Genomic DNA, 55301 nt, shown 5'->3' on the forward strand with positions numbered 1-55301 from the left:
CGGTGATCGAATCTGATCGGGCTCGACACCGTGCGCCACCGCGTCACGGCAGACACAGACGACCGAGGGAAATCATGAAGAAATGTGCAACGGCGGCTTTCGCCACCGTGACCTTGGCGGCCGCCATGGCCGTGGGGGCAATCGCCCCGGCCACGGCGGCAGTCGACGAAACGACATCCATCGAGACGATCCAGGGCACGGGTGCCGCGAGCGGGATGGTCGGGGAGCAGGTCACCGTCCGCGCGGTGGTCACCGGCGCCTACGCCGAGGGCGGCATCCGCGGCTTCTACGTCCAGAGCGCAGGCAGCGGCAGCGAGGTTTCCGCCGAGGGCAGCTCGGGCATCTTCGTCTACTCGCCCGGCGGGGTGGCCGAGGTGGCCGTGGGCGACCACGTCGAGGTTTCCGGGACGGTCGGCGAATACTTCGGGCTGACCCAGATCAGTGCCTCGGCTTCCGGCGTCACGGTGCTCACCGAGCCGGCCGATGCCGTCAAGCCGCTGGCCATCGACATTCCCTCCGCGGACAGCGAGCGCGAACGCTTCGAATCGATGTTGATCGATCCGCAGGGGGAGTGGACGGTCGCCGACAACTATTCGCTGAACCAGTTCGGTGAAATGACCCTCGCCGAGGGCACCAGCGAGATCCTGCCCGGCGAGCGCACCCTGCGCCAGGCCACCGATGCCTTTGCCCCGGGCAGCGCCCAGGCCCTGGCCCTGGAAGCCGAGAATAAACGCCGCGCCCTGGTGCTGGATGACGGCGCCACCCTGAACTTCCTGGGCTCGAGCTCCAACAAGTCCGTCCCGCTTCCGTATCTCTCGGCGGGCCACCATGTCAGCGTCGGTGCTCAGGCCACCTTCACCGGGCCGGTCATCATGGACTACCGCTACGACCTGTGGCGGATGCAGCCACAGGGGCAGGTCACCGGGGCAGAGGATGTCGACATCCCGGCATCCTTCGCCCAGACCACGGCCGAAGGGCCGGCAGAGGTCGGCGGTAACGTCAGCGTCGGCAGCTTCAACGTGCTGAACTACTTCACCACCACCGGAACCCAGCTGACCGGCTGCACCTACTACACCGACCGCGCGGGCCAGCCGGTCACCGTGCGCGGCGGCTGCGACGCACGCGGTGCCGCGAACGAGGAAAACCTGCAGCGCCAGCAGGCCAAGATCGTCTCGGCGCTGAACAAGTTCGACGCCGACGTGGTGGTGTTGGAGGAGATCGAAAACTCCGCCCACTTCGGGCTGGACCGCGACCACGCGCTCGGAACCCTGGTGGATGCGCTGAACCAGGCCGCAGGTGCGCCGCAGTGGAAGTACGTGCCAAGCCCCGTGGCGGTTCCGGCCGACGAGGACGTCATCCGCACCGCGATGATCTACAAGAACGACGCGGTCAAGCCCATCGACGAGTCGGTGATCCTGGACGACGCGGCATTCGACAACGCCCGCGAACCCCTGGCTCAGGCCTTCCAGCGTGTCGGCGGGAATGCCGAGACCCGCTTCCTGGTCGTGGCGAACCACTTCAAGTCCAAGGGGTCGGATCCGAAGGACGGCTCCGCGAACGCCGACAAGGGCGACGGCGCGGGGGCCTGGAACGCCGCGCGCGTTGAGCAGGCGAACGCGTTGGTGGAATTCGCGGAAGGACTGAAGAAGGCGCGCAACACCGACAAGGTGCTGTTGGCCGGGGACTTCAACGCCTACTCCGCCGAGGAACCGATCCAGGTTCTGGCCCAGGCCGGATACGTGGACCTCGGGGCGGCCGCGGATACCCGCAGCTACCTCTTTGGCGGCCGCACCGGCTCCCTGGACCACATCCTTGGTTCAAGCGAGGTGGCGCAGCAGGCCACCGGGCAAACCATATGGAACATCAACGCCACCGAGTCCGTGGCCTACGAGTACAGCCGCTACAACTACAACGTGGCGCAACTGTTCTCCCCGGACCAGTTCCGCTCGTCTGACCATGATCCGGTGCTCGTGGGGTTGCAGCTGGACAAGTAGCAGGAACCTGGAAGGAATCCGGTGGATCGAAATGATCCACCGGATTCCCTGCGCCCATGGTCCTTGACGTGCGGACCAGGGTGCGCTGATGGATATCCGTTGGCGGATATTCTCAACTCGCAGTAGTCAACGCCACCAGATAGGCACGCCCCTGGACGGGTCCTTGCAACGGATGGGGAGGGCTCGCCTGAACGCGGTACCTCCGGCGATACTGCCGTTGTCCATAGGGCTTTCTACCGCCGGAGCAGGCCCTTTACCTGTTCGCCGATGTACACACCCTCGCGATCCATCCAGTATCGGCGCAACACGCTGCCGCCCACGCAGGTGTCCATAGCTTGGATGCCTGGAAGCGCCCCTATGTCCCGGGTGATGAATTCTGCCAGTTCAGCAGGCCCCTTGAAGGCTCCGGCGAACACCACCGGCGCTTTACCTGTGACCATCGAGATCATTCGCGCGGAGTCGTGCGTGGCGAGCCGGTCCAGCACGGCCCCGATCGACTTGGGCTTGACCTGGAGCGAGATTACCGCAGTGACAGGAAAACCCACGGCGCTGGGTTCGACTTCGACGCGCGGTGATATAGCCCCCGTAGCCAGGAGCATCTGGATGGCGCGGTAGGTCGAGGAACTGCTGACGTCAAGAGTCCGGGACACTTCGGCCGCTGAAGCTCGGGCGTTGCGCCCGAGCTCGGACAATGTCCCGAATTCGACGTCCGTCAGCTCGTCCATGGAGCGTAGGGCCGGTTGGTTCACGGGAACGATGTGCGCAGCCAACGCTTCGGTCTGGGCCCCTGACAGTCGTCCCGTGCGCCAAGACTGGCCTACGCGGCGCGAGTCGAGAACCAGACGGGCCTCTACCGATTTGATACCGGGAAGTGACGGAATGCGGTTACTGAGCAAATCATTGATATCGGAACCATGCAACGGGAACAAGTCCGCATAGATGTCGCAGGATCCTGACGTGGTCATGACGAACTGGATCTCAGAGAAAGCCCTTAGCTGTTCAGCCACACGCGTTACCTGCCCTGGTAGGCAGCGCACCCAGAGCTGCTGTGGATTTCCGGACAGGATAAGGGGCCATGCGAACCGGCCGACCACCTTCACCAAGCGCTCATTTTGGAGCCGGTTGAGCCGGCGGGTAATGGTGCTGGTAGGGGTCCCCAGGATCTCACCAAGGATATTTGCAGGGACCCGTGGGGCGATTTGTAGGGCGGCGACAACGTCTAGGTCTGTTTGGTCCATTAGCGGGGTGTCTGCCTGCATCATCTTTACCTCACTTCGCAGTGCTTCGAGAGCAAACTTCCCACACACGTTGCGAAGGAAGAAAAAATCATCGACGGGTCTCAATTTGAATGATTTTCTCACGAGCCGTTGCTTATGTGCAAGATGTGACCTAAGTTTGGGGCGTGAGAGATGCATCACTTGAATGGAAGTTGTGTCCTGGGCACGAATGGACCACGTCCCCACCGCACCGGATGCATCGCGTGAATGATGAGGAGTGAAGATGAACGACGCCCCGTCCTGGCAATGGCCGGAGTCCCAATGGCGCGGAGAAGTGAATAGGGTTCGGGCTGGGGAGCCACTGGCCCACCCCGATCCTGCCCGGCGTTGGCAAGGCGGCGCGAAGGCAGCCGTTCTGCTGTCCTTCGACTCCGACCACGAGACCCCATACCTGCGCGACAGTGAGACGTCACCGGGGAGAATGGCACAGGGGGAGTACGGCGCCCGGGTCGGCGTGCCTCGAATCCTCGAGCTACTCCGCCGTTACGAGGCACCGGCTTCCTTTTTCATTCCCGCGGTTTGCGCCCTACTCCGCCCCGACGAGGTTCCCACATACGTGGAACAGGGCCACGAAGTGGCGGTGCACGGCTGGATCCACGAGCGCAACACCTTGCTCAACTACGAACAGGAGCTGGACCTGCTGGGTCGCGCCACAGACGTGTTGCACGGCCAGTCAGGAGCCCGCCCGGTTGGAATCCGGACGCCTTCCTGGGATTTCTCAGACTCCACCCTCGAGGTAATCCGTGATCTCGGATTCATTTACGACTCGTCGCTCATGGCTGACGACGAGCCGTACGAATTGTTGGCCGACGGCTCGCCGACGGGAATCGTTGAGATCCCTGTGGAATGGATCCGTGACGACGCCCCGTACCTCGTCATGGACCGATTCTCCGGGCTCCGTCCCTATATGCCGCCCCGCCAGCTTGTCCAGATCTGGAAAGACGAATTCGACGCAGCCTACGCGCAGGGCGGAGTTTTCCAGCTCACCATGCATCCCAGCATCATCGGGCACCGTTCCCGGATCCTCGTTCTCGCGGAACTCATGGAACACATTCGTACCTTCGATGACGTCTGGTTTACCACGCATGCGGACCTGGCAAGCCATGTCGTATCCCAACACACCAACAGGATGACCAACTCATGAGCGAACCAACGACTCAGAACCCAGGCCACGGCTCCAAGGTCTCCGGCCGGAGACACGCGGTAATCACGGGAGCAGGTAGTGGGATCGGCCTGCAGGTTGCACGGCGTTTCGCAGGGCTCGGGTTCCGGCTCACACTCGTGGACATCAACGCGGGGCCGCTTGCGGACGCCGCCGCGGCGTGCCGCAAGGCCGGCTCGGAGGAAGTCGGAACACTGATCGTGGACCTTGGCTCGGCACATGGGCCCGAGACAATGATCGCCGACTCATGGGCCATGGTGCCGATAGATGTCTTGGTCAACTCCGCCGGCATATATCCTGCAACACCGTTCCTCTCCTTGGACGCAACGACATGGGACAAGGTTCTCAACCTCAACACCAGGGCGCCGCTGTTGGCCACCGTGGCGCTGGCCCAGCGAGCGATCGCGGCCGCTAGGCCGGCCAGCATCGTGAACATATCATCCGGCGCTTCGCTGCGCGCCCGTCCGGGGGCAGCACCCTATTCCACCTCCAAGGCAGCATTGGAGATGGCCACCAAGGCCTCCGCACTTGAGCTCGGACAGTACGGAATTCGCGTCAACGCTGTGGCGCCGGGCTTTGTCACCGTCAACAGCAGCGTGAATCCGATCACCGAGGAATACGCCGCAGCAGTTTCGGGAAATCCACTAGGCCGCCACGGCGAACCCGACGATATTGCCCGCGCCGTCGTATGGCTGGCGGGAGAAGACGCCGCCTGGGTCACCGGTGAGACCTTGCGGGTGGATGGAGGTTCTTCCACCGGAGCCACACACCTGCCGTTGCACTGGACCGGCGAAAGCGGCGCCAACGCAAGCAACAACAAATTGGAAGGAAATCATGCAGGATAGCCCGTATACAGTAGTTGGCGCCGGGGCCATCGGGGGAACTCTGGCCGCTCACCTCGATGCACAGGGTGTCGCGGTTCAACTTGTCGACTCCGACGCCGCACATATTGCGGCGATACGTGAGTCCGGGCTTCAAATCCAGACACCGTCGGGCGTGATGGTTTCCAGGATCCCGGTTTTTGGGCTGGATGATGCCCCGGCCGAACTCGGCCGCGTACTGTTGGCAGTCAAATCCCAGGCAACCGAAAGCGCCAGCGCCTGGATTGCCGACCGGCTGCGCGAGGACGGCTATGTGGCCTCCATGCAGAATGGTCTGAATGAGGCGATAATCGCCGCGCACGTTGGAGCCGCGCGTACGGTGAGTGCCTTCGTAGACCTGTTTGCAGACGTACTGGAGCCGGGCGTCATCCAGGACGGCGGTAGCGGAGCGATGGCTCTGGGCGAATATTCCGGCGGCACCAGCGAACGGATTCGACAGCTGGCCCAGGACCTCCGGCATTGGGGCACTCCGACGATCACTGACAACGTCGACGGATTCCTTTGGTCGAAACTTGGATTTGGGGCAATGCTCACCGCGACCTCCCTCGCCGACGCCGACATGAGTGATCTCATTGACCGGCACCGACCGGCCATGAACGCTCTGGCTGCCGAAATCTTTGACGTGGCTGAAGCGGAAGGCATCAGGCTTGAAGGTTTCGATGCCTTCGACCCACAGAGTTACCTACGTGGCGCCAACCCCCAGCGTAATGAAGAGGCCACGGACAATCTCGTCAAATGGCTCTCCACGCAGAGTAAGACGCGCTCCGGAATCTGGCGCGACATCGTCGTCAGGAAGCGCCCCACGGAAGTACGTACCCAGTACGAACCGGTCATTGAAATCGGTGCCAGACACGGTCTGAGGTTACCCCTCGTGGAGGGACTCGTGGCGTTGATCCGACAAATCGAAACCGGTTCAACAGCCATGGATGAAGAACATCTCACCGCCCTGGACAGGAAGGCCAAGCTCTGATGAACACCCTCATGCGCCTGCCTGACTGGGTTCGCCGAAACAAGACCGACATGATCGACGACTTGACTGCCTACATTTCCAGGGAGACACCTTCGGATGACAAGGCTCTACTTGTCTCTGGCCTTGCCTGGGTGGAGGAATGGCTGCAACACCGGATCGGGGAACCGGTCTCCCGCCGGTTCGTCGATGGGGGACAGTGGGCCGATACCCTCGTCTTGGACTATCCGTCCGACCACGGGGCGCAAGCCTGGATCACCGCCCTCTGTCATTACGACACGGTATGGCCCGCGGGAACTCTCCGCGAATGGCCGGTCGTCGTCGACGGGGACCGGTTGACAGGTCCCGGAGCCTTCGACATGAAGGGCGGGCTGGTGCAGCTGGTGTGGGCGCTAAAGGCATCGAAGGAACTTGGCCTCCCGCGCCCGAATCTGCGGCTTGTCCTCAACGGCGACGAGGAAGTGGGTAGCCCTTCGTCGAGACAGGTCATCGAAGCCGAGGTAGTCCGGGGAAACGTGGTCTTGGCGTTCGAAGCCAGCGCCGAAGGAGCCCTGAAAACAGCCCGAAAAGGTGCGGGCATTTTCCGGGTCGAAGTCACGGGTATGGAGGCGCATTCCGGACTTGACCCGGAAGCCGGCGCCAGCGCTATTGATGAAATAGCACGGGTGATCATACAGCTCCACGATGAAACTGACCTCGAGAAGGGGACCATCGTCAACGTCGGGATCGTGCAGGGTGGAACCCGGCCCAATGTAAAGGCTGGATCCGCGATAGCAGAGGTCGACATCCGGGTGACCTCTGAGTCGGAAATGCATCGAATGAAAGGAGTATTGGACAGGCTCACCGTGCGGAGCCCCAACGCCTCCCTAGTCGTCAGCGGCGACTGGACCTGGCCTGTCATGGCTCGTTCCATGCAGACTGCACGGCTGTTTGCCCAAGCCCAAGACGTGGCCGATCAGCTCGGCTTCCCGCTGGCCGAGACATCGGTGGGCGGCGCGGGCGACGCCAACTATGTTGCTGCTCTTGGTCTGCCTGTCCTCGACGGACTCGGCGCTGTCGGCGCCGGTGCCCACGCCCGGAACGAATGGATCAGCATCGATGGCATGCTCGAGCGCACGTGCCTCGCAGCAGGGCTACTGGCCGCTTTGGCCGAAGTTCCGGTGCAAGACGCCGGCCCTGCGGTGGGGGCATCCGTCAGCTGAGCCGTCCAAAGGCAGGCTGTGGGCGAACCGTTCCTGATTTCCCCATTGCGTCACCGGTGAAGCTTTGCCGTTTCCCAAAACGAGCCCTCCGGGCTCGACAGCCAACTTAAGTAATTGTCCGTGCCGATATGGGCCCGGCCTGCCGAGTGCGCCGCACTTCCGGTACTCAACCCAGAGCAATACATATCTTTAGGAGCCACGATGAATTTTCTAAAGTTTCCAGGTTCTGACCCAGCATCTGACAATGCACGTGAAGTCCAGACCAAGCCAGGGAGGTTTCTCCGTATCCGTTCGCTGACTCTTGCCATAGCTGTACTAGCCTCGATTTCAGGGCTGGCCGCTTGCACTACTGCGTCGAGCACCGGTACGGCAGCCGAATCCTCGCCGTCCGAGCAAATCGCTGGCGACTCGAACGCACTTTCGATGGACCCTGCCATCAATGCCCAGTTACCGGAATCCATCAGAAGCGCGGGTGTACTGAAAGTGGGGATCGACCCTACCTATGCACCCATGGAATTCACAGACGAGGCAAACAACATCATCGGCTCCGATCCGGAGCTCATTGAAGCCATGGGTGTTGTTCTTGGGGTCAAGGTGGAGTACCTTCCGACCAAGTTCGCCTCTCTCATACCCACCCTGAAATCGGGTAGGTTCGACGTTGGCATGAATGTGGGAGATTACTTCCATCGGGAAAAGAATGCTGATTTCATCGATTTCTTCGTCAGCAAGCGCGCGTTTCTCATCGATTCCTCGCGACCCCAGTTCGAGTCCATCACTGACGTGTGTGGACTCACCGTAGGCATGCTTCAAGGCACCGACAGCCAAGACAAGATCGACGAAGCGAATCCAAAGTGCACTGCTGCCGGCAAACCGAGCATTACCGCCAACGCCTACCAGACCAACAACGACGCAGTTCTTGCGATGAGTACAGGTCGAATCGATGCGATTTTCGCGGATACGCCAACCACAGGTTGGACCGCCAAGCAGTCCAACGGAAAGTACGTCACGAGCGGGACCAGCCTGTGGGCGACCTCGCCGTACTACGGGATGATCGTGGCAAAAGGATCGCCACTGTCCCAGCCGCTTGAAGCCGCTTTGAATAAGGTAATCGACTCCGGCCGATATGAAGAGATCTTCACCAAGTGGGGCCTTGAGGACGGTCTGATCGAGAAGGCCGTTATCAACGGAGCCAAGGAATAGGCCATTGCAGCAGTCCATGACGGAAACGTCAACGCCCGCGAAACCTTTGCCCAGGCCCTCCAGTTCGGCCACCGAGTCCGTGGCCTACGAGTACAGCCGCCACAACTGCAACGTGGCACAGCTGTTCTCGCCGGACCGGTTCCGCTCCTCGGACCATGATCCGGTACTCGTGGGGTTGCAGCTGGACAAGTAACAGGAGCCTGGAGGAATCCGGTGGATCGAAATGATCCACCGGATTCCTCCCGTCAATAACGAGTTCATGCACCAGGAAGGTCGCCGTGACACTCGTGCGAACCGCCATCGAACATTCCGGAATGACCTGAGCGGAAGCTGCTCGAAGGAATGGAGCCGGGACCTGTACGAGGCGTGTCCTCCGGGCCGGGCCCCGCGTGCGGGCCGCGGAAAATCGAACGACATTGACGCTCTGGCGGCAGCACGCACCGTGCTCGGCGAACAGGTCGGAGGTTTGCGAGGCCTATCAGAGCAAAGCTGTCGCGTTTGCGGGAGAGCCGGTGCCCCCGAGAACATTCAAGGGCTTGACGACGAGCATGGCGTGCCAGCGTTGCAGTTGGCGCATTCGACGGGCCAGAGGTCCCAGGCGCCATAGTTCGCCAAGGGGGAGGCCGAGTTTGGCCAAGAGCTCCTGGTGCATCATTCCGCGGTCGTTCGGGGCCGATGTGGTGAAGGGTGATTCGGGTGCGGGTGGCAGGCATTCGACGGCGAAGTTGTCGGCGGCAACCATGGCTAGTCCGTTGTCCCATGCCCAGTCGACGAATTCCTCGCTTTGGGCCATGCCCGTCGCCCGTCCACTGTCACGCTGCCCATGTTTCTGTGCCTCTTCTAGGTCCAGGAACCATTCGCCCCAGCCGGTGTGGAGCATGGCGATGTCACCGGTGCGCAGTTCAACGCCTTGCGCAACGAGGGACTGTTGCACCAGTTCGAAGGTCAGTGGTTGGCCCCCGGCATGGTCGATCGCTTGTCCTTGGGATTCGACGTAGCCGGCGATATCCACCAGAACGCCCCGGGTGACGATCGGTGAGTCCGCCCAGACCTGGATTCCGAGGTCCGCGGTGCCCTCGCTGATTTTGTCGTCGGGGACCCCGCCGTAGAAACCGGCGTCGTCCGCACGCCGGTGCCTCAATCCGTCGATTTGGGTGGATCCTTGGAGGTAAAAACCGTCAAGGTAGTCATCCCGGTGAGCGGGGTGGCCGGAATAAATGGTGTGCGTGGGGCCCTTGCGTGCTTTGGACATGCCCGGGTCGAACGCATCCAGTGCATAGTCGAGTCCGAAGACTTCCCCGGTCTGGATTGACGCGGCGGCGGCCAGGGTTGCAGATTCGTCGGCAAAGGACGGTGCGCCCCTCCAAGGGTCCGTGAACAGATCCCATGATGTACCGCGCAGTGGCCCGGGCCGTTGCTGAAGTTCCCGGCGGGACGGAAGCCCGTGGCGATGGTTCATCGGACGCCTTCCGGGGCCGGGCGGGCGCTTTTTGCATGGACCAAGACGTAGGCGGCCACGGAGGCGATTGAAGCCGCGATGCACAGCACGGTCTTGAACACGCCGTTGGGTGAGGTCAGCAGGTATGCGTTGCCGAACGCCAGTCCGAGGGCCTGCCAGGCGACAAACAGCACGCCGCCCAGGAGAGCGGTTGCCAGGGAAGCGACAAAGGTCGCGTAGGTGATGCGGTGGATCATGGTTTCTTCCTGTTCATACCGGTAGGAGTCCAACGGCGACGAGGACGCCGATGCCAATCAGCGGCAATGCGTAGAAGAGCAGCATCCGCCGGAAAGTGTGGAGAGGATCCACGCCTGCGATGCCGCATGCGACATATAGCGGGGCGCCCCCTGGTGGTACGGCGGCTTCGCAGGAGGAGAAGATCAGGACCGCGACCGCCGCGGTGGTCGCCGGGACACCGGCCGCGATCAGGGCCGCGACGCCGATCGTTCCAACAGCCGCCATGGTGGCCGTGGAGGACAACGGGGCAGCCACGGCGACGACGATGAGCCCGACGACCAGCGCCAGCGCCCAAACGGGCAGGTCAAGCCCGTCGAGGAGTCCCGAAAGCTGTTCCGGCAAGCCGGTGGTCGCCAGCGCGTTTGCTCCGGCGAAGGCAAACAGGACGGTGATCCCCACGACCCCGAAGCGCGGGGCCGAACTGCCAACAAGCCCGGACCAAGCCCGTGCGGAGCGCGGCAGTTTGTCGCGACCCAGGACGACGCCGATGACGATGAGCACGACGGGGATCCAGAAGATCGGGCTGACGGCCTTTGAGATCTTGGTTCCGGTCCACGTTCCGAGGACCTCGGCGATGGCTCCGGTGGTCAGGACCATGGGTAGGGCGACACCGACAAAGAGCAACAGCGTCATCCATCCCTGCCGGAAGGCCGTGGCGAGCAGCGGCCGGTTTTCCTTGTCCGTCGCACGCGCGCCGCTGGCACGCACGAGCAGGGCGGTGACGACCAGGCGGTGCAGCACGCACCACAGCCCGCCGGCCAACAGGGGCATGATGAGCGAATTGATGTCCAGGAGCGGACCGACCGTGGCCGATCCGACCAGGACGAACATGGACGCGCTGAAGGGGAACGTGATGCCCATGCCGGCGTTTCCGGCCACGATGGTCGCGGCGGTGGTGCGGTCAATCTTGGACCGTTCCATCCAGGGGATGGTGACCGATCCGACGGTCGCTGCGATCGCGGCCTGGTTGTGGACGATGGATCCCAGGCCCGCGGACGCGACGGTGGACACGTAGGCCGATCCTCCGCGTCGCCCGCCGATCAAGGCATCGAGGAGGTTGATCATCCGTTCCATCACCCCGGCCTTTTCCAGCAGGTAGCCCATGAACACGAAGATGACCGTGGCATAGACGATTTCGTCGGTGAGCGCGTCGTACAGTGCGCCCCAGCCGGCGCCCATCGCGTTCATGCCGTTGAACGCGGCGGCCACCAGGAAGCCGAGCATCATGGCCTCGCCGACGTTGCGCTTGAGCAGCGTCGTCCAGAGGATGATCACCACGAGGTACACGCCCAGGGCCAACACGCCGATCATGAGGGGACCTTTCGAGAGGTGATGCGCACACCCATCAGGATGCCACGGTTTCGATTTTGGAGGCCGCGGCCATGCGGCCCATGGCCGCCGCCGAGGCGTCCGTCATCTCGGAGGGGACTCCGAGCTCGGCGAGGTACCCGCTGGTGGAGATCATCTCTCCGGACCGGCGCATGGCGTGCTTCCGTGTTCCGGTCAGGAAACGGTCGATGACGGCCTGGCCGTCCCCGGCGAGTTGTCCGGCGATCTGGGCGCGGATCCAGTCCTCCATGCCTGCGGCACGTCCGGCCTCGACGGCTTCGACCACGACGGATGCGATTCCCTTCATGAAGACGCTGCGCAGCAATTTGTGCGCCATCGCCGCGCCGGGGGGACCGGCGACGACCTCGACCGGTGCCCCGGCACCGCGCAGCACGCCGGCGAACAATTCGGCTCCGGGTCCGCTGGCCATCAGTGGTGTTTTCACTCCTTGCGTGATGACCGGGCCCAGGATGGCGATGTCCGCGAACCGGACCTCCCCGGCGTCGCGGCCCAGTTCCTCCATGGTGCCGGGGGAGGAGGAAGTGAGGTCGGCGTAGCAGGAGCCCGGCGCCATGACGGGAAGGCACTCGCGGGCCACGGGGCGGGCGGCACCGGCCCCGGTGAGCACGAGCACGAGGTCCGCTCCGGTGGCGGCCTCGGCTGCGGATCCGGCCAGGTTCACCCCGGTGGGGGCCGTGGTGACCATGGGGTCGAATCCGCTGACCTCGTGTCCGGCGCCCAGAAGCGATGCGGCGTAGATGCCGCCGGCCTCTCCCAGGCCGATGATGGTGCATTTCATGCTGTGTCCTCTAAAGATGGTGCTGGTCTATGTAGTGCTGGCCCGGCTGGTGCCGGCCTAGGCGTTGAGGGGCCGTCGGGTCTCGATGATGCGGGCGCGGCGCTGCGCTTCGTCGGCGAAGACCGCCTCGGCTGCCTCGGCAATGGCCTCGGCCTGTTCGCGGGGAACGACGACCAGGCCGTCGGAGTCCCCGACGAGGATGTCGCCGGGCATCACCGGCACCCCGCCGAAGGCGATGGGCACGGCGATGCGCGAGGGGCCGTTCTTGTAGGGGCCGGCCGGGGTGGTGGCCCGGGCGAAGACGGGCAACCCGATCTCGGCGAGGACCTCGGCATCGCGGGCCGCACCGTCGAGGGCGAATCCGGCGATGCCTGCGGAGATGGCCCGTTCGCCGATCAGTTCGCCCAGCAGCGCGCGGGAGGTGTCCCCGCCGCCGCTGACGACGATCACGTCGCCGGGTTCGGCCGCCTCCAGGCTTTCGTGGATGCCGCGGTTGTCACCCGGGGCCACCCACACGGTGAATGCAGGTCCGGCGAGCTTCGCCCCGGGCCAGATGGCCTGGATTGCGGAGTCGGCAACGCCGAGGCGTTCCATGGCGTCGCCGATGTTCGCGGCGGGCAGCGCCCCGAGGCGGGCAATGAGGTCCCGGGCGGGACGTTCGAAGACGGCGGCGGGGGAGGTGCTGGTGGATGTCGACATGATGGTGTCTTTCTGGTGGAGGTTACTTGGCTTGGACAAGGGAAAGGACGGCCTTGTAGTCCGCTTCCTGGCCTGCCCAGAACTCTTCGTATTCGGAAGCGCTCTGGTAACTGGTGGTCAGGCCGAGGTTTTCCATCTTGGCGACGACTTCGGGGTCGTTGATGGCGGTTTCCAGGGCTGCTTCGAGCTTGGTGGCGACGGCTTCGGGCAGGCCGGCAGGGGCGGAGTAGCCGCGCGCGGTGGCCGAGACGATGTCGTAGCCGGATTCGGTGAAGGTGGGCACCTCAGGCAGGGCCGCCGAGCGTTCGGTGTCCATGACCCCGAGCACCTTGGCCTTGCCCTGCTTCACCAGGTCGGTGACGTCGCTGACGTTGGCCGCAAGGACTTCCACGTGGCGGCCCAGGAACGCGGTGGTGGCCTGGGATGCGCCCTCGGAGAAGTGCACGGGGCTGAAGGATGCCCCGGCGGTTTCCTTGATCTGTGCCACGGCGAAGTGCTCGCCGCCCTGCTGGCCGGTGGTGGTTGCTGTGATGGTGTCGGGCTTTTCCTTGGCCGCGTTCAGCAGCTCCTCGAGCGTGTTGTAGGGGCTGTCGGGCTGCACGGCCACGACGGCGGGGTCGATGACGTGTCGGCCCAGGGGCTGGAAGTCGGTTCGCGTGTAGCTGGCGCCGCGGGAAGGATCCAGGGGGGAGACGACCACGGACGGGGAACCGGTGGCACCGATGGTGTAGCCGTCGGGCGTGGCGTTGGTGATGGCCGTGTAGCCGATCTGGCCGCCGGCGCCGGGCTTGTTGACGACCTCGACGTTGGTGCCCAGTTCGCGTTCCAGGACGGGCTGGATGAGGCGGGCTGCGGTGTCCACCGCTCCGCCGGAGGCGAAGGCGACGATGAGTTCGACGGACTTGCCCTTGCGGGGGAAGTCCTCGCCGCTGGAGGTCGTGCCGGCGGCGCCGGTGCCGCAGCCGGTGACGGCGGCCAGCAGGAGTGCGGCCAGTGAGGTGGTGGCAAGGATGCGCTTCATTGGGTTTCCTTTGGTGGGTGATGGGTACATCGGGGAGAAGGTTTAGAGTTCGGAGTCGGCCGTGGCGAGCGCAGCGGGCTTGCGCAGCTTCAGCAGCGGGCTGCAGACGATCACCGTGGCGAGGATGAGCAGGACGAGGGTCACGGGGCGTTCCAGGAAGATCGTCAGGTCTCCGCGGGAGATGTCCAGCGATTCGCGCAGGGAGCGTTCCATGAGCGGTCCCAGGACGAGGGTCAGGACCATGGGTGCCAGGGGGATGTCCAGGTGGCGCAGGGCGAGCCCGATGACGCCGAACAGGATCATGACGAAGACGTCGAAAACGGAGAAGTTGATCGTGTAGGCGCCTACCACCATGAACATGAGTATCAGGCCGGTGAGGATCGGGTACGGGATGCGCAGGATCGAGGTCCACAGGCCCACAAGCGGGACATTGAGGATCAGGAGCAGGATGTTTCCGATGAAGAGGCTGGCGATGATGGTCCAGGCGATATCGGCGTGTTCGACGAAGAGCGTGGGTCCGGGGGTCAGGCCCTGTTGCAGGAAGGCGCCCATGAGCACGGCGATGGTCGGGGAGGCCGGGATGCCGAGGGTGAAGAGCGGGATCAGTGCGCCGTTGGCATGGGCGTTGTTGGCCGTTTCCGGTCCTGCGACGCCCTCGACGGCACCTTGTCCGAGCTGGTGGCGGTATTTGGAGAATTTCTTTTCCGCCCCGTAGGACAACAGGGACGACACGGAGCCGGTCATGCCGGGAATCAGGCCCAGGCCGAAACCGATACCGGTGCCGCGGGCGAACGCCGGCGCGCTCCGACGCCAGTCGTTGCGCGTGGGCAGCAGGGCGCGCATTCCCGGTGCCTGGACGGCGACCTTGTCCTTGCCCGCCCGGTGCGAGAGGATCTCCGAAAGGCCGAACACGCCGACGATCACCGCGACGAAGCTGACGCCGTCGAGCAGCCGTTCCATGCCGAAGACGAATCGGGGGGCGCCGGCGACAGGATCGATGCCGACCATGGAGATCAGCAAGCCGATTGCGCCGGAGATCAGGGCCCGGACCATGGAACGGCCCGCGAGTGCGACAAGCAGGGAAATGCCCACCACGACCAGGGCAAAGAACTCCGGTGGACCGATCAACAGGCCGAGGTTGCCCAGGGGCTTGGCGGCCATCACCAGGCCGACGGTGGCGATGGATCCGCCGATGAAGGAGCCTGCGGCCGCAATGGTCAAGGCGACCCCCGCGCGGCCGAGTTTCGTCATGGCGTAGCCGTCCAGCGCGGTGATCGCGGACGCTGCCTCACCCGGCGTGTTCAGAAGGACGCTGGTGATGGTCCCCCCGTACGTCGTGCCATAGAAAATCGCGCACAGCATGATGATCGACCCGGCGGGGTCGAGGTTCAGCGTCAAGGGGATCAGCAGGGCGACGCCGGCGACGGGTCCGATGCCGGGAAGGACGCCGATCACCGTCCCCAGCAGGCACCCGACGAAGGCAAAGAGCAGGTTCTGCCAAGTCATGGCAGCGGCGAACCCGTTCATTAGTTCGTTGAAAACATCCATGGCTAGAGTCCGATCAGGCTAAGAGGAGGGACCGTCGCCGACGGCAGGCCGACATTCAGGCCAAGCGTGAAGAGGTAGTAGACACCGACGCTCCCGCAGAGAGCGATGACCAGCGACTTCAACCAGGAAATGCGGGCGCGGCGCTTGAGGTGGTACATCAGGAAGAGGAACACGCCCACCTGGAATCCGATGAACGGTATTGCCGCGGCGAGCACGAGAAGGCTCAGGACCACCGCGCGGACGTGCGACGGGTCGGTCGGTTCCGCCACTTCCGAACTCTGCGCGCCGACCCTCCGTTCCTGAAGGTGCCAGGCCAAGGACAGGAGTACCAATGCGGCCCCGAGGACGCAGGGGAAGAAGCCGGGTCCCGGCCCGAGTTCGGTCCATAGGCCAAGGCCCACCGACTCGGCGAAGACGTAGGCGCCGATGCCCGCGATCACGAACTGGCCCGCCACGAGTGAACGCCGCACCCGAGGACCCGAACGGTCTTCGGTGATTGGGGTCATGAGATTCCTCCGAAAATTATTTCGCGCAGTGACGCAAAGTTTCATACAATAAAATCTTGTAACGTGTGTTGAAATGATGACATGGATCACAAGGGCGGGTCAAGTAGCGTGTGTCACGTAAAAAATTGCGTAGGATGAAAGAATGACGGAGACAGCCAAAGGCCCCGAGCCGCGTTCGACCAGCACCATGCGCTCGCTCTCGCGGGCCATCGAGGTTTTCGAGCAGCTGCAGCGCTACGAGCACCCCCAGCGGTTGAACCAAATCGCCAAGGACTGCGGCATGAGCTCACCCACGACTTTGCGGATCCTCAGGGTCCTGCAGGAGTACGGCCTTGTTAGCCAGACGGATAAGAACTACCGGATCGGCCCGGCAGTGCTCCCCGCCGCGAGGGTCTTCCTCGAATCGGACCCCCTTGCCAGGGCCGCCCGGCCGATACTTCAACACCTTGCCGAACAGACCGGCTTGACGGCTTCGCTCTACTCCAGGCTGGGGTTCGAAAGGGTCCTGATCGAACGCGTCGTCGGGGCAGCATCGCTTGGCTACAACCTGCCACAGGGGCGGCGCCTGCCACTGACGGTCGGCGCCGCGGGAAAGATCCTGGTCGCCGCCCTGGACGCCGACCACCTCGAAGAGGTCGTTTCCGCCGCCATCGAGCGCAAGTACGAATCCGCCGGCTTCACGGTTGCCGACCTGCGGCGACGCCTACCGGACCCGGACCAAGACTTCTCCTACTCGGAGGACGAACGCGCGACCGGCGTCGTCTCGGTGGCCGTCGCAGTTCCCTCACGTAACGGAAGCGCCACCGAGTCGATCTCGCTGACTTCGCCCGTGGAATCGTTTTCGCGCGAGAAGATGGAGTCCCAAGTGCCCGAACTGCGCCATTCGGCACGGCGCCTAGCTGATCTCCTGGCCAGCACGATGTACTAGCCATAGTCGGTTGGGCGTTCCCGCGGCCCGTCGCATTGGATCGCCAAGACAGGATTTTTTCCACGTCGCTTCGTCGAAATTAATCGCAGGTTTGGAGCCACCGCCGGACCATCTGCCTATGCTGGGAGCATGGCGACGATCCTTCACCTGGCCGAACTAGAGTTCTGGGACCAAGCCCAAGCCACCGGCGTCTACCGGCGGTCGACACGAGGGGCAACCCTTGAGCAGGTCGGCTTCATCCACTGCTCGTCCCCGGGACAGTTGCCGGCGGTTGCTGGCTACATCTATGCCGATTATCCGGGCGAGCTGGTGGTGCTGGAGTTGGACGGCTCCGCAATTGCCGCCGCGGGAATCGAGATCCGCTTCGAGGACGGCGGCGACGGGCAAATGTTTCCCCACCTTTACGGGCAGCTGAGAACCGAGTGGGTGCGGGGCGTTCACCGGGCCTCCATGGTCGCCGGGGTGCTGTCCTCGCCCGGGCTCGAAAGCGCGACAGGGGGCACTTCGTGACCGCGTCCTCGCCGCAGGAAAACGGTGTTCCGCCCCGCGGCAGAAAGCCGGTCGTCACTTGGACCCTGATGCTTCTTGCCGTGGCCATCACGCTGCTGCTGCCTGACTGGAGCGGAACCGGGGCGCTGTTGCCGGCGTGGTTCATGGCCGCGCCCATGATTCTGGGACTGGTTGGTGCGTGGCTTGCCTGGCGCGCCGGGTCGATGGGCTGGGCGATTGCCTCGGGTCTTCTGGGGCTGGTGCTGGTTCCCGGCTTGCTGCAGACCGTCACCCTCGTCTCGGGTCCCTAGACCGGTGGGCGACCTGGCAGAGCATGGATGCGGCAGTGCCTAATCGGTAGGGTTACAGACATGACGATGAACGTGGGGGAAACGTCCATGGTCCGTGCTTTGCGGATCGATGAACAGGATTTGCTGGCGCGGGCCACCTTGGGAAACGCGAATTGGCCTGGTCCACGGTTCACCCTCGACCAGGTCCTGCAGATGCCCGTCTTCGCCCGCTATTTCGCGTCGTGGCCCGGGCCAGGCGACTTCGGCCTCGTTGCCGAGGACTCGGCAGGGGTTCCCGTCGGTGTCGTGTGGCTGCGCTACTTCGCGGCCGCCAGCCCGGGATACGGTTTTGTCGCCGAGTCGATCCCCGAACTGTGTGTCTGGGTCGCCGAGGGGCAGCGCGGACACGGACTGGGTACCCGTATGATCACCGGAATCCTCGAGCAGGCACGATTCAGGGCCTTGCCAGCGATCAGCCTCAGCGTCGAAACGGGAAACCCCGCACGTGTGCTCTATGAGCGATTCGGGTTCGCTCCGGCCGGACCCTATTTCGATGCGGGAACCCTCGTCATTTACCTCTAACGCGGTTCCCGGGCGGTCGTCCCCTGGTCAGCGAAGGTCCAGGCGCATCAGCACGCGCGGGAACCCGGCCAAGACCGAGCCGGTGTCCGCTGCCTTCGTGAATCCGGCACGCTCGAAGAGGGCACGGGTTCCGACGTATGCCGCGGTGCGATCGGTAGTCCTGCCCCGGTTGTCCAGCGGGTACCCCTCGATGGCCGGCGCCCCGTACTCCTGGGCAAATTCCACCGCCCCGGCGAGCAGCGCGTGGGAAATGCCCTTTCCGCGGAATCCCGCCCGCACCCGGATGCACCACACCGACCACACCGCAAGATCGTCCACGTGCGGGATGGTGCGGCTGCGTGCAAGTGCCGTGTCCGCCCTCGGGTGCACGCCGGCCCAGCCAACCACCTCGTCTCCCTCGTAGGCAAGAACCCCGGGAGGCGGGTCCTGGGCGCACAGCCCCCGCACGATCTCCGCGCCGTTGGCCGAACGACCCGGTCCCGCCGCACCGCCCAGCCGGTGGCCCAGGCACCAGCAGGCCTTCGCCTCGGGATCCCTTTTCGGACCCAGCATCGTTCTGACGTCATTGAAATCGGTTGCGGCACGCACCTCTGTCACCATGCCCCCACGGTGCCACTGCGGCACCGGCCCGGGCAAGGCCCGCGGCGCCCGGCTACTTGCTGCGGCCCAGGGTGGTAGACACGGAGTGCACCAGCGCCTCGAGCGGGCCGCGCCGCCCCAGGAACTTGAAGAGAAGCCCGGCCAGCAGGCAGCCCACCGCGTAGATGATGAACAGCCCGGTGCGCGGCAGCGGGGCCGAGACATCGCTGAAAAGATCCAGGGCCACCAGATGCGTCGCATACAGCGTGAGTGTTGCGGCACCGGCACCCGTCAACGGCCAGAGCAGCATTTCGCCCACCTGGCCGAGCAGCGCCGCCAGGGCCAGGCACACCAATTGCGCCGCGCCCAGCACCGCCAGCGCGCAGCCGACGACGTGCAGCAGATCCAGCGGGGCGCCCGAGTGCGGGGCGGAGATCGCCAGGAACCAGCCGCTGTCCGCGGCATTTCCCAGCCGCTGGCCGGTCACCAGCGACACCGCCAGTTCCTCCGCGCCCAGGTTCGCGGCGCGGGCCAGGGAGGCGAATGCGCCGGGCTGCTCGAGCAGCCATGCCGACAGGGCCTTGGAACCGACCGCGAGCGCGGTGCCGGCCGCGCCGATGGCCAGGGCCACCGGCGGGCGGGACAGGCCCAGGCGCCCCACGCACAGCCCGGCCAGGATGAACCCGAACCAGGCCAGCAGCGGGTAGTAGCCGGTGAGCAGCAGGTCTGCCAGGAACACCGCGGGGGTGAACAGGTCCTCCGGCAGCGGGGAGGCGCCCAGGCGGTGCGGATCGAGCAGCTCCATGGCCCAGGGGGCCGCCAGGTACAGGGCAAAGGGGGAGAGGGCCAGCCAGCCGGCGGCCCAGATGCCGAGCGTGCGGGCGCGCATCCCCAGGAACGGGATCGCGCACAGGAACAGCACCGCGTAGTGCACCAGGATGACGGCGACATTGGTGTCCAGCATGCCCAGGCCCAGGCCCAGCACGAAGACCAGCAGCGCCCGCACCGCCACCGAGCGGCGCACCCCGGCAAGCTTGGGCGCACCGATGCTCCCGGACCCGCCGGAGAGCAGGGCCAGCCCCACGCCGGCCAGCACCACGAAGAGCGCCGAGGCCCTCCCGGAGAAGATGGCCGCCGCCCAGGTGGCGGCGGGCGAGCCGTCGGCATCGAGCATCCGCAGCGGCATGATGTGCACGGCAACCATCCCCAGCAGCGCCAGCCCGCGGGCCGCATCGACGCCCGCGATGCGCGTGCGGGGCCCGGAGCCACCGGTGCCCGGAGCGCGGTGGCGGGTGCCGCGGGAGGAGAATTGCGTCATGATTACAGCCTAAACGCATGCGCCGAATCAAACCTTGGCGCGTGCAAAGGGTAACCTTGGAGTCATGGCTGAAACTGCATTGCATACCCCGGGCAAGAACCACACCTTCGGAACGGTGCTCACCGCGATGGTGACCCCTTTCAAGGACAACGGGGAGGTCGACTACGAAGCAGCGGCCAAGTTGGCCGTCAAGCTTGTCGACGACGGCTGCGACGGCCTGGTCGTCACCGGCACCACCGGGGAAACCTCGACGCTTGCCGACACGGAAAACATTGCAATGTTCGCCACGGTCGTCAAGGCCGTGGGGCACCGTGCCAAGGTCCTGGCCGGCTCCACCACCAATGACACCGCACACTCGATCAAGCTTTCGCTGGCGGCGAAGGAAGCCGGGGTCCACGGCATCCTGGTGACCGCCCCGTACTACAACAAGCCTTCCCAGGCCGGCGTCATCGCCCACGTCGAGGCCATCGTCGCTGCGACGCAGCTGCCGGTGATGCTTTACGACATCCCGGGACGCGCCGGCATTGCCATGGCCCCGGAGACCATCATCGCGTTGGCGAAGAACCCGCTGGTCGTGGCCCTGAAGGACGCGAAGGCCGACTACCAGTCCACCACCACGGTGCTGGCGAACACGGACCTCGACGTCTACTCGGGCGACGACGGACTGACCCTGCCGCTCATGGCGGCCGGCGCCGTCGGCGTCGTCTCGGTCACCGCCCACGTTGCCGCGGCCAAGTACCGCATCCTGGTCGACGCGATGCTCGCCGGGGACCTGGCGACCGCCCGCAAGGCCCACTTCGAGCTGGACCCGATCCAGCGCGCGGTGATGAGCCACGTCCAGGGCGCCGTCGCGGCGAAACACATTCTTAACTGGCAGGGAGTCCTGCCGAACACCGTGGTCCGGCTGCCGCTTGTGGCACCGTCGGAAACGGAACTCGAAACCATCCGCACCGATTTGCGCGAGGGCGGATGGGAGCTCTAGAAAGGTAAGCAATTCATGACCGATTCCTCCGTTGGGACCATCGATACGGTTCACAACCTTCCGTCCAAGCTCAAGCCGGGCACCCTGCGCATCGTGCCGCTTGGTGGCCTGGGCGAGATCGGGCGGAACATGGCCGTCTTCGAAATCGACGGCAAGCTGCTGATCGTCGACTGCGGCCTGCTCTTCCCCGAGGAGCACCAGCCGGGCGTGGACGTCATCCTGCCCGATTTCAGCTACATCAAGGACCGCCTCGATGACGTCGTCGGCGTCGTGCTCACGCACGGCCACGAGGACCACATCGGTGCCGTCCCGTACCTGTTGCGCCTGCGCGCCGACATCCCGCTGATCGGCTCGCGGCTGACCCTCGCGCTGATCGCCGCCAAGCTGGAGGAGCACCGCATCAAGCCGGTGCTGCGCCAGGTCGCCGAGGGCGACGTGGAGACCTTCGGCCCGTTCGAGACCGAGTTCGTTGCCGTCAACCACTCGATCCCCGACGCGCTTGCCGTGTTCATCCGCACCGATGCCGGCAACGTGCTGCACACCGGCGACTTCAAGATGGACCAGCTGCCGCTGGATGGCCGCATCACCGACCTGCGCCACTTCGCCCGCCTGGCCGACGAGGGCGTGGACCTGTTCATGACCGACTCCACCAACGCGGACGTCCCCGGCTTCACCACCGCGGAAAAGGAAATCGGCCCGGTGCTCGAGTCCCTCTTCGGCCGTGCCCGCAAGCGCATCATCGTCGCCTCCTTCTCCTCGCACATGCACCGCGTGCAGCAGGTCATCGACGCCGCCCAGGTCCACGGGCGCAAGGTCGCCTTCATCGGCCGCTCCATGGTGCGGAACATGACCATCGCCGAGAAGCTCGGCTACCTTCACATCCCCGCCGGCATCCTGGTGGACATGAAGAACGTGGACAAGCTTCCCGACAACAAGGTCGTGCTGATGTCCACCGGTTCGCAGGGCGAGCCGATGGCCGCGCTCTCGCGCATGGCCACCGGCGACCACCGCATCCAGGTCGGCCCGGGCGACACCGTCATCCTGGCCTCCTCGCTGATCCCGGGCAACGAGAACTCGGTGTTCCGCGTGATCAACGGGCTGATGCGCCTGGGCGCCGACGTCATCCACAAGGGCATGGCCAAGATCCACGTCTCGGGCCACGCCTCGGCCGGCGAGCTGTTGTACTGCTACAACATCATCCAGCCGCTGAACGTGATGCCGGTGCACGGCGAGACCCGCCACCTGATCGCCAACGCCCGCCTGGCCGCCCAGTCCGGCGTGCCGGCGGAAAACGTGCTGCTCACCGAGGACGGCTCGGTCGTGGACCTCAAGGACGGCGTGGCCAAGCTCGTCGGCCAGGTCGACTGCGGCTACGTCTACGTGGACGGCTCCAAGGTCGGCACCATCACCGACGAGGACCTCAAGGACCGCGTCACGCTGGCCGAGGAGGGCTTCATCTCGATCATCTCGGTGATCAACCGCCAGTCCGGCAAGCTGATCTCGGGACCCGAGATCCACGCCCGCGGCGTGGCCGAGGACGACAAGGTGTTCGACGAGATCAAGCCGAAGATCGCCGAGGCCCTCGAGGATGCGGTGCGCAACAACCCGACGCACACCACGGCCCAGCTGCAGCAGATCGTCCGCCGGGTCATCGGCTCGTGGGTCTCGCGCAAGCTGCGCCGCAAGCCCATGATCGTCCCGGTGGTCCTGGAAGCGTAAGTTCAAACGACGAGTACCCCGCATCGGCTTTTGCCGGCGCGGGGTACTCGTCTCTTAACGGGATTTCCGTTGGCCGCAGATGCCTGGGATGTTTCAGTGTTCCATTGTGGAGACGCCGGCCTCGTGACTGGCAACGGGAGCATCCTGGCGCGCGCGGGGGATCAGCAGGACCGCAACCAGTCCCAGTGCCGCTGCCAGCAGGAATGAATAGAAGTTCCATGCAAAGCCCAGATCCGATTCCAGAATGAGCCCCACCATGAGTGGTGCCACCACGGCGCCGAGTCGTCCCACCCCGAGCGTGATCCCCACGGCGGTCCCTCGGGCCCAGTCCGGGAAATATGCCGCGGCGTAACCGTTGACCAGGATCTGGGTGCCGATCGATCCCAGCCCGGCCAAGGCGACGAACGCGTATAGCAGCACCGCGTTCGGCTGCAGGCTGAGGCCCACCAAGGTGATGACCGCGGCGGTGAACGCCATGGTCACCGCGAACCGCGAGCCCAGCTTGTCGGCCAGGGACGCCGTGGCCAGGCTGCCGGCAACGGCTCCGAGATTGAGCACGAGCAGGAAACTTATCGAGGACCCCAGCGGGTAGCCGGCAGAGCGCATGATCTGCGGCAGCCAGGTGTTAAGTCCATAGACGAGCAGCAGCCCGGCGGACGAGGCGATCGAGAAAAGCGCCAGCGGACGAAGGCGGCCCGGACCCACCAGGTAACGCAGCACCGCTCCCCGGCCCGAGCCTGCCAACGGCGCGATGGCAACAGGCGCAAGTCCGTAGGCTCGGGACAGTTGCTCCGCGCGCCCGGTTTCCCCGCGCCTGAGCAGGTAGGTCATGGATTCGGGCAGGTGCCTGGCGATCAACGGCACCAGGACGAGGGCGGGCGCGGCTCCCATCGCGATCAGCCACCTGAAGCCCAAGGGTTCGATGAGCACGAGGGCCAGCAGCGCTGCCAGCACCCCGCCGACCGAGTAGCCGACGAACATCATGGCGTTGAAGAACTGTTTCCGTCCTGCCGGGGCGTATTCGACGGTCAGTGCAATGGCGGTCGGCATGACACCGCCCAGGCCGATTCCGGCCAGCAGCCGGGACAGCCCGAATATTTCCGGACTCGGGGCGAGGGCGCTCACCAGGGTCAACACACTGAACCAGATGGTGCTGGCCAGCATGACGCGGCGCCGTCCAAAGGAGTCCGAGAGCGTGCCGACCAGCAAGGCTCCCAGGAGCATGCCGAGGGTGGTGAGGCTGCCGATGATGCCGAGCTCGCTGGCCTCGAGCCCCCACTGCGGATACTCGAGAAGCACGGGGACGATGGCTCCGAAGACCATCAAGTCGTAGCCGTCCAGGACGATGACTGCGAAGCAGAGGGCGACGACCAGCAGCGGTGAGCGCGAGCGCAGGTCGGGGGACATTGGATTCATGGGGTTTCTTTCCAAGGGTGGAACCGGTGCGTGAACCGGTTAGGCCGAGACGGGCTGTAGGGAACGTGCTGCCTGGTACTCATGGATCCAGGCCAGGTGGCGTTCCCACGCATCCGGCGCCGCAAGCCGGGCGTTCCGGGCATCGGCGCGTGCGCCGTCGGGCAGGTGCAGGACGTCGCCGGTCGTCGCCGAGGCGAGCTGGACCTTGCGGGTGCGGTCGATCCGCACATCCTGGTAGCGCTGGCGTGCGGCGTCCCAGCCGGAGCCGTCTTCGAGCCCCTGGATGAGGCAATCGGCCAAGACAATGGCGTCTTCGATGGACTGGTTCGCTCCCTGCCCGTGATGCGGAACCAGCGCGTGGGCGGCATCTCCCATGAGGGTGACGCGCCCGCGGCTCCACTGGTGCAGCGGCGGACGCTGGAACAGGGCCCAGCGGTCCCCGGTGGGCGCGGCTCCGATCATCTGCTGCACCGCAGGATGCCAGCCTTCGAAGGCCGCAAGGTGGGCTCCTTCCTCGTCGGGCGCGGCCCAGGCCGGACCCTCCCACGGTCCGCCGTGCCGGCGCACCAGAAGGTAGTTCTGCTCGCCGCTGCCGATCGGGTAGTGCAGCAGGTGGCCGCCGGGCCCCATCCAGAACTGGATGGCCTCCGGATCCGGCAGGTCCGCCAGGGCCTCGGGGGAGACTATCCCGCGCCATCCGGAACAGCCGGAGAACTGGGCGTCGTCGTATCCAACGACGTGGCGGCGCAGCGTCGACCGTGCGCCGTCGGCGCCGATGACCAGATCGGCCTCGACGACGTCCCCGTCGCTGAAGTGGAGGCGCACGGCATCGGCGGCCTCCTCAATGCGTGCGCATTCCTTGGAGAGGTGCAGGCCCTCGCCGCCGAGGCGATCCACGAGCAGCTTCTGCAGGTCCGCGCGGTGGATGCCGTAGTACGGCGCACCGCAGGCAGCCTGGTACTCATCGCGCGAGGATATCCGCCCGATGACCCGCCCGTCGCGGCCATCGCGGAAAACCAGCCCGTCCACGCTGGCAGATGCCGCTGCCAGCCCGGCCCCGATGCCGGTGCGCTCCTCGAGGTAGCGGGTCGCGTTGGCCGACAATGCCACGGCCGCACCCACCTCCCGAAGTTCCGCGACCCGGTCGAACACCAGCGGCTCGAGGCCGCGGCGTCGTAGTTCGATGGCAAGCGTCAGCCCGCTGATGCCAGCGCCGATGATGGCAATGCGGCGGCCACGCGGCTGGTTGATGGTGGTCTGCATGAAAAACCCTCCTGAAGGAAATGGCGCTTGTGCGTCCCTCAACCCTAGATATTCGTGATGCGGAGCACGTCGGCATGCGGTAGCACTTCCCGCGCATCATTTCCGACACGGTGTCGCAAAAGATGCATCCCGGACTTCGGAATCGACCTAGAATGAGCGGATGAACCGCATCCCCGAACTCCACGACGCCATCCAGGACCTGTCCGAAGCCCTGGACCGGCGACTGGTGGTGCTGGACCGCACCATGCGGGTGGTCGCCTATTCAATCCACGAGTCCCCGGAGGACCGGCTGCGGCTCTCCCGCATCCTGGCCCACAGCGACTCGTGGGACACCCCCGCCACCGCGCACCAGGACAGTGCCATCCAGGTGGTGGACGGCGTCGGGTCCGTCGTGATGTACCGGCTGCTGGGTGCCGACCGGCACATCGTCGGTCACCTGATGCTGAGCATGGCGGAGGGCCCCGACGCCGCACCCGAGGTGGACCTCGTCACCGGGAACCGGCTCGGTCGCATCAGCCGGCTCATGGAGGTACGCGACTCGAACGCCCGGTCCCTGCTGGACCGCTCGAGTTCGCTTGCCGTGGACCTCGTCGCGCTCGAGGACGAACGGCGCCAGGGAGCGGCGGCAACCCTGCTCGGCGAGGAAATCTTCGGGGCCTCCGAGCACTACTGCGCGGTCGCGATCGGGCCCGGTGTATTGGATGCCACGCCAACGGACCTCGGGCGAGTGGAGCAGGCGGTCGCGCAGACGATCCGATTCGTCAACGACACGTCGACGGCCAGCGTGATCGGCGGCGTGACCATCGAAGGCACCGGCGTGCTCATTTTTCCCCGGCCGGTGGTTGCCCCGCGTCTGGCACGCATTCTCTCCCGTCCCCAGCTTGCCCCGGCACGGGCCGGCATCGGCCCGCTGGCGCCCCTGGATGCGCTGCACGATTCCTACCGGCGGGCTGGCTGGGCCCTTCGCGCCACCAGCCTGGCACCCGCCGACCACCCGGTGGCGGTCCACTTCTCCGACACGGGATCCGATGGCGTCCTGGCCACCTTCCCGTTGGACGGACTCGGGGTGGCGGACCTGCCCACCCCGGTGCGGAACATCCTTCTCCAGAAGAAGACCCGCCCCTGGGCGGCGACGCTGGAGGCCTTCCTGGAGAACGCCGGAGACATCCAGCGCACCGCGCAGGTGCTCAAGGTGCACCGCTCCACCATCTACTACCGGCTGGACCGACTCACCGAAGTGGCCGGCGTTGACCTGCGGCTGGGCAGGGTCCAGCGCGACCTGCACCTGGGCCTCAGGCTTGCCCGGCTGGCCGGGTTCCTCGAACAACCCGTAGTTTCGGGGCGGTGACGGTTCGCCAAATCCACCCCTGCGAACCGTGGTTCCGGCATGGCTTCGCGAGATGCAGCCAACGACCCGGCGGTCGGATCGTTGTTGAAAACGGTGCCAAGCCGGGGCGGGCCAATGCCATCCGGTTCCCCATGGCCTGGCATGCCCGGCGTCTCGTCGACTTCCGGCCGTGGGTCATCCTGCGGTGGGAGCCGGCGCCCCGAACGCGAACGCACGCCCCTGCTGTGACGCTTCTCCAAGGACCCCAAGCCCCGGCGAACCGTGTAAATTCAGGGATCGGGCGCCCTTGGGCGATACCCTAGAGCCATGGCCCCACGTACATCCTCGCAAGGCGAGGGGAAAACGACCACGCGCAAACCGCGTGCGTCGAGTTCCTCGTCCAAGACGACCCGAAACTCCAAGAGCGCACCGGCACCGGTCGAACACGACTTCCCGCTGCCGGTGCGCATGGTGCGCTCCTTCTGGATGGGCATCGCGCGGGTCACCGGCGGGGCCTTCCGCAAGGTCGGCCGCGACGTGCACCCGCCCTACGAGGTGCGCCGCGACGGGACCGGGCTCTTCCTGGTCATCCTCGCCATCGTCATTGCCTCGGTGGAGTGGTGGGGGCTGCGCGGGGTCGGCAGCTACGGCGGGTTCGTGCATGCGGTGGCCGGCGGGACCTTCGGGTTCATGGCCGCGCTCATGCCCCCGATCCTGCTCATCGGCGCCATCCGGCTCTTCCGCTGGCCGGAGGAGCACCGCGCCAACAACCGCGTGGGCATCGGCCTGGCCCTGCTCTCGCTGGCCGGATCCGGGATCTCCCACGTCGTCGGGGGACTGCCCCCGGTCTCCGCGCCCTTCGAGGACCTCTGGGGAGCCGGCGGGATGCTCGGCGCCCTGGTCTCCGTCCCGCTGGCAGGTCTGGTCTCCGGCCCCGGCGCCATGGCCGTGATGATCGCGCTCGCGCTGCTGAGCCTGATGATCCTCACCGCCACCCCGTTCAGGCACATCCCCGCACGCTTCCGCGAGGGCTACGAAAAGCTCATGGGCCAGCACCCGGAAGGGCCGCGCCGCAACGGCACCGAGCTCACCGGGGACGAGCACGACCAGTCCTACCTCTACGACGAGCAGCCGGAGAAGAAGCCGCGCAAGAAGATGCGGCTCTTCGGCAAGGACAAGGACGCCGAGGCCGTTGCCGCCGAGGACCTGCTGGGCAACACTGGCGAGGGCGCCTACGACACGGCCGTCATCACCGACGCCTACGACCACACCATTGCCCCCGGAAGCCACCCGGTGGACCTCTACGACGAGGCCGTCGAGGACGCGCACGAGGAACCGGCGATCCGCCCGGGCGTGCGCCGCCCCACCAAGGACGAGCGCGAACGCGCCGCGATCATGGACGCGGTGGGACTGGGCCGCGAGCCCGAGGCCGACACCCAGGCCATGAGCGCCATCGACCTGGCCAGCTACGACGACGACGCCACCGGCGCGATCCCGCAGGTGCCCTCGCGCCCCGCCGCGGCCCCGCTGCCGCCGATCCCGGCGCGCACCGAACAGCTCCAGCTCTCCGGGGACGTCGCCTACACCCTTCCGGCCTCCGACTTCCTGCCGGCCGGCCCGCCGTCCAAGGAACGCTCCGAGGCCAACGACGCCGTGGTCGCCGCGCTGACCAACACGTTGCAGCAGTTCAAGGTCGACGCGCAGGTCACCGGGTTCTCCCGCGGGCCCACGGTCACCCGCTACGAGATCGAGCTGGCCCCGGGCACCAAGGTGGAGAAGGTCACCGCCCTGTCCAAGAACATCTCCTACGCCGTGGCCTCCTCGGACGTGCGCATCCTCTCGCCGATCCCGGGCAAGTCCGCGATCGGCATCGAGATCCCCAACGCCGACAAGGAAATCGTCGTGCTCGGGGACGTGCTGCGCAGCCACAACGCCCGCAAGACCGACCACCCCATGGTCATGGGCGTGGGCAAGGACGTCGAGGGCGGCTTCGTGGTGGCGAACCTCGCCAAGATGCCGCACCTCTTGGTGGCGGGCGCCACCGGCGCGGGCAAGTCCTCCTTCGTGAACTCGATGATCACCTCGATCCTGATGCGTGCCACCCCCGACGAGGTCCGCATGGTCATGGTCGACCCCAAGCGCGTGGAACTCACCGCCTACGAGGGCGTCCCGCACCTGATCACCCCGATCATCACCAACCCGAAGAAGGCCGCCGAGGCGCTGCAGTGGGTGGTCAAGGAGATGGACACCCGCTACGACGACCTCGCGAACTTCGGCTTCAAGCACGTGGACGACTTCAACAAGGCGGTGCGCAACGGCAAGGTCGTGGTTCCGGAGGGCTCCAAGCGCATCCTGAAGCCCTACCCGTACCTGCTGGTCATCGTCGATGAGCTCGCGGACCTGATGATGGTCGCCCCGCGCGACGTCGAGGACTCCATCGTGCGCATCACCCAGCTGGCGCGTGCCGCCGGCATCCACCTGGTGCTGGCCACCCAGCGCCCCTCCGTGGACGTCGTCACCGGATTGATCAAGGCCAACGTGCCCTCGCGCATGGCGTTTGCCACCTCCTCGGTCACCGACTCCCGCGTGGTGCTCGACCAGCCGGGCGCGGAGAAGCTGCTGGGCCAGGGCGACGCGCTCTTCCTGCCCATGGGCACCTCCAAGCCCATGCGCGTGCAGGGGGCCTGGGTCACCGAGTCCGAGATCCACTCGGTCGTCGAACACGTCAAGGGCCAGCTGAAGGCCGAGTACCGCAACGACGTGGCCCCCGAGGCCCCCAAGAAGCAGATCGACGACGACATCGGGGACGACCTCGAGCTGTTGCTGCAGGCCACCGAACTGGTGGTCACCACGCAGTTCGGCTCCACTTCGATGCTCCAGCGCAAGCTGCGCGTGGGCTTCGCCAAGGCCGGGCGGCTCATGGACCTGCTCGAGTCCCGCGGCGTGGTCGGGCCCTCCGAGGGCTCGAAGGCCCGCGACGTGCTGGTCAAGCCCGACGACCTGCCCGAGGTGCTCGCGGCGATGCGCGGGGACGAAACCGGTGCCGGGGACATCGTTCCCAGCGCCCAGGAGGCCGCGCTGGCGGAGAATGCCAACGCCAACCACTACGGCACCGACCTGGTCGCCGAGGACCTCGACGGCTTCGAACAGGCGGTTGACTACCACGACGGCGACGACGAGCCGGGGTCGGAAGACGCCTGGAACCTTACCGGCAGGTAGCCTTGTTCCGTGACTGAAACCCCAGCGAACCCGACTCCGGCCCACGTGCCGACCCTGAACATCGCCAACGTGCTCACCGTCCTGCGCATCCTCATGGTGCCGTTCTTCATCTGGGCCCTGGTGGCCGACGAGAAGGACTACGGCCTGATGCGCTGGGTGGCCGTGGCGATCTTCGCGGCCGCCATGTACACCGACAAGCTCGACGGCGACCTGGCCCGCAGCCGCGGGCTGATCACCAACTTCGGCAAGATCGCCGACCCGATCGCCGACAAGCTGCTCACCGGCTCCGCCCTGGTGATGTTCTCGATCCTGGGGGAGTTGGCCTGGTGGATCACCGTGGTGATCCTGGTGCGCGAATGGGGCATCACACTCGTGCGCTTCGTGGTCATCCGCTACGGCGTGATGGCCGCCTCGCGCGGCGGCAAGCTCAAGACCGTGATGCAGACCGCCGCGATCCTGCTCTACCTACTGCCCTGGGCGCACACCCTTGACTGGCTGGGCGTCGTCGCGTTCATCGTGATGTTGCTGGCCCTGGCCGTCACCGTCGTGACGGGCCTGGACTACCTCATCAAGGCCTGGCAATTGCGCGCCGGGTCCGCCTCGCGCCGCTAGAAGGCACCGCCCGCCAAGACCACCCAGGACCGAAGGAGATGACACAGCCCATGGACGCAAACCCCTGCATCGAGCTCGCCGGCCGGGTCATCGCCGCCGCCAAGGCGGCCGGGACCAGTCTGGCCACCGCCGAATCCCTGACCGCCGGGATGATCGCGGCCACGCTCGCCGAGGTGCCCGGCGCCTCCGCCGTGCTGCAGGGCGGGGTGGTGAGCTACTCGAGTTCCGTCAAGGCCAACGTTCTGGGCGTGGATCCGGCGCTGCTGGCCGAGCGCGGATCCGTCGACGGGGAGGTTGCACGGCAGATGGCCGAGGGTGCCCGGCGCGCCTGCGGCGCCGACCTGGCCGTATCGGCCACGGGCGTCGCGGGTCCCGACGCCCACGACGGCAAGGATGTGGGCACCGTCTTCCTGGGCTACGCGTCGGGATCCGGCAGCGGCTTCACCGAACACCGCTTCACCGGCGACCGGGCACGGATCCGCATCTCGAGCACCGTGGCCGCACTGGAACTCCTTGCTTCCCACCTTGCGCCCAGCAAGCACACAGCTTGATGGGGCAAGGTGGCTATGAATCGTTTTGTGACACCAATGCGGATCGAATTGCGATTGGTGTGGCAAATCACCCAAGGGAATGGCTAAGGTGGGGGCGTGGGAACAAAAAACGACTCCCGGCAGTTATTACCCATGACGGGCACAAAACAGTGACCCGCACCGATCGCCCCACAAGGCATCTAGGACCGGAGAACAAAAGGCAATGCACATGGTCAAGCAACCAGTATCGGTAAACGGTGTGGTCCGTTGGCGTGATGTGGGCCTACAGAGCGAGGTCCGCCGCGATAAAGAGGAGCGCAAGATGGTAGTCCTTCGACATGAAATCGGTGACGTCCTGCGCGACGTTCGTCAACGCCAGGGACGCACCCTGCGCGAAGTCTCCCACAGCGCCCGCGTCTCCCTGGGATACCTTTCCGAGGTAGAGCGCGGCCAGAAGGAAGCCTCATCCGAGCTTCTCTCCTCGATCTGTGGCGCCCTCGAGGTGCCGCTGTCCCTCATGCTCCGCGAGGTCAGCGACCGCGTTGCCATTGCGGAAGGCATCACCATTCCGGATACGGTCCCCGTGGACCTGACCAGCGAGTTCGCTGGCGAATATCCGGTTGAACTCGGCAAGCGCCTGGCCCCGAGCCACTAGTCAACCCCACACGGACCCGGTGGTGTACCCGGGCTCCGTGGTATCGGCCCCCGTGCCGGTGTCCGTTCCTTTGCGAACAGGACTCCGGTGCGGGGGTCGTTTTGCTTAAGGCGCCCGGGAACCCGTGGCAGAATTGCGAAGGTGCGATTGAGTGATTTCTGGCGTCTGATGGACGACGAGTTCGGTGCGGGCTATTCCCGCACGTTGGCTTCCACCCTGGTGCTCTCCGCCGTCGGCGGGGTGAGCGCGCAGGACGCGCTGGCCAAGGGGGTCCCTCCGCGGGATGTGTGGCTGGCCATGTGCGAGATGCAGGATGTGCCGCCCGAGCGCCGGCTGGGCAGGGACCAGCCGATCCGGGAGCGGTAGAATATTCGAGGAACACGCCCACCGCTTTCGAATATCTGTTCGGAAGAGTGTAGAGTTCTCAGTGAGAGTTCGTCAGGGGGCGCGGCCGGGTTTTCCACAGCCGCGACGCCCTGAAACCAAAGTGTCGGCCACCCGTCGTACGCTCGTGGATAGACAAAGAGTACCGGCCAAACCCCTCATCGGGTGGCCCTAACAACCGAGGTGAACAATGGCCGTTGGTAAAGATCGCGAGAAGGCCCTCGAAGCTGCACTTGCACAGATCGACAAGCAATACGGCAAGGGCTCGGTCATGCGACTGGGCGACAAGACCGTTGCACCCATTGCCGCCATCCCCACCGGATCGGTGGCACTCGACATCGCCCTGGGCATTGGCGGCCTGCCGCGTGGCCGCGTGGTGGAGATCTACGGTCCGGAATCCTCCGGTAAGACCACGGTTGCCCTGCACGCCGTCGCCAGCGCCCAGCGCATGGGCGGCATCGCCGCCTTCATCGACGCCGAGCACGCTCTTGATCCCGAATACGCCAAGAAGCTGGGCGTCGACACCGACGCGCTGCTGGTTTCACAGCCGGACACCGGCGAGCAGGCCCTGGAAATCATGGACATGCTCGTGGGCTCCGGTTCCGTCGACATCGTCGTGATCGACTCCGTGGCGGCACTCGTGCCCCGCGCCGAAATCGAAGGCGAGATGGGCGACAGCCACGTCGGCCTGCAGGCCCGATTGATGAGCCAGGCGCTGCGAAAGATCACCGGACGCCTCAGCCAGACCCGCACGACGGCGATCTTCATCAACCAGCTGCGTGAAAAGATCGGCGTGATGTTCGGCAGCCCGGAAACCACCACCGGTGGCAAGGCGCTGAAGTTCTACGCATCGATCCGCATCGACGTGCGCCGCATTGAAACGCTGAAGGAAGGCACCGTCCCGGTCGGCAACCGCACGCGCGCCAAGATCGTGAAGAACAAGATGGCCCCGCCGTTCAAGCAGGCCGAATTCGACATCATCTACGGCCAGGGCATCTCGCGCGAAGGCAGCCTCATCGACATCGGCGTGGACCAGGGCTTCGTCAAGAAGTCGGGCGCCTGGTTCACCTACGACGGCGACCAGCTGGGCCAGGGCAAGGAGAACGCGCGGAAGTTCCTGCGCGACAACCCGGACCTCGCCAACGAACTCGAACGCCAGATCCTCGAGAAGCTTGGCATCGGCCAGGCCGCCGAGGACAAGGACGGCGACGGCGACAAGTTGCGCGTGGTCAAGGAGTCCTAGTCCCGTGGGCACCACCAAACACCAGGGCGGTTCGTCCGGCTCCCGTCAGGGAGCCGAACGGCCGCTTTGGTCGTTCCCGGCCGACGGCAATTCGGACTGGGGCGACCCCACGGAGATCCCCGCCTGGGCGCACAGCGAGGCGGCGTCCGCCGCCCCGCCGCCCGAGGAAGCACCCGGACCGCCCGAGGCAAAGCCGGCCTTCGGTGAACGCTCCGGATACGCGGGACGCAGCTCGGCGCGCGCGCCCAAGCGCGGCGCCGGCGGTGCAGGTTCCTGGGGCGGCGGCGGGCGCTCTTCCCAATCCGGGTCGAAGCGCACCTCTGCGCGCCCTCCGCGGACCCGGGACAGGACGCCTCGGGAAGCCAAGGAGCCCGTCGAGCTCACCGACGAGCAATATGCCACCAAGGGACGCGCCGTCATCCTGCGCCAGCTCACCGCCTCGGCCAAGAGCCGCGCGCAGCTGAAAACCAAGCTGCTGGAGAAGGAAATCCCCGAGCACATCGCCGAGGAGCTCCTGGAGCGGTTCGAGGAAATCCAGCTCGTGGACGACGAGGCCTTCGCCGAGGGCTGGGTGCGTTCGCGTTCCCGCAGCCGCGGACTGGCACGGTCGGCGATCAAGCGCGAGCTGCGGGACAAGGGGATCGAGGGCGACATCGCCGAGAACGCCCTGGAGCAGATCGACGAGGAGTCCGAGGAAGCAACCGCCCGCGACCTGGTGGAACGCAAGCTGCGGGCCCCCTCCATGGGGGCGGACAAGGAGAAGAGCGTGCGCCGGCTCGTGGGCATGCTGGCACGCAAGGGCTACGGTCCCGGCATGGCCTTCCGCCTGGTCAACGAGGCCTGGGAAGAGCGATTCGGACCCGATTCGGAGTATTAGTCTCCGGCTTGTCGTCTTCGGCCGGGAACAGGCGGAATTGGGTACCCTTGAGGGGTGACTGCGACCATTTCAATGACCGACGAGCAAGATTCAGCCGCGCCGACCCGTACCTACGAGGTCCGCACCTACGGGTGCCAGATGAATGTCCACGATTCCGAGCGCCTTTCCGGGCTCCTCGAGGCCAGCGGCCTCATCGAGCAGCCATCCGGGGAAGAGATTGCCGACGTCGTGGTCTTCAATACCTGCGCGGTTCGGGAAAATGCGGACAACAAGCTCTACGGAAACCTGGGCATGCTGGCAAAGGTCAAGGAAAAGCGCCCGGACATGCAAATCGCCGTCGGCGGCTGCCTGGCGCAGAAGGACCGGGAAACCATCCTGAAGAAAGCCCCATGGGTCGACGTGGTCTTCGGGACGCACAACGTCGGCTCGCTGCCTGCCCTGCTGGAACGTTCACGGCACAACAACGAAGCGCAACTGGAGATCCTTGAATCCCTCGAGGTCTTCCCGTCCACGCTGCCCACCAAGCGGGACTCGGTGCACTCGGGCTGGGTGTCGATCTCCGTGGGCTGCAACAACACCTGTACCTTCTGCATCGTCCCCTCGCTCCGGGGCAAGGAGCGCGACAGGCGGCCGGGGGAGATCCTGGCCGAGATCGAGGCGCTGGTGGCCGACGGGGTCATCGAGGTGACCCTGCTGGGCCAGAACGTGAACTCCTACGGCGTCGAATTCGGGGACCGGCTGGCCTTCGGCAAGTTGCTGCGCGCCTGCGGGAAGATCGAGGGACTGGAGCGCGTCCGCTTCACCAGCCCGCACCCCGCGGCGTTCACCGACGACGTCATCGAGGCCATGGCGCAGACCCCCAATGTCATGCCCCAGCTGCACATGCCGCTGCAGTCGGGCTCGGACAAGGTCCTCAAGGAGATGCGCCGCTCGTATCGGTCCAAGAAGTTCCTGGGCATCCTGGACAAGGTCCGGGAACTCATTCCGCACGCCGCCATCACCACCGACATCATCGTGGGCTTCCCCGGCGAAACGGAAGAGGACTTCCAGGGGACGCTCGATGTCGTTGCGGCCTCGCGCTTCTCCAGTGCCTTCACCTTCCAATACTCCAAGCGTCCCGGCACACCCGCCGCCGACCTGCCCGGCCAGCTGCCCAAGGCCGTGGTGCAGGAACGCTACGAACGCCTCACCGCCCTGCAGGACCGGATCTGCGCGGAGGAAAACGCCAAGCAAATCGGCCGCACCGTCGAGGTGATGGTCACCGAGCATGCAGGTCGCAAGTCCGGGGAAACCCACCGGCTCTCCGGACGGTCCACCGACCAGCGCCTCGTGCACTTCTCCGTCCCCGCGGGCGGGGAAACCCCGCGCCCCGGCGACCTGGTCACCGTCCCCGTGACCGGTGCCGCAGCCTTCCACCTGGTCTCGGACCCCGCGTCCCTCGGGGACTACTCGGTGCGCCGATCGCGGGCAGGCGATGCCTGGGACCGTTCGCAGGCGGACTCCTGCGGGGTCCCGGCCACCGGCGCACCCGCAAGCGGCGGCGTGTCCCTGGGCATGCCCGCGCTTCCCCCGCGCAAGTAGGGCACCGGCCATGAACCTTCCGGTGATTGCCGTCCTGGGACCGACCGGGACCGGCAAGTCCGACCTGTCCATCGCCCTGGCCCAGGAACTGGGCGGGGAAATCGTGAACGCGGACGCCCTGCAGTTCTACCGCGGGATGGACATCGGCACGGCCAAGCTTCCGGTCGCCGAGCGCGGCGGGATCCCGCACCACCTGCTCGACATCATGGACGTCCGCCAGGAGGCGAGCGTGGCGCGCTTCCAGGCCGAGGCCCGCCAGGTATTCGACGAGATCCGCGGCCGTGGTCTGGTGCCCATCCTGGTCGGCGGGTCCGGCCTGTACGTGCGCGCGGCCCTGGACGAGATCGACTTCCCGCCCACCGATCCCGCCGTTCGCCGGCGCCTGGAAGCCGAGGCCGCCGAGGCGGGCATCGGCGCGCTGGCCGCGCGCCTGGCAGTCGTGGATCCGGAATCGGCGGCCAGGAACCTCGATGACAGGCGCCTGATCCGCGCCCTGGAGGTCCACGAAATCAGCGGCAAGCCGTTCAGCTCCTTCATGCCGCAGCGGAAGTACCACGCCCCGGCGACCCAGATCGGCCTGAACCTGGACCGCGCAGTGCTGCACGAACGGTTGGCGGCACGGGTGGGCATGATGGTGGACCTTGGCCTGCTGGAAGAGGTGCGCCGGCTCGACGGCCAGGGGCTGCGTGAGGGGAAGACGGCCTCGCGGGCCATCGGCTATGCGCAATTCCTGGCCGTGCTCGACGGCACCATGTCGGTGAAGGACGCCACGGAGAAAACGGTCATCGCGACACGTCAATTTGCCCGGCGCCAGGTCACCTGGTTCGGGGCCGATGACCGGGTGAACTGGTTCGACCCGACGGACAAGACACTGGTGCCACAGGTGCTGGCCCGTATCCGGGAATCCTGATTCCGCACGCACTGGCCCGGCCAGATGGACGTATTGGCGCGTGAGGGATTATCCGGCGATTCGGGACCAGGCTCAATCATGGTCATTGAGCACTTTTCTTGACAACCTTGACACCATTGCCCACCATCCGAGTCGATGGCATTCCGGGAGCGCGACGGCACACCCCGTGGCGCATCGGATTAGTGCCTGTTGCGGAAGGCCGCGGCTGCCCTCAGGGCTTCCTCGGCCACAACCTCATAGTTTTCACGTCCCTGCGTCAACGTCATGGACTCTTCGCCGTACTTCTCGTAGGCCAAATCGACCAGCTGACCAGGCTCCTTGATGTCCAAGGCGTTGATGATATGGCCCAGATCAGCAATATCCTTGGGTCGTTCCGCAGCGACCTTCATGGCGGCAAGCGTAGGTAGGTCTGCCAGCTGGATGGCTGCGGAGGAACCATCAGGGGCGGCCATCCAAGTCGCATCTTCCGGGAGGAACGCCATCGCGGGAATTGATCCAATCCGCGGGCAGGGCATATTCGACAGCCATCTCGCGCGCCACTTGTTCGACGGCGGCAGCACTCTTGTAACGCGCGTCGATGTCTCCGGTTCCCCGGTCAATGAGTCCATGGAGTAGAAGGGCGGCTCCACCGACAACTTGGATGTCCAGCGCGACGCCGCGGGCATGCAACCTTGCCTCTAAGTCCGCCAAGAGTCTGACGATGTCCTCACGCCGGAAACTTCCTGAGCTCACGCGCTGACCAGATCACGTTCACGGATCCACACGTTCAAGGTTTCCATTTCTGGAGGCGTTTCCTTGCGAATCAAATTCTTCATGCGGTCGCCTACCGGATACAGCTTCTCTGACAAGAACACTGGTGCGGCCGACGGCCGGATGCTCCGTGCCCACTGCGGGACAGGTGTTCCGGTCTTGCGGGCAACCCAACGCGTGATGGCGCCAAGCGCGGTCAGATACTCCGTGTCCTTCACGCACGGAGCCGTAAACATGAGGGCGCGACGAGCCCTCAGCGAGGCGCTTGCGTACTCGCCGATCAGACGTAGAGCGAACTCGTAATCCCCAGCCTCGAGTGTTTTCTCAAATTCCCGGGCGAAGTTCTCTCCTTGGATGTCCTCCGATGTGGCTCCGGGAGCGTCGAAGTCAAGCTTCTCCAGGGCGCGAAGGGCGAGTCCGAGAGAAGCGCTATCCTTCCCGGCCTCCAGCTCGACGATAAATTTGCGGGAAGTGCCGATGGCGTCGGCCAGTGCCTGCTGGGTGTAGCCCAACATCCTGCGTCGATCACGAATTTTGCCGCCTAGTGCATCCGCCGTGAAGCTGTTTGTGCCCATGCCCCCATTCTGTCACCGATCGGTTACATAGTCGAGTGATGCGCCACCGGATCTGCTGGTTTGGGCGCAAGGGATTTGCGGCACGTATTCTTAAGGCCATGAGCGCGAACGCCCCCACACCAGAGACCACCCCGAGCCTGCAGTCCGTCGTGGGGCGGCTTCCCTATGCCAAGGGGCATGGGACAGGAAACGATTTCGTCCTCGTTGCCGACCCCTCGGATGAGCACCGGCTTGACCGGGAACAGGTCGCTGCCCTGTGCGACAGGCACCGCGGCATCGGCGGCGACGGCCTGATCCGCGCGGTTCCCTCCGCCTCCCTGGCCGAGGGGCGCGAAGTCCTGGAATCGAACCCCGACGCCTACTGGTTCATGGACTACCGCAACGGCGACGGATCGATCTCGGAGATGTGCGGCAACGGGGTGCGCGTGTTCGTGCACTTCCTGCTGAGCGAAAAACTGGTCGACCTTCCGGTCGGTTCCCGGCTTTCCATCGGAACCCGCGCCGGCGTGAAGGTCGTGACCCGGCTAGAGGACGGCTATGCCGTGGACATGGGGCCCTGGGAGTTCATCTTCGAGCAGGCGGCCACCCAAAACGGGCTTGACTCGCGGGTGTTGACCGCCGGCCTGGACAAGGCGCGCGGAGCCCTGAGCATTTCCATGGGCAACCCCCACACCGTCGTGGCCGTGGCCAACGCCGGCGAGCTGGAGGGCGCGGAACTCTTTGCGATCCCCGACGTCCAGCCGGTGCCCCCGCAGGGAACGAACGTTGAATACGTCCTGGCCGCAGACCCCGTCGTCCAGGACGGCGTGGGGTCGCTGCGCATGCGCGTGCACGAACGCGGCGTGGGGGAGACACTGTCGTGCGGCACCGGGGCCTGCGCCGCCGCCGCAGCCACCCGCCATTGGGCCCAGGCCCAAGACACCCTCAGCTGGAAGGTCCAGGTGCCCGGAGGCGAGGTGGGCATCGAGTTCACCCAAGGCGCCACGGGGCGCGAACACGTGGTGCTCAGCGGCCCCGCGGTCCTGGTGTCCCGGGGCGAGATCACCGAGAACTGACAACGATGGCCGGATTCCCGCGGGGGAATCCGGCCATCGGCGCAAGGGGGCTAGGAAGCCTCGGGACGGGCCACGCGCAGGATGCGGAAGGCCTTGTCCGTCGAGACCCGCTCGATGCTCCAGTCCTGAGGCAAGACCGTGCCCAGCCACTTCTGCAGGGAATCGGCGCCCAGGTTCTTCTGGACCACCAGCCAGGCGATGCCGCCCGGGGCCAGGCGCGGCAGCCACAGCAACAGCAGTTCGTGCAGGGCCTCCTTGCCGATCCTGATGGGCGGGTTGGACCAGATCGTGTTGTAGGTGAGCTCCGGGTCGATCGCCTCGGGAAGCGCAACCACGACGTTCTTCAATCCCAGGGCCGCGGCGTTGTCGCGGGTCAGGGCGAGGCTTCGTTCATTCACGTCCACCCCGTACACCGTCGCCGCGGGTGAGGCCATGGCCATCGACAGCGCGATGGGTCCCCAGCCGCAGCCGATGTCGAGCAGGTTCCCTTGCTCCGCGGGGTCCGGAACGCCGTCCAAAAGTATGGCGGTTCCCTTGTCGATCCTGTCCGGGCTGAAGATGCCGCCGGAGGTTTGCACCTTGTGCGCGGTGCCGCGCAACTCGACGCTGATGTGGCGCCGCTTCTCCGGGGTGGAAGGCTGGGCGCTGAAATAATGTTCCGGGCTCATCTTGGCAGGTTAACCGCCTGGGGGCGGCAAACCCAAACCCGAGGCCCGAAATCGGGTCGCAACGATGTGTGAGATGCCTCAAGGCGCAATGCCGGGACAAGTGATAGAGTTTTCCGTATGACTTTCCTGTAAGACGCACAAACACGCGATCGACCCCTAGGTCCTTCCTCCCGCCGAGCCGTTGGCTCCCTGGCCGGAGACCGACCCCGCCGGGCGATCCGATGTCGCGCCGAAAAGTCATTTGGCCGGAGCCGACCGTCGAAAACATCCCGTGTCCCGGGAAACCCAGGTCCCTTCGGTGCAGCATCCCGCTCCGGGATCGACATGGCCGGCGCCGCATCCACCTCACCCGGCACCACGCATTCGCCAGCCACACCCGAACGAGCCCGAGCCTCGTTCCGGCCACCGACACCAAATATCGGGGGCGGCCCGTCCACACGCGGCGCCCCGGCCAAGGAGCAAGACATGCATCCATTCACCGAACACGGACACCCACGCAATCAATCAACGCACGAGGACGCTTCTGTCGGTGCGGGGCACTATTCTGGATTACAGCGAACTAAGGGGAATATGACCAATCCACAGCTTTCCGGCCCGCAGGACAACGACATGGACGAGGCCCAGCTCCAGGCAGCCATCGAACGGATCCTCGCCAGCGACAAGGCCGCGGCCAGCAAGAGCACCCACTTCGGTGCTCCCGAGGACGAGGGTGTCCTGTCCGGACGCGCGCAGGCCCTGAGCAAGCTCTCCGGCGAGCATTCCTCCACCGACGGGGACCAGCAGGAACTGGCCGAACGCCGCGCCCTGAAGCGCGGGGCCAGCCACTCCACCGAACTCGAGGATGTCACCGAGGTCGAATACCGCCAGCTGCGCCTCGAACGCGTGGTGCTGGCCGGCATCTGGAACGAGGGGACCGCCCAGGACGCGGAAAACTCGCTGCGGGAATTGGCCGCCCTGGCCGAGACCGCGGGCTCGGAAGTCCTCGACGGACTGGTGCAGCGCCGCGCGAAGCCGGACCCGGGCACCTACCTGGGGTCGGGCAAGGCCATGGAACTGCGCGAGATCGTCTCCGCCACCGGGGCGGACACCGTCATCATCGACACCGAGCTGGCCCCGTCCCAGCGCCGTGCCCTGGAAGACGTCGTCAAGGTAAAGGTCATTGACCGCACCGCGTTGATCCTGGACATCTTCGCCCAGCACGCCAAGAGCCACGAGGGCCGCGCCCAGGTGGAGCTGGCCCAGCTCGAGTACCTGCTGCCGCGCCTGCGTGGCTGGGGCGAATCGATGTCCCGCCAGGCCGGTGGCCGCGTGGGTGCCGCCGGCGGCGGAATCGGCTCGCGCGGCCCGGGTGAAACCAAGATCGAACTGGACCGCCGGCGCATTCGCGACCGCATGGCCAAGCTCCGCAAGGAGATCAAGGGAATGCTCCCGGCCCGCGAGGCCAAGCGCGCGAACCGCAAGCGCAACGCGGTGCCGTCGGTGGCCATTGCCGGCTACACCAACGCCGGGAAGTCCTCGCTGCTGAACCGTCTCACCGACGCCGGGGTGCTGGTCGAAAACGCCCTGTTCGCGACCCTGGATCCCACGGTCCGCCAGGCCGAGACCCGCGACGGGCTGAACTACACGCTCGTGGACACCGTCGGCTTCGTGAAGTCGCTGCCCACCCAGCTGGTCGAGGCCTTCCGCTCCACGCTGGAGGAAGTCGCCGACTCGGATTTGATCCTTCACGTCGTCGACGCGGCGCACCCGGACCCGGAGGGCCAGATCCAGGCCGTGCGCGAGGTGCTCAACGACGTGGACGCGCGAAACATCCCGGAGATCATCGTCCTGAACAAGGCCGACGTGGCCGACCCGTTCGTGGTCGAGCGGCTGCGCCAGCGCGAGCCGAACCATGTGATCGTCTCGGCACGCACCGGAGAAGGCATCCAGGAACTGCTCGAAAAGATCAGCGCCGCAATCCCGAGGCCCAATGTCCAACTAGAATTGATGATTCCCTATGATCGAGGCGACGTGGTCAACAAGCTCCACGGCGCCGAGGCCGAGATCCTGGCCGTCGAACACACCGAAACGGGAACCCGCATGATGGTGAAGGTCCGCGAAAGCATGGCCGCAGAAGTGGAGCAATTTAGTATTCATGGCTGAGGAATCAGAGGTCATCGCCCTGTTGGACGAAGCGGTGTCCAGCATGGGCGGGCAAAGCCGGCCGGGCCAACACGAAATGACGCGCCAGGTTGTGAGGGCCATGGAATCCGGCGAACACCTGCTGGTGCAGGCGGGAACCGGAACCGGCAAGTCGATGGCCTACCTGGTCCCGGCCTTGGCCCACGCCCTGGAAGCGGAGAAGCCCGTGGTGATTTCCACCGCAACGCTGGCGCTCCAGGCCCAGATCGTCGGCCGAGACGTGCCGCGCCTGCTGAGCTCGCTGAAGGGCAAGCTGCCGCGTGAAATGGACGTGGCCCTGGTCAAGGGCCGCTCCAACTACGTGTGCCAGTACAAGCTCAGCGGCGGGTACCCGGACGACGACGAGGGTGCCCTGTTTTCGCTCGAGTCCGGAACCCCCGTGCTCGGCGGAGCCGAGGGTCCCGGCTCGGCGCTGGGCCAGGAAGTGGTGCGCCTGCGGCAGTGGGCCGAGCGCACCGACACCGGCGACCGCGACGACCTGACCCCCGGGGTCAGCGACAAGGCCTGGCGCCAGGTCTCGGTCAGCGCGATGGACTGCCTGGGTTCCCAAAAGTGCCCCATGGCCTCCGAATGCTTCAGCGAGCTGGCCCGCGCCCATGCGGCCAGCGCCGACGTCGTAATCACCAACCACGCCATGCTGGCCGTCTCGGCCTTCGAGGGCCTGGCCGTGCTTCCGGACTTCGACACCGTCATCATCGACGAGGCCCACGAACTGCAGGACCGCGTAACCAGCTCGGTGACCCGGCCGCTGTCGGTCAACATGGTCCAGACCGCGGCCTCCGCCGCCCGCAAGCACTGCTCGGTGAGTGTTGATTCGCTGAACCAGGGGGCCAAGGCCCTGCAGCGTGCCCTGGAGGGCGTCCCCACCGGGCTCATGGCCCGCGGGCTGAACGAGGACCAAGAGGCCGCGATCAACCAGATCGCCGAGGCCGCGCGCGTGGTCCTCTCCGACTCCAAGCCCGAGGCCAACGCCCCGGCCGACGGCGGACGCCAGATGGCCCGCTCGCAGGTCATGTACCTGGTGGAGCAGTGCACCAAGATGCTTGAAATGACAGAGGAGCGCGAGGTGATCTGGGCGTCGCGGCCCGGCCACTTCAGCCCGGGGGAGGGCTACGTCCAGCCCGACGAATCCAGCCAGCCGACCTTGATGGTCGCGCCGCTCTCGGTCGCGGGGAAGCTCCGGGAAGGCCTCTTTGACGGCCGCACCGTGATCCTCACGAGCGCGACCCTGGCCATCGGGGCCGCCTTCGAGCCGGTTGCCGGTTCCCTGGGACTCGTGGGCGACGGCGCACCGACCTGGAACGGCGTCGACGTGGGCAGCCCCTTCGACTATCCCAAGCAGGGCATCCTTTATGTTGCCAAGCACCTGCCCAAGCCGGGGCGCCAGATGTCCCAGGAGACGCTGTCGGAGATCGAGGACCTGATCAAGGCCTCCGGCGGAGGGGCGCTGGCGCTGTTCACCTCGCGCCGCGCGGCCGAGGAAGCGGCCGAGATCCTGCGTGCGCGCCTGGACATCCCCATCCTGTGCCAGGGCGAATCCAGCATGAAGGCCCTGGTCGACCAGTTCTCCGCAGAGCCGGACACGTGCCTCTTTGGCACCATGACGCTGTGGCAGGGCGTGGACGTGCCGGGCAACGCCTGCCGCCTGGTCATCATCGACAAGATCCCGTTCCCGCGTCCCGACGATCCGCTGTCCTCGGCACGGAGCCGGGACGTCGCAAAGCACGGAGGAAACGGTTTCATGGCCGTGGCCGCAAGCCATGCCGCGGTGCGGCTGGCCCAGGGTGCGGGACGCCTGATCCGTTCGGTCAACGACAAGGGCGTGGTCGCGGTGCTGGACTCGCGGCTGGCCACCGAACGCTACGGGACCTTCCTGCGAGCATCCCTGCCACCGCTGTGGGCCACGCCGAACAAGGCCACCGTCATCTCCGCGCTCGAAAGGCTCAGCGAAGGCTGAGTCCCCGTCGCCCTGCCCCTGCCGGTTGCGGCTGATGGGCATGGAAACGAAAAACACCCTTGGGGGCCGATCACTGGATCGGCCCCCAAAGGTGTTTTGGGATGAGTTGCGGCGGCGGTCCTAGACCGAACGCATGACCGATACAACCTTGCCCATGACGGTTGCGGCGTCACCAAGGATCGGTTCGTATCGGGAGTTCTGCGGCAGCAGCCAAGTGTGCCCGTCACGCTGGCGGAAGGTCTTCACGGTGGCCTCGTCTTCGAGCAAGGCGGCCACGATGTCGCCGTTGTTGGCCGTCTGCTGGCGCCTCACGACAACCCAGTCGCCGTCGCAAATGGCTGCATCGATCATGGAGTCACCGCTGACCTTCAGCATGAAGAGCTCGCCGTGTCCCACCAGCTGGCGCGGCAGTGCGAAGACGTCCTCAACCACCTGGTCGGCCAGGATCGGACCGCCGGCGGCGATGCGTCCGACCAGCGGAACCATCGCGGTGTCCGCGGAGGTCGTCAGGTCCGAGACGTTCATCCCGTTGGCCGCCTTGAGGTCAGGCTGCCCCTCCACGACCTCGAGCTTCGCCTCGTTCTTGAGCTGCAGCGGCAGCAGGATCTCCATCGCACGTGGGCGGCGCGGATCGCGCCTGATGTAGCCAAGCTTCTCGAGCTGGCTGAGCTGGTGAGTCACGCTCGAGAGGCTGGCAAGCCCCACGGCATCCCCGATTTCCCGCATCGAGGGCGGGTACCCGTTGCTGCTTACGGAGCGCTGGATGGTCTCCAGGACCTTCTTCTGGCGAATGGTCAGGCTCTTCGCGTCGCGTCGAGGGGTTCGTTGTTCGGTCGTCATTGTCAATGCCTCATCCCGATCGTCGCCGGTTGCCCGCGCGTGCCGCAAATTGTCGGTGTGGGCTGATGTAGTAAATACATCGCCCCACAACCACCATCCTAGTAGACAAAGTCACTGCTTTCAAAGATTTGTTCGAACGGATCTGGACACGTGTCGTCGAAAAGTGCTAGAAATAAGATACGCACTACGAACACATGTTCGAAAGGTGCGTTCGAATAATCGTCGCATGTTCGATTGCGGCCCCCCGGGCCCCCGTCGGCAAAGCGAATTCAGAGGAAAGGCAAAGACGTGGCAAACACTGCTTTCTCGGCCCCGCTCCACCTTGTAACATCCAACGACTACCTGCCGGAGCCGCAGCCATCGCTGGCGCCCCTGCGGCTTACCCGACGCGGAAAATTCGTGCTGATCGGGCTGCCCATCTTCGTGGTGAGTGCCGCGGTTCTGATGCTCCTGGGCCTGTTCCTCTCCCCGGCCAACGCCTCGGCGGACATCCCGCTGGGCGTGGAGGCCGTCACCGTCACGGTCATCGAGGGCGACACCCTGTGGGGAATTGCCCGCGAATTCGCCCCGCAGCTCGAACCCCGCGAGGCGGTCCGCCAGATCGGCGACCTCAACAACCTCAACAGCTCGGTGTTGCTCCCCGGCGCGGAACTCTTCGTTCCCACCGGAAGCTAGGGCACCGTCCGCCGGAGCCCCTGGGTTCATTGAGAACCGATTATTACCCTGGGCACCGGCGAAGATTCTCGGGCCCACCGGCCCCCGCCGTAGACTTGACCCGTGAATGAACGGCTAAATCGCCTGGCAAATCTGCCCCTGCGAGAAAATCTTCAAGGTCTCGAACCCTACGGCGCACCCCAAATTGACGTACCCATCCAATTGAACGTCAATGAAAACACGCACCCGCTGCCCGCGGAAGTGCATCGCGCCATTGTCGAAGAAGTCTCAGCGGCCGCCGTCGGACTGAACCGCTACCCCGATCGTGAATTCACCGAACTGCGTGAACGGCTTGCGGCCTACCTCGGCCACGGGCTCGAGGCCGACAACGTCTGGGCCGCCAACGGCTCCAACGAGGTCCTCCAGCAAATCCTGCAGGCCTTCGGCGGGCCGGGACGCTCAGTCATGGGTTTCCCTCCCACCTACTCGATGTACCCCCTGCTGGCCTCCGGGACGGACACCACCTATGTCCCGGGTGTGCGTTCGGCGGACTACGGACTTTCGGCGGCCGATGCCGCGGCGCAGGTCCGCGAGGCGGCGCCGAACATCGTCATCCTGTGTTCACCCAACAACCCCACCGGTACCGCGTTGGGCCTGGATGTCGTCGAAGCGGTCTACGAAGCAGGCAAGGCCAGCAACGCCATCGTGATCGTCGACGAGGCGTATGCGGAATTCGCGCACACCGGGACGCTCTCGGCGCTTTCGCTGTTGCCCGGCCGCGAACGGCTCATCGTTTCGCGGACCATGTCCAAGGCCTTCGCCCTGGCCGGTGCGCGCCTCGGCTACCTGGCCGCGGCCCCGGAAGTCTCCGATGCCATCCGCCTGGTGCGGCTGCCCTACCACCTCTCGGCCGTGACCCAGGCAACCGCGAATGCGGCACTGAAGCACGCCGACATCCTGCTGGCCAACGTCGAGGCCATCAAGGTGCAACGCGACCGCATCGTCAACGAGCTCACGCGCATGGGCCTGCACCCGGCCTCCAGCGACTCCAACTTCGTGTTCTTCGGGGGAGTCAAGGACACCAAGGCCATCTGGGCGGGACTGCTCGAGGCCGGAGTGATCGTCCGGGACGTCGGGATTCCCGGCCACCTGCGGGTCACCGCGGGAACCGAGGACGAAACCACCGCGTTCCTTGTCCGTCTCGAGGAACTGCTCAATCAGGGTCCTCACACGCCCGCACGCTAAACTTGGGGGCGGTGGCGCTGGTGCCGGCGGGCGGCTTGCAGAAATTGCCGGCCGCACACCTGCCAGCCGCCGCCCCACATCCTCGTCTCAACGCCTGATCTAAAGGAATGTGCATGTCTGCCGAAAAACTCACGGGTCGTCGCGCTCGCCTCGAACGCATCACCAGCGAGTCCTCCATCTTTGTCGAGCTTGATCTGGACGGCACCGGCCGCTCGGAAATCAGCACCAGCGTCCCGTTCTACGACCACATGCTGACCGCGCTGTCGAAGCACTCGCTCATCGACCTCACGGTGCGCGCCACCGGCGACACCCACATCGATGTGCACCACACCGTCGAGGACACCGCCATCACCATCGGCGAGGTGCTGCGCACCGCACTGGGCAACAAGGCCGGCATCCGCCGCTTCGGCACCGCCTACGCCCCCCTGGACGAGGCCCTGGCCCGCGCCGTGGTCGACATCTCCGGGCGCCCCTACCTGGTCCACGGCGGCGAGCCGGCCGGCCAGGAATACCACTTGATCGGCGGCCACTTCACCGGTTCGATGACCCGCCACGTGTTCGAATCGCTGACCTTCCACGCCCAGATCTGCGCCCACATCGAGGTGCTCTCCGGACGCGATCCGCACCACATCGTCGAGGCCCAGTTCAAGGCCCTGGCCCGCGCCCTGCGCGATGCGGTGGAAATCGACCCGCGGATCGGCGACGCCATCCCTTCCACCAAGGGTGCGCTGTAGATGGCGGCCAAGACCGTCACGGTCCTGGACTACGGATCCGGCAACGTCCGCTCGGCCGTCCGTGCCCTTGAGGCCGCCGGCGCGCAGGTCAAGCTCTCGGCCAAGCCCGAGGACATCCTCGAGTGCGACGGGCTCTTCGTTCCCGGCGTGGGTGCCTTCGCCGCCGTCATGCAGGCGCTCAAGGACGTCGGAGCGATCCGCTGGATCGGCCGCCGCATCGCCGGGGGCCGCCCGGTGCTCGGCGTCTGCGTCGGCCACCAGGTCTTCTTCGACGAGGGCGTGGAGCACGGGATCCGCACCGAGGGGCTGGGCGAATGGCCTGGCACCGTGGAGCTGCTCAAGGCACCCGTCGTCCCGCACATGGGATGGAACACCGTCACCCCGCCGGCCGGAAGCAAGCTCTTTGCCGGGATCGAGGACGAGCGGTTCTACTTCGTGCACTCCTACGCGGTGCAGGAATGGAACTTCGACGTCGCCCAGCCCAAGATGGTCCCGCCGCAGGTGACCTGGGCCGAGCACGGGGTTCCGTTCATCGCCGGTGTTGAAAACGGGCCGCTCTGCGCCCTGCAGTTCCACCCGGAGAAGTCCGGGGAAGCCGGGGCCAAATTGCTGCGCAACTGGCTGGGGACCCTGTAAACCATGTGGTCCATCGTCCTCATGGGAGTCGCCGGCTTGCTGGCCGGCGGCGCACTCTCGCTGCGCCAGCAACGCGCCCACATCTCCTGGATCATCGCCGCCTGGGCGCTGGCCGGGGCGGCGCTCTTCTGCGCCTACCTCCTCACGCTCTAACCATCGGGCAACACACCGGCTTGATTCGGCCGGTCCTCCGCACCGCACCCACCGGCAGAAGCACGCCGGCCCGGAAAACCAAGGAATGATCATGACCGAGAACCAAAACAACATCCTGGAATTGCTGCCCGCCGTGGACGTGGCCGACGGCCAGGCCGTGCGCCTGGTCCAGGGCGAGGCCGGATCCGAAACCGGTTACGGCGACCCGCTTGAGGCCGCGCTGGCCTGGCAGAACGCCGGAGCCGAATGGGTGCACCTGGTGGACCTGGACGCCGCCTTCGGCCGTGGCCACAACACCGAAATCCTGGGCCGCATCGCCAGCGAACTGACCATCAAGGTCGAGCTCTCCGGCGGCATCCGCGACGACGAGTCCCTCGAACGCGCCCTGGAATTCGGCGCCACGCGCGTGAACCTGGGTACCGCCGCCCTGGAAAACCCGGAGTGGACCGCACGGGCCATCGCCCGTCACGGCGACAAGATCGCCGTGGGCCTGGACGTGCGCGGCACCACGCTGTCGGGCCGCGGCTGGACCAAGGAAGGCGGGGACATCTGGGAGGTCCTGGCCCGCCTGGAAGAGGCCGGATGCGCCCGCTACGTCGTCACCGACGTGACCAAGGACGGAACGCTGCGCGGCCCCAATGTCGAGTTGCTGGCCGAAATGTGCAAGCGCACCTCCAAGCCCGTCATCGCCTCCGGCGGCATTTCCAGCCTCGAGGACCTGCGCGTGCTGCGCGAGCTGGTCCCCAACGGCGTCGAGGGCGCCATCGTGGGCAAGGCCCTGTACGCGGGCAAGTTCACCATGGCCGAGGCGCTGGACGTCGCCGGACGCCGCTAAGGCACACCCGCCGGCGCCGGCCGACGGCACCAAGCACTGCATCGGAAGGGGACAGGGCCGCGGCCCTGCCCCCTTTCGGGTGTTCGGGGAGGGGACGTCGGCGGGCGAGCTTCGCCACACCCCGGAGCGCCGGCGCGGGACGAATCGGCCCGGCACATGGGCACCGGCGGCGGGGGCCCGAACCCCGCGATCCGCCGCTGACGTGGGCGCAAGATAGCATGTGGATATGAGCGCGAAATCTCCTTCTTCCCCCGCCGGCCAGGGCGCCGAACGCCACCTGCCCGGACACATCGCCGCCGCCCTGGCGCGCGCCGGCGGACCCGGCGATTCCGCCGGGCAGGACTGGGAAGGACGGGACCTGTCCGGAGAAGGCAACCCGCTGCACAATTTCGACAACGACAACGGCCTGATCGACGCGGGGCTCAAGGCGGCACTCGACGGGCTCGTCGCCGGAACCGGCGACGAGCAGCAGGTCCACGCCGCCCTGGCCGGAGCCCGCGTCTACATCGCCGTCGTGGCGCAGCTGGCCGAAGGCGGCCTGGGGGAGCACGGCTTCGCCGAGGACAAGGAAGCCGACATGGCCCTGGTCACGCTCAACGCCCCCGACGGCCGCAAGGCCCTGCCGGTGTTCAGCAGCGTCGAGAACCTCCAGGCCTGGCACGCCGAGGCCCGCCCCGTCGCCGTCTACGCGCCCCGGGCAGCGCTCTCGGCAGTGAGCGAGGACGCGCAAATGCTGGTCCTGGACCCCGGCGCCGACTTCACCTTCGTCCTGCGCCGCCCCGGCATGTGGGCCCTGGCCCGGCAACAGGAATGGATTCCCAGCTACCTCAGCGAGGACCTGGCCGCGGTGGTGGCCGAACAGGCCGGAAGCGAGGAAGCGCTGGCCGCGATCCGGATCGTTCCGGGCCGAGGGGTGGGAACACGCACCGCCGCCGGCGCCTCCGTGGCGGGCGGGGGATCCGGACCGGAACTGCGCCTGGAATTCACCTTCCGTCCGGGCACCGACGAGGCGGGGGCCCGCGAGTGCGTCTCGCGGATCCACGCACGGCTCGCGGCGAACCAGGAGTTCGCGGAGAACGTCGACTCGCTCGAGGTTGCCCTCAAGGCAGCGGATCCCGGCACACAGGCATGAAATTCGGCCGTTACGGCCAGTTGCTGCGGCAACCGGGCGTGGCACCGCTGCTGCTGATCGGCATGGTGGCACGGCTTCCGCACGCCGCGGTCGGCATGCTCCTGCTGCTGCACCTTGTCAACGAACTGGGGCTGGACTGGGGACCCGCGGGCCTGGTGGTCGGCTTGATGACCATCGGCATCGCCCTGGGTGCGCCCTGGCGCGGTCACGTGGTGGATCTCTACGGACTGCGCAGGGCACTGATCCCGTCCATCATCGCCGAGGCCGTGGTGTGGAGCATCGTTCCCCAGGTGTCCTTCCCGTGGGTGTTGCCGCTGGTGTTCCTCGGCGGGCTCTTTTCGCTGCCGGTCTTTTCCGTGGTCCGCACGGCGCTGGGCGTGATGACCACGGGGGAGACCCGGCGCTCGGCCTTCGCCCTGGATGCCATGGGCACCGAGCTGGTCTTCATCGTGGGCCCCGCGTCCGCGGGGATCGTGGCCACGTCCCTGGACACCACCGTCGGGATGATCGCCATCGCCGCCGCGGCCTCGCTCAGCGGCGTGGCGCTGATGGTCCTGAATCCGCCCACCCGCTCGGGCCAGCCCGGGGCCGTGGCCGCGAAGGCCAACCCGCACGAAGAACGCCTCGGGGCCGAGGCCTCGCTCATTGCCGCCGGCCCCGGCGGCCTGGCCGACGTCGAGGGCGAATTGATCCTTGCGGGATCCAAGTCGGCACGGGCGCGCGTTGCCGCCCGCGGACGCAGCTTCCGCCACAAGTTCGGCTGGGTCAGCGCCTCGGTGATCGCGGTGTTCATTGCCGCCTCCGGTGCTGGGCTGGTGCTCTCGGGCACCGAGGTCGGCATCCTGTCGCTGCTCGATGAACAGGGCAGCGAGGGGCAGCTGGGCATCGTGTTCCTGTTCTGGTGCGGCGCCTCGCTGGTGGGCGGGCTTCTCTACGGCAGCCAGAACCGGCGCATCTCACCGATCGTCCTGTTGCTGGCAATGGCGGTGCTCACGGTCCCCATGGCGTTCGCCACCAACACGTGGACGCTGGCGCTGCTCTCGATCCTCCCCGGCATGCTGTGCGCGCCGGTGCTTTCGGCGGCCTCCGAGTGGCTGACCGACCTGGTCGCGGAAAAGCGGCGCGGGGAAGCCATGGGTTGGTATGGATCCGCGCTGACCAGCGGCACGGCCCTGGGCTCGCCGGTCACCGGTGCCACCGTGGACCAATTCGGCGCCTACGCGGGCTTCATCGTGGTCGGCGTGATCGGCGCACTGGTGTGCGCCGTGGCCCTGGTCGCGCAGCAGGTGCGCCGGCGCCGGGCCGCCACCCGGGCGCGCACGCTCATCGAAGACGCCTAAGCGCGTAGCCGGGGCGGAAAACGGGCCCAAAGAAAAAGTGCCCCGCCGTGAGGCGGGGCACTTCTTGGCTGCGCGGCCGGGGACATGGGGCTCGGGATTTCCGGAACCGCCCTGTGAGAAACCTCTCGGCCGCAAGCCAGTGAAATCTTGCAGTGTTACGCGGGAAACGCGGGTGTTAGTTCACCGGGCCGGTGAGCTTTTCGCCCGGGCCCTTGCCCGGCTCGTCCGGGAAGGTCGAGGCCTCGCGGAATGCCAGCTGCAGCGAGCGCAGGCCGTCGCGCAACGGACCGGCGTGCTGGGAGCCGATTTCCGGGGCAGCGGAGGTGACCAAGCCGGCCAGTGCGGTGATGAGTTTGCGGGCCTCGTCGAGGTCCTTCAGTTCTTCGGCGTCGTCGCCTGCGGCCAGTCCGCATTTGACTGCGGCGGCGCTCATGAGGTGAACGGCGGCGGTGGTGATGATTTCAACGGCGGCCACCTCGGCGATGTCGCGGATCTCGTTGGTGGCGTTGTTGGAGTCCGGATTGGTTTCAGGAGTGCTCATACTGCTAAGCTTTCCATAGACCGACTGAATCCGTGTATTTGGAAGCGTCGCCCTCCGGGTGGATGTAACCAAGAATTCATGGATCAGTATGCAAGTGGAGGCCACCTCCCACCCGCAGCAGCCGAATCAGGCGGCCGGGTACGTTCGGTGCCGATGACCCCGCGGGGATTGTCGGCTGGATGAATTTTCATCGATCGAATTTGGGGCCTTCGCCTGCACATGCAGCCGAGGGCCTTTCCTTTTGCTGCGGTGGCCTGGAACTTCGAACTACTCAGGAGCAACACATCAGCGATCCACGCATTAATGATCGAATCCGCGTCCCAGAGGTGCGGCTTGTCGGCCCTGCCGGTGAACAGGTTGGCATTGTCCGTATTGAGGATGCTCTTCGTCTTGCCGTCGAGTCCGACCTTGATCTCGTGGAGGTTGCGCCCACCGCGAAGCCTCCCGTGTGCAAGCTGATGGACTTCGGAAAGTACAAGTACGAGGCCGCAGTCAAGGCACGTGAGACGCGCAAGAACCAGACGAACACCGTGCTGAAGGAAATTCGTTTCCGCCTGAAGATCGACACGCACGACTACGAAACCAAGGTCGGACACGCACTGCGCTTCCTCGGAGCCGGTGACAAGGTCAAGGCCATGATCCAGTTCCGTGGCCGTGAGCAGCAGCGTCCGGAAATGGGCATCCGTCTGTTGAACAAGTTTGCCGAGGCAGTTGCCGAGGTCGGCGTGGTCGAGTCGACGCCCCGCATCGATGGCCGCAACATGGTCATGGTTGTCGGACCGCTGAAGAACAAGGCAGAAGCCAAGGCCGAAGCCCGTCGCCTGGAACAGCGCGATGCGGACAAGGCCAGGGCAGCGAACCCCAAGGCAAAGATGGACACCTCGGAGCCCCAGGGCGACATCGGCGGTTCCGTAGCCGATGTCATCGAGTCGGACATCATGGAAAAGCTTGCCAAGGTACGTGCGGAGGCAGCAGCCGAAGAGGCAGCCGCCGCCGCAGCACCGAAGGTAGCCCCGGTCAGGACCGCTCCCGCAGCGGCCAAGGCCCCCGTCAGGTCGGCACCGGCCCGCGAGGCCTCCAGCCGTCCGGCCGCCGCAAAGGCACCGGCAGCACGTCCGGCAGCCAGCAAGCCGGCAGCGGCAGCGGCTCCCAAGCCGGCCGTCGCAGCCAAGCCTGTTGCGGCTCCGAAGCCAATGGCCGTTCCCAAGCCGATGGCCATGCCACCAAAGCCTGCGGGCAAGCCGGGTCCCAAGCCCGCAACCCGCGCAGCCAAGCCCGGGACGACCAAGTAAGGTCGCCCCGAGCAGGGCACGCTCGCAAGAGCAACACTAGAACCACGGATTCCCCCAAACGCGGGAGTTCGCAAGATCCCCCGGTCCGTAAGGATCCCGGGAGCAAGTAAGGAGAACGGCGGATATGCCGAAGTTCAAGACCCACAGTGGCGCCAAGAAGCGCTTCAAGCTCACCGGTAGCGGCAAGCTCGTGCGCCAGCAGGCCAACCGCCGCCACTACCTGGAGCACAAGTCCTCCCGCATCACCCGTCGCCTGGCCTCTGACCAGCTGGTCGCCAAGGCGGACGTCAAGACCATCAAGCGGATGCTCGGTCTCTAACACCAGTCCGTCTTGGGAATCCGGCCCCGGATTCCCGACCACTTAAAGATTTTTCGCCAGACCGCCACCATGCGGCACGGTGAGACAGAAACAAAGGAGTACACACGTGGCACGTGTGAAGCGGGCAGTAAACGCCCATAAGAAGCGTCGCGTCATTCTTGAACGCGCCAAGGGCTACCGCGGTCAGCGTTCGCGCCTGTACCGCAAGGCCAAGGAGCAGCTGCTCCACTCGTTCGTTTACAGCTACGGCGACCGCCGCAAGCGTAAGGGTGACTTCCGCCGCCTGTGGATCCAGCGCATCAACGCTGCATCCCGCGCCAACGACCTGACCTACAACCGCCTGATCCAGGGCCTGAAGGCTGCATCGGTCGAGGTCGACCGCCGCATGCTGGCCGAGCTGGCTGTTTCGGACGCCAAGGCATTCGCCGTTCTGGTTGGCGTTGCCAAGCAGGCTCTCCCGGCCGACGTCAACGCCCCGAAGGCCGCCGCCGCAGCTCCGGTTGCTCCGGCCGCCAAGAAGGCTCCGGCCAAGAAGGCTGCTGCTCCGGCCGCCGAGAAGGCTGAAATCGAAGGCGCCGTCAAGGCCGTCGAAGGCGAAGCCGCTCCCGAGGGCTTCATCATCAAGGGCAACGCCCAGTCGAACAAGTACCACGTCCCGGGTTCGACCTGGTACGACCAGACCGACGCCGAGTACTGGTTCAACAGCATTGAAGCAGCCAAGGCTGCCGGCTTCGAGCCTGCAGGTGGCGAGTCCCGCCAGCAGATCAAGGACGCCTAGTCCTTGAGCGCTTAAAGCTCTTGTCCAAAGGGACGGAATCGATTGCGATTCCGTCCCTTTGGCGTATCCCCGGTAAAGTCGTTCTCATGAATCTTGCCGGAGACAACGAAGTGACCATGACCAACGTCCGTGCCGAAAAGGTTCGTGAAGTGGCCCGGCTGGCCACCCGCACCGGGCGCGCGCGCAGCGGCGAGTTCCTAGCAGAAGGTCCGCAGGCCGTCCGAGAGGCCTTGCGTCTGCACCTTGAAAATGCCGAAAAGGGTCGGGCCGCCGTCGTTCGGGCCGTCTACGCAACCGAGGACTGCCTGGACCGTTTTCCGGAACTCGAGATCATGGCGAACAAGGCCGAGAGCGTGCACACCCGCCTGGTAAGCCAGGAGGTCCTGGCCGCG

57 protein-coding genes (1 of these 57 running past the window's edge) are annotated in these 55301 nt (G+C 65.9%); 38 read left to right on the plus strand and 19 right to left on the minus strand.

The genetic code is table 11. From position 1 onward, the window contains the following. Window positions 1-74: 74 nt before the first annotated feature. Window positions 75-1994 carry an ExeM/NucH family extracellular endonuclease gene (locus tag ACIPVK_RS08015; RefSeq protein ID WP_407611441.1) on the plus strand — a complete coding sequence of 640 codons (1920 nt, stop codon included), beginning with the start codon at window positions 75-77 and terminating at the stop codon, window positions 1992-1994. A 233-nt stretch (window positions 1995-2227) separates the two neighbouring features. Here the strand turns inward: ACIPVK_RS08015 and ACIPVK_RS08020 are convergent, their stop codons facing one another. Beyond that, window positions 2228-3355, minus strand: a complete 1128-nt coding sequence (locus ACIPVK_RS08020; protein ID WP_407611442.1) for an Lrp/AsnC family transcriptional regulator — start codon at window positions 3353-3355, stop codon at window positions 2228-2230. A gap of 337 nt (window positions 3356-3692) precedes the next feature. On the opposite strand from ACIPVK_RS08020, the gene ACIPVK_RS08025 reads away from it, so the two are divergent. The 6 genes from ACIPVK_RS08025 to ACIPVK_RS08050 all read left to right on the plus strand — a co-directional run bounded on the left by ACIPVK_RS08025 (window position 3693) and on the right by ACIPVK_RS08050 (window position 8876). After that, window positions 3693-4415, plus strand: coding sequence for a polysaccharide deacetylase family protein (locus ACIPVK_RS08025; RefSeq protein WP_407611539.1), 723 nt, complete (start codon window positions 3693-3695; stop codon window positions 4413-4415). Further along, window positions 4412-5278, plus strand: coding sequence for an SDR family NAD(P)-dependent oxidoreductase (locus ACIPVK_RS08030; protein WP_407611443.1), 867 nt, complete (start codon window positions 4412-4414; stop codon window positions 5276-5278). The genes ACIPVK_RS08025 and ACIPVK_RS08030 overlap by 4 nt, the downstream gene beginning before the upstream one ends. Continuing rightward, on the plus strand, window positions 5268-6284 hold the full coding sequence (locus ACIPVK_RS08035) for a ketopantoate reductase family protein (RefSeq protein ID WP_407611444.1): 1017 nt from the start codon (window positions 5268-5270) through the stop codon (window positions 6282-6284). The genes ACIPVK_RS08030 and ACIPVK_RS08035 overlap by 11 nt, the downstream gene beginning before the upstream one ends. Beyond that, on the plus strand, window positions 6284-7483 hold the full coding sequence (locus ACIPVK_RS08040) for a M20 family metallopeptidase (RefSeq protein WP_407611445.1): 1200 nt from the start codon (window positions 6284-6286) through the stop codon (window positions 7481-7483). The genes ACIPVK_RS08035 and ACIPVK_RS08040 overlap by 1 nt, the downstream gene beginning before the upstream one ends. Window positions 7484-7684: 201 nt before the next feature. Next, window positions 7685-8683 (plus strand): transporter substrate-binding domain-containing protein, encoded by a 999-nt coding sequence (locus ACIPVK_RS08045; RefSeq protein WP_407611446.1) that lies wholly within the window; start codon window positions 7685-7687, stop codon window positions 8681-8683. A gap of 16 nt (window positions 8684-8699) precedes the next feature. Further along, entirely contained in the window at window positions 8700-8876 is a 177-nt protein-coding gene (locus ACIPVK_RS08050) for a hypothetical protein (RefSeq protein ID WP_407611447.1), read from the plus strand. Window positions 8877-9161: 285 nt separating this feature from the next. Here the strand turns inward: ACIPVK_RS08050 and ACIPVK_RS08055 are convergent, their stop codons facing one another. The 8 genes from ACIPVK_RS08055 to ACIPVK_RS08090 are packed head-to-tail and all read right to left on the minus strand — an operon-like array spanning window position 9162 to window position 16320. Beyond that, window positions 9162-10142, minus strand: coding sequence for a cyclase family protein (locus tag ACIPVK_RS08055; protein ID WP_407611448.1), 981 nt, complete (start codon window positions 10140-10142; stop codon window positions 9162-9164). Next, the gene (locus ACIPVK_RS08060) at window positions 10139-10378 is read right to left on the minus strand and encodes a hypothetical protein (RefSeq protein WP_407611449.1); all 240 of its coding nucleotides are present in this window, start codon (window positions 10376-10378) and stop codon (window positions 10139-10141) included. The genes ACIPVK_RS08055 and ACIPVK_RS08060 overlap by 4 nt, the downstream gene beginning before the upstream one ends. Before the next feature lie 13 nt (window positions 10379-10391). Beyond that, window positions 10392-11729, minus strand: coding sequence for a TRAP transporter large permease subunit (locus ACIPVK_RS08065; RefSeq protein WP_407611450.1), 1338 nt, complete (start codon window positions 11727-11729; stop codon window positions 10392-10394). A gap of 34 nt (window positions 11730-11763) precedes the next feature. Further along, complete coding sequence (locus ACIPVK_RS08070) at window positions 11764-12546, minus strand: DUF1932 domain-containing protein (RefSeq protein WP_407611451.1); 783 nt, start codon at window positions 12544-12546, stop codon at window positions 11764-11766. Between the two features lie 57 nt (window positions 12547-12603). Then, window positions 12604-13245, minus strand: coding sequence for a methyltransferase (locus ACIPVK_RS08075; RefSeq protein ID WP_407611452.1), 642 nt, complete (start codon window positions 13243-13245; stop codon window positions 12604-12606). A 22-nt stretch (window positions 13246-13267) separates the two neighbouring features. Then, window positions 13268-14266 (minus strand): tripartite tricarboxylate transporter substrate binding protein, encoded by a 999-nt coding sequence (locus tag ACIPVK_RS08080; RefSeq protein WP_407611453.1) that lies wholly within the window; start codon window positions 14264-14266, stop codon window positions 13268-13270. A gap of 42 nt (window positions 14267-14308) precedes the next feature. After that, window positions 14309-15814: a tripartite tricarboxylate transporter permease gene (locus ACIPVK_RS08085; protein WP_407611454.1), complete on the minus strand. Its 1506-nt coding sequence runs from the start codon at window positions 15812-15814 to the stop codon at window positions 14309-14311. A gap of 2 nt (window positions 15815-15816) precedes the next feature. Then, complete coding sequence (locus tag ACIPVK_RS08090) at window positions 15817-16320, minus strand: tripartite tricarboxylate transporter TctB family protein (protein ID WP_407611455.1); 504 nt, start codon at window positions 16318-16320, stop codon at window positions 15817-15819. A 142-nt stretch (window positions 16321-16462) separates the two neighbouring features. Here ACIPVK_RS08090 and ACIPVK_RS08095 point away from each other — a divergent pair, with 142 nt between their 5' ends. The 4 genes from ACIPVK_RS08095 (at window position 16463) to ACIPVK_RS08110 (ending at window position 18609) form a co-directional block, all read left to right on the plus strand. Next, window positions 16463-17248 carry an IclR family transcriptional regulator gene (locus tag ACIPVK_RS08095; protein ID WP_407611456.1) on the plus strand — a complete coding sequence of 262 codons (786 nt, stop codon included), beginning with the start codon at window positions 16463-16465 and terminating at the stop codon, window positions 17246-17248. 129 nt (window positions 17249-17377) lie between these two features. Then, window positions 17378-17758, plus strand: a complete 381-nt coding sequence (locus ACIPVK_RS08100; RefSeq protein WP_407611457.1) for a DUF952 domain-containing protein — start codon at window positions 17378-17380, stop codon at window positions 17756-17758. Further along, window positions 17755-18048 carry a hypothetical protein gene (locus ACIPVK_RS08105; RefSeq protein WP_407611458.1) on the plus strand — a complete coding sequence of 98 codons (294 nt, stop codon included), beginning with the start codon at window positions 17755-17757 and terminating at the stop codon, window positions 18046-18048. Before ACIPVK_RS08100 ends, ACIPVK_RS08105 begins: the two co-directional genes overlap by 4 nt. A gap of 60 nt (window positions 18049-18108) precedes the next feature. Then, entirely contained in the window at window positions 18109-18609 is a 501-nt protein-coding gene (locus ACIPVK_RS08110; protein ID WP_407611459.1) for a GNAT family N-acetyltransferase, read from the plus strand. A 27-nt stretch (window positions 18610-18636) separates the two neighbouring features. Here the strand turns inward: ACIPVK_RS08110 and ACIPVK_RS08115 are convergent, their stop codons facing one another. Then, window positions 18637-19209, minus strand: a complete 573-nt coding sequence (locus tag ACIPVK_RS08115) for a GNAT family N-acetyltransferase (protein WP_407611460.1) — start codon at window positions 19207-19209, stop codon at window positions 18637-18639. Window positions 19210-19261: 52 nt separating this feature from the next. Next, window positions 19262-20506, minus strand: coding sequence for a heparan-alpha-glucosaminide N-acetyltransferase domain-containing protein (locus ACIPVK_RS08120; protein WP_407611461.1), 1245 nt, complete (start codon window positions 20504-20506; stop codon window positions 19262-19264). Window positions 20507-20570: 64 nt separating this feature from the next. On the opposite strand from ACIPVK_RS08120, the gene dapA reads away from it, so the two are divergent. Both dapA and ACIPVK_RS08130 read left to right on the plus strand, forming a co-directional pair. Continuing rightward, on the plus strand, window positions 20571-21488 hold the full coding sequence (gene dapA / locus ACIPVK_RS08125; protein ID WP_407611462.1) for a 4-hydroxy-tetrahydrodipicolinate synthase: 918 nt from the start codon (window positions 20571-20573) through the stop codon (window positions 21486-21488). Window positions 21489-21503: 15 nt separating this feature from the next. Beyond that, entirely contained in the window at window positions 21504-23207 is a 1704-nt protein-coding gene (locus ACIPVK_RS08130; RefSeq protein WP_407611463.1) for a ribonuclease J, read from the plus strand. Between the two features lie 93 nt (window positions 23208-23300). Here ACIPVK_RS08130 and ACIPVK_RS08135 read toward each other — a convergent pair whose 3' ends face one another. Both ACIPVK_RS08135 and ACIPVK_RS08140 read right to left on the minus strand, forming a co-directional pair. Next, the gene (locus ACIPVK_RS08135) at window positions 23301-24623 is read right to left on the minus strand and encodes an MFS transporter (RefSeq protein ID WP_407611464.1); all 1323 of its coding nucleotides are present in this window, start codon (window positions 24621-24623) and stop codon (window positions 23301-23303) included. A 39-nt stretch (window positions 24624-24662) separates the two neighbouring features. Then, window positions 24663-25886, minus strand: coding sequence for an FAD-dependent monooxygenase (locus ACIPVK_RS08140; RefSeq protein ID WP_407611465.1), 1224 nt, complete (start codon window positions 25884-25886; stop codon window positions 24663-24665). Window positions 25887-26046: 160 nt separating this feature from the next. Here ACIPVK_RS08140 and ACIPVK_RS08145 point away from each other — a divergent pair, with 160 nt between their 5' ends. The 10 genes from ACIPVK_RS08145 (at window position 26047) to miaA (ending at window position 37224) form a co-directional block, all read left to right on the plus strand. After that, window positions 26047-27234 (plus strand): PucR family transcriptional regulator, encoded by a 1188-nt coding sequence (locus ACIPVK_RS08145; RefSeq protein WP_407611466.1) that lies wholly within the window; start codon window positions 26047-26049, stop codon window positions 27232-27234. Between the two features lie 306 nt (window positions 27235-27540). Continuing rightward, window positions 27541-30432: a DNA translocase FtsK 4TM domain-containing protein gene (locus tag ACIPVK_RS08150; protein ID WP_407611467.1), complete on the plus strand. Its 2892-nt coding sequence runs from the start codon at window positions 27541-27543 to the stop codon at window positions 30430-30432. A gap of 9 nt (window positions 30433-30441) precedes the next feature. Beyond that, window positions 30442-31044, plus strand: coding sequence for a CDP-diacylglycerol--glycerol-3-phosphate 3-phosphatidyltransferase (pgsA, locus tag ACIPVK_RS08155; protein ID WP_407611468.1), 603 nt, complete (start codon window positions 30442-30444; stop codon window positions 31042-31044). Window positions 31045-31094: 50 nt separating this feature from the next. Continuing rightward, window positions 31095-31595 carry a CinA family protein gene (locus ACIPVK_RS08160; protein ID WP_407611469.1) on the plus strand — a complete coding sequence of 167 codons (501 nt, stop codon included), beginning with the start codon at window positions 31095-31097 and terminating at the stop codon, window positions 31593-31595. Window positions 31596-31803: 208 nt separating this feature from the next. Then, entirely contained in the window at window positions 31804-32229 is a 426-nt protein-coding gene (locus ACIPVK_RS08165) for a helix-turn-helix domain-containing protein (RefSeq protein WP_217390542.1), read from the plus strand. Window positions 32230-32370: 141 nt separating this feature from the next. Then, complete coding sequence (locus ACIPVK_RS08170; RefSeq protein ID WP_407611470.1) at window positions 32371-32595, plus strand: DUF3046 domain-containing protein; 225 nt, start codon at window positions 32371-32373, stop codon at window positions 32593-32595. A gap of 208 nt (window positions 32596-32803) precedes the next feature. Further along, window positions 32804-33856 (plus strand): recombinase RecA, encoded by a 1053-nt coding sequence (recA, locus tag ACIPVK_RS08175; protein ID WP_407605596.1) that lies wholly within the window; start codon window positions 32804-32806, stop codon window positions 33854-33856. Between the two features lie 4 nt (window positions 33857-33860). Beyond that, the gene (locus tag ACIPVK_RS08180) at window positions 33861-34733 is read left to right on the plus strand and encodes a regulatory protein RecX (protein WP_407611471.1); all 873 of its coding nucleotides are present in this window, start codon (window positions 33861-33863) and stop codon (window positions 34731-34733) included. Between the two features lie 72 nt (window positions 34734-34805). Next, window positions 34806-36314: a tRNA (N6-isopentenyl adenosine(37)-C2)-methylthiotransferase MiaB gene (miaB, locus tag ACIPVK_RS08185; RefSeq protein ID WP_407611540.1), complete on the plus strand. Its 1509-nt coding sequence runs from the start codon at window positions 34806-34808 to the stop codon at window positions 36312-36314. Window positions 36315-36324: 10 nt separating this feature from the next. Continuing rightward, entirely contained in the window at window positions 36325-37224 is a 900-nt protein-coding gene (gene miaA / locus ACIPVK_RS08190; RefSeq protein WP_407611472.1) for a tRNA (adenosine(37)-N6)-dimethylallyltransferase MiaA, read from the plus strand. A 179-nt stretch (window positions 37225-37403) separates the two neighbouring features. On the opposite strand, the gene ACIPVK_RS08195 is transcribed toward miaA, so the two are convergent. The 3 genes from ACIPVK_RS08195 to ACIPVK_RS08205 are packed head-to-tail and all read right to left on the minus strand — an operon-like array spanning window position 37404 to window position 38549. Beyond that, window positions 37404-37676 carry a hypothetical protein gene (locus ACIPVK_RS08195; RefSeq protein ID WP_407611473.1) on the minus strand — a complete coding sequence of 91 codons (273 nt, stop codon included), beginning with the start codon at window positions 37674-37676 and terminating at the stop codon, window positions 37404-37406. Continuing rightward, entirely contained in the window at window positions 37663-37956 is a 294-nt protein-coding gene (locus ACIPVK_RS08200) for a DUF6036 family nucleotidyltransferase (protein WP_407611474.1), read from the minus strand. Before ACIPVK_RS08200 ends, ACIPVK_RS08195 begins: the two co-directional genes overlap by 14 nt. Then, window positions 37953-38549, minus strand: coding sequence for a helix-turn-helix domain-containing protein (locus tag ACIPVK_RS08205; protein ID WP_407611475.1), 597 nt, complete (start codon window positions 38547-38549; stop codon window positions 37953-37955). Before ACIPVK_RS08205 ends, ACIPVK_RS08200 begins: the two co-directional genes overlap by 4 nt. A 98-nt stretch (window positions 38550-38647) precedes the next feature. On the opposite strand from ACIPVK_RS08205, the gene dapF reads away from it, so the two are divergent. Next, window positions 38648-39604, plus strand: coding sequence for a diaminopimelate epimerase (gene dapF, locus ACIPVK_RS08210; RefSeq protein ID WP_407611476.1), 957 nt, complete (start codon window positions 38648-38650; stop codon window positions 39602-39604). A gap of 50 nt (window positions 39605-39654) precedes the next feature. On the opposite strand, the gene ACIPVK_RS08215 is transcribed toward dapF, so the two are convergent. Continuing rightward, on the minus strand, window positions 39655-40272 hold the full coding sequence (locus ACIPVK_RS08215; RefSeq protein WP_407611477.1) for a class I SAM-dependent methyltransferase: 618 nt from the start codon (window positions 40270-40272) through the stop codon (window positions 39655-39657). 570 nt (window positions 40273-40842) lie between these two features. Between ACIPVK_RS08215 and hflX the strand changes: the two genes are divergently transcribed. Continuing rightward, window positions 40843-42414, plus strand: coding sequence for a GTPase HflX (gene hflX, locus ACIPVK_RS08220; protein ID WP_407611478.1), 1572 nt, complete (start codon window positions 40843-40845; stop codon window positions 42412-42414). Beyond that, window positions 42407-44410, plus strand: a complete 2004-nt coding sequence (locus tag ACIPVK_RS08225) for an ATP-dependent DNA helicase (protein WP_407611479.1) — start codon at window positions 42407-42409, stop codon at window positions 44408-44410. Before hflX ends, ACIPVK_RS08225 begins: the two co-directional genes overlap by 8 nt. A 120-nt stretch (window positions 44411-44530) precedes the next feature. On the opposite strand, the gene lexA is transcribed toward ACIPVK_RS08225, so the two are convergent. Beyond that, the gene (gene lexA, locus ACIPVK_RS08230) at window positions 44531-45250 is read right to left on the minus strand and encodes a transcriptional repressor LexA (protein ID WP_407611480.1); all 720 of its coding nucleotides are present in this window, start codon (window positions 45248-45250) and stop codon (window positions 44531-44533) included. Between the two features lie 288 nt (window positions 45251-45538). Here lexA and ACIPVK_RS08235 point away from each other — a divergent pair, with 288 nt between their 5' ends. The 8 genes from ACIPVK_RS08235 to ACIPVK_RS08270 all read left to right on the plus strand — a co-directional run bounded on the left by ACIPVK_RS08235 (window position 45539) and on the right by ACIPVK_RS08270 (window position 51979). Next, a complete protein-coding gene (locus tag ACIPVK_RS08235) occupies window positions 45539-45925 on the plus strand; it encodes a LysM peptidoglycan-binding domain-containing protein (protein ID WP_407611481.1) in 387 nt (128 codons plus the stop codon). A gap of 102 nt (window positions 45926-46027) precedes the next feature. Then, a complete protein-coding gene (locus tag ACIPVK_RS08240; RefSeq protein ID WP_407611482.1) occupies window positions 46028-47149 on the plus strand; it encodes a histidinol-phosphate transaminase in 1122 nt (373 codons plus the stop codon). Window positions 47150-47262: 113 nt separating this feature from the next. Further along, window positions 47263-47883 carry an imidazoleglycerol-phosphate dehydratase HisB gene (gene hisB / locus ACIPVK_RS08245; protein WP_407611483.1) on the plus strand — a complete coding sequence of 207 codons (621 nt, stop codon included), beginning with the start codon at window positions 47263-47265 and terminating at the stop codon, window positions 47881-47883. Then, window positions 47884-48519 (plus strand): imidazole glycerol phosphate synthase subunit HisH, encoded by a 636-nt coding sequence (gene hisH, locus ACIPVK_RS08250; RefSeq protein ID WP_407611484.1) that lies wholly within the window; start codon window positions 47884-47886, stop codon window positions 48517-48519. A 3-nt stretch (window positions 48520-48522) separates the two neighbouring features. Next, the gene (locus ACIPVK_RS08255) at window positions 48523-48672 is read left to right on the plus strand and encodes a hypothetical protein (protein ID WP_407611485.1); all 150 of its coding nucleotides are present in this window, start codon (window positions 48523-48525) and stop codon (window positions 48670-48672) included. Between the two features lie 91 nt (window positions 48673-48763). Beyond that, window positions 48764-49507 (plus strand): bifunctional 1-(5-phosphoribosyl)-5-((5-phosphoribosylamino)methylideneamino)imidazole-4-carboxamide isomerase/phosphoribosylanthranilate isomerase PriA, encoded by a 744-nt coding sequence (gene priA / locus ACIPVK_RS08260; protein WP_407611486.1) that lies wholly within the window; start codon window positions 48764-48766, stop codon window positions 49505-49507. A gap of 226 nt (window positions 49508-49733) precedes the next feature. Next, window positions 49734-50639: an SseB family protein gene (locus ACIPVK_RS08265; protein WP_407611487.1), complete on the plus strand. Its 906-nt coding sequence runs from the start codon at window positions 49734-49736 to the stop codon at window positions 50637-50639. Further along, a complete protein-coding gene (locus ACIPVK_RS08270) occupies window positions 50636-51979 on the plus strand; it encodes an MFS transporter (RefSeq protein ID WP_407611488.1) in 1344 nt (447 codons plus the stop codon). The genes ACIPVK_RS08265 and ACIPVK_RS08270 overlap by 4 nt, the downstream gene beginning before the upstream one ends. Window positions 51980-52154: 175 nt before the next feature. Here the strand turns inward: ACIPVK_RS08270 and ACIPVK_RS08275 are convergent, their stop codons facing one another. Next, window positions 52155-52520, minus strand: a complete 366-nt coding sequence (locus ACIPVK_RS08275; RefSeq protein WP_407611489.1) for a DUF1844 domain-containing protein — start codon at window positions 52518-52520, stop codon at window positions 52155-52157. Between the two features lie 326 nt (window positions 52521-52846). Here ACIPVK_RS08275 and infC point away from each other — a divergent pair, with 326 nt between their 5' ends. The 4 genes from infC to ACIPVK_RS08295 form a co-directional block, all read left to right on the plus strand. After that, window positions 52847-53812 (plus strand): translation initiation factor IF-3, encoded by a 966-nt coding sequence (gene infC, locus ACIPVK_RS08280; protein ID WP_407611490.1) that lies wholly within the window; start codon window positions 52847-52849, stop codon window positions 53810-53812. A 124-nt stretch (window positions 53813-53936) separates the two neighbouring features. Next, complete coding sequence (gene rpmI, locus ACIPVK_RS08285) at window positions 53937-54131, plus strand: 50S ribosomal protein L35 (protein ID WP_217390565.1); 195 nt, start codon at window positions 53937-53939, stop codon at window positions 54129-54131. Window positions 54132-54237: 106 nt separating this feature from the next. Beyond that, window positions 54238-54909, plus strand: a complete 672-nt coding sequence (rplT, locus tag ACIPVK_RS08290; RefSeq protein WP_407611491.1) for a 50S ribosomal protein L20 — start codon at window positions 54238-54240, stop codon at window positions 54907-54909. A gap of 86 nt (window positions 54910-54995) precedes the next feature. Further along, a protein-coding gene (locus ACIPVK_RS08295; RefSeq protein WP_407611492.1) for a TrmH family RNA methyltransferase crosses the window boundary here: on the plus strand, window positions 54996-55301 show its 5' end (the start). The gene runs 603 nt beyond the window's last position; the window shows 306 of its 909 coding nt (coding positions 1-306); it begins with the start codon at window positions 54996-54998; its stop codon lies off the right edge, out of view.

The sequence above is a fragment of the Paeniglutamicibacter sp. MACA_103 genome (genome assembly GCF_045798555.1).
Taxonomy (GTDB): Bacteria; Actinomycetota; Actinomycetes; order Actinomycetales; family Micrococcaceae; genus Paeniglutamicibacter.

What these genes read in the sequence shown, in the direction of transcription:
- ACIPVK_RS08015 (WP_407611441.1), top strand. Translation starts at nt 75, where the DNA reads ATGAAGAAATGTGCAACGGCGGCTTTCGCCACCGTGACCTTGGCGGCC.
- ACIPVK_RS08025 (WP_407611539.1), top strand. Translation starts at nt 3,693, where the DNA reads ATGGCACAGGGGGAGTACGGCGCCCGGGTCGGCGTGCCTCGAATCCTC.
- ACIPVK_RS08030 (WP_407611443.1), top strand. Translation starts at nt 4,412, where the DNA reads ATGAGCGAACCAACGACTCAGAACCCAGGCCACGGCTCCAAGGTCTCC.
- ACIPVK_RS08035 (WP_407611444.1), top strand. Translation starts at nt 5,268, where the DNA reads ATGCAGGATAGCCCGTATACAGTAGTTGGCGCCGGGGCCATCGGGGGA.
- ACIPVK_RS08040 (WP_407611445.1), top strand. Translation starts at nt 6,284, where the DNA reads ATGAACACCCTCATGCGCCTGCCTGACTGGGTTCGCCGAAACAAGACC.
- ACIPVK_RS08045 (WP_407611446.1), top strand. Translation starts at nt 7,685, where the DNA reads ATGAATTTTCTAAAGTTTCCAGGTTCTGACCCAGCATCTGACAATGCA.
- ACIPVK_RS08050 (WP_407611447.1), top strand. Translation starts at nt 8,700, where the DNA reads ATGACGGAAACGTCAACGCCCGCGAAACCTTTGCCCAGGCCCTCCAGT.
- ACIPVK_RS08055 (WP_407611448.1), bottom strand. Translation starts at nt 10,142, where the DNA reads ATGAACCATCGCCACGGGCTTCCGTCCCGCCGGGAACTTCAGCAACGG.
- ACIPVK_RS08060 (WP_407611449.1), bottom strand. Translation starts at nt 10,378, where the DNA reads ATGATCCACCGCATCACCTACGCGACCTTTGTCGCTTCCCTGGCAACC.
- ACIPVK_RS08065 (WP_407611450.1), bottom strand. Translation starts at nt 11,729, where the DNA reads ATGATCGGCGTGTTGGCCCTGGGCGTGTACCTCGTGGTGATCATCCTC.
- ACIPVK_RS08070 (WP_407611451.1), bottom strand. Translation starts at nt 12,546, where the DNA reads ATGAAATGCACCATCATCGGCCTGGGAGAGGCCGGCGGCATCTACGCC.
- ACIPVK_RS08075 (WP_407611452.1), bottom strand. Translation starts at nt 13,245, where the DNA reads ATGTCGACATCCACCAGCACCTCCCCCGCCGCCGTCTTCGAACGTCCC.
- ACIPVK_RS08080 (WP_407611453.1), bottom strand. Translation starts at nt 14,266, where the DNA reads ATGAAGCGCATCCTTGCCACCACCTCACTGGCCGCACTCCTGCTGGCC.
- ACIPVK_RS08085 (WP_407611454.1), bottom strand. Translation starts at nt 15,814, where the DNA reads ATGGATGTTTTCAACGAACTAATGAACGGGTTCGCCGCTGCCATGACT.
- ACIPVK_RS08090 (WP_407611455.1), bottom strand. Translation starts at nt 16,320, where the DNA reads ATGACCCCAATCACCGAAGACCGTTCGGGTCCTCGGGTGCGGCGTTCA.
- ACIPVK_RS08095 (WP_407611456.1), top strand. Translation starts at nt 16,463, where the DNA reads ATGACGGAGACAGCCAAAGGCCCCGAGCCGCGTTCGACCAGCACCATG.
- ACIPVK_RS08100 (WP_407611457.1), top strand. Translation starts at nt 17,378, where the DNA reads ATGGCGACGATCCTTCACCTGGCCGAACTAGAGTTCTGGGACCAAGCC.
- ACIPVK_RS08110 (WP_407611459.1), top strand. Translation starts at nt 18,109, where the DNA reads ATGACGATGAACGTGGGGGAAACGTCCATGGTCCGTGCTTTGCGGATC.
- ACIPVK_RS08115 (WP_407611460.1), bottom strand. Translation starts at nt 19,209, where the DNA reads ATGGTGACAGAGGTGCGTGCCGCAACCGATTTCAATGACGTCAGAACG.
- ACIPVK_RS08120 (WP_407611461.1), bottom strand. Translation starts at nt 20,506, where the DNA reads ATGACGCAATTCTCCTCCCGCGGCACCCGCCACCGCGCTCCGGGCACC.
- dapA (WP_407611462.1), top strand. Translation starts at nt 20,571, where the DNA reads ATGGCTGAAACTGCATTGCATACCCCGGGCAAGAACCACACCTTCGGA.
- ACIPVK_RS08130 (WP_407611463.1), top strand. Translation starts at nt 21,504, where the DNA reads ATGACCGATTCCTCCGTTGGGACCATCGATACGGTTCACAACCTTCCG.
- ACIPVK_RS08135 (WP_407611464.1), bottom strand. Translation starts at nt 24,623, where the DNA reads ATGAATCCAATGTCCCCCGACCTGCGCTCGCGCTCACCGCTGCTGGTC.
- ACIPVK_RS08140 (WP_407611465.1), bottom strand. Translation starts at nt 25,886, where the DNA reads ATGCAGACCACCATCAACCAGCCGCGTGGCCGCCGCATTGCCATCATC.
- ACIPVK_RS08145 (WP_407611466.1), top strand. Translation starts at nt 26,047, where the DNA reads ATGAACCGCATCCCCGAACTCCACGACGCCATCCAGGACCTGTCCGAA.
- ACIPVK_RS08150 (WP_407611467.1), top strand. Translation starts at nt 27,541, where the DNA reads ATGGCCCCACGTACATCCTCGCAAGGCGAGGGGAAAACGACCACGCGC.
- ACIPVK_RS08160 (WP_407611469.1), top strand. Translation starts at nt 31,095, where the DNA reads ATGGACGCAAACCCCTGCATCGAGCTCGCCGGCCGGGTCATCGCCGCC.
- ACIPVK_RS08165 (WP_217390542.1), top strand. Translation starts at nt 31,804, where the DNA reads ATGGTCAAGCAACCAGTATCGGTAAACGGTGTGGTCCGTTGGCGTGAT.
- recA (WP_407605596.1), top strand. Translation starts at nt 32,804, where the DNA reads ATGGCCGTTGGTAAAGATCGCGAGAAGGCCCTCGAAGCTGCACTTGCA.
- miaB (WP_407611540.1), top strand. Translation starts at nt 34,806, where the DNA reads ATGACCGACGAGCAAGATTCAGCCGCGCCGACCCGTACCTACGAGGTC.
- miaA (WP_407611472.1), top strand. Translation starts at nt 36,325, where the DNA reads ATGAACCTTCCGGTGATTGCCGTCCTGGGACCGACCGGGACCGGCAAG.
- ACIPVK_RS08195 (WP_407611473.1), bottom strand. Translation starts at nt 37,676, where the DNA reads ATGGCCGCCCCTGATGGTTCCTCCGCAGCCATCCAGCTGGCAGACCTA.
- ACIPVK_RS08205 (WP_407611475.1), bottom strand. Translation starts at nt 38,549, where the DNA reads ATGGGCACAAACAGCTTCACGGCGGATGCACTAGGCGGCAAAATTCGT.
- dapF (WP_407611476.1), top strand. Translation starts at nt 38,648, where the DNA reads ATGAGCGCGAACGCCCCCACACCAGAGACCACCCCGAGCCTGCAGTCC.
- ACIPVK_RS08215 (WP_407611477.1), bottom strand. Translation starts at nt 40,272, where the DNA reads ATGAGCCCGGAACATTATTTCAGCGCCCAGCCTTCCACCCCGGAGAAG.
- hflX (WP_407611478.1), top strand. Translation starts at nt 40,843, where the DNA reads ATGACCAATCCACAGCTTTCCGGCCCGCAGGACAACGACATGGACGAG.
- ACIPVK_RS08225 (WP_407611479.1), top strand. Translation starts at nt 42,407, where the DNA reads ATGGCTGAGGAATCAGAGGTCATCGCCCTGTTGGACGAAGCGGTGTCC.
- lexA (WP_407611480.1), bottom strand. Translation starts at nt 45,250, where the DNA reads ATGACGACCGAACAACGAACCCCTCGACGCGACGCGAAGAGCCTGACC.
- hisB (WP_407611483.1), top strand. Translation starts at nt 47,263, where the DNA reads ATGTCTGCCGAAAAACTCACGGGTCGTCGCGCTCGCCTCGAACGCATC.
- hisH (WP_407611484.1), top strand. Translation starts at nt 47,884, where the DNA reads ATGGCGGCCAAGACCGTCACGGTCCTGGACTACGGATCCGGCAACGTC.
- ACIPVK_RS08255 (WP_407611485.1), top strand. Translation starts at nt 48,523, where the DNA reads ATGTGGTCCATCGTCCTCATGGGAGTCGCCGGCTTGCTGGCCGGCGGC.
- priA (WP_407611486.1), top strand. Translation starts at nt 48,764, where the DNA reads ATGACCGAGAACCAAAACAACATCCTGGAATTGCTGCCCGCCGTGGAC.
- ACIPVK_RS08265 (WP_407611487.1), top strand. Translation starts at nt 49,734, where the DNA reads ATGAGCGCGAAATCTCCTTCTTCCCCCGCCGGCCAGGGCGCCGAACGC.
- ACIPVK_RS08270 (WP_407611488.1), top strand. Translation starts at nt 50,636, where the DNA reads ATGAAATTCGGCCGTTACGGCCAGTTGCTGCGGCAACCGGGCGTGGCA.
- ACIPVK_RS08275 (WP_407611489.1), bottom strand. Translation starts at nt 52,520, where the DNA reads ATGAGCACTCCTGAAACCAATCCGGACTCCAACAACGCCACCAACGAG.
- rpmI (WP_217390565.1), top strand. Translation starts at nt 53,937, where the DNA reads ATGCCGAAGTTCAAGACCCACAGTGGCGCCAAGAAGCGCTTCAAGCTC.